The 57,671-nt window shown below is 49.0% G+C and carries 51 protein-coding genes (2 of these 51 cut by a window edge); 19 read left to right on the top strand and 32 right to left on the bottom strand.

What is annotated here, in order from left to right; genetic code table 11:
• The 9 genes from ACTHR7_RS04535 to hisS all read right to left on the bottom strand — a co-directional run.
• Positions 1-65 carry the start of a peroxiredoxin gene (locus ACTHR7_RS04535; protein WP_003683206.1) on the bottom strand. It extends 379 nt beyond the left edge of the window, so the window shows 65 of its 444 coding nt (coding positions 1-65); the start codon lies at positions 63-65; its stop codon lies beyond the left edge, outside the window.
• 36 nt (positions 66-101) lie between these two features.
• Positions 102-737 carry a deoxynucleoside kinase gene (locus ACTHR7_RS04530; RefSeq protein ID WP_440370392.1) on the bottom strand — a complete coding sequence of 212 codons (636 nt, stop codon included), beginning with the start codon at positions 735-737 and terminating at the stop codon, positions 102-104.
• A 97-nt stretch (positions 738-834) separates the two neighbouring features.
• Entirely contained in the window at positions 835-1,323 is a 489-nt protein-coding gene (gene folK / locus ACTHR7_RS04525) for a 2-amino-4-hydroxy-6-hydroxymethyldihydropteridine diphosphokinase (protein WP_440370391.1), read from the bottom strand.
• A 15-nt stretch (positions 1,324-1,338) separates the two neighbouring features.
• A complete protein-coding gene (locus ACTHR7_RS04520) occupies positions 1,339-1,713 on the bottom strand; it encodes a SirB2 family protein (RefSeq protein ID WP_107768830.1) in 375 nt (124 codons plus the stop codon).
• Between the two features lie 55 nt (positions 1,714-1,768).
• A complete protein-coding gene (locus ACTHR7_RS04515; protein ID WP_293203690.1) occupies positions 1,769-2,338 on the bottom strand; it encodes a tRNA (mnm(5)s(2)U34)-methyltransferase in 570 nt (189 codons plus the stop codon).
• A gap of 78 nt (positions 2,339-2,416) precedes the next feature.
• Positions 2,417-2,713, bottom strand: coding sequence for an RNA chaperone Hfq (gene hfq, locus ACTHR7_RS04510; RefSeq protein ID WP_036493792.1), 297 nt, complete (start codon positions 2,711-2,713; stop codon positions 2,417-2,419).
• Between the two features lie 297 nt (positions 2,714-3,010).
• The gene (der, locus tag ACTHR7_RS04505) at positions 3,011-4,468 is read right to left on the bottom strand and encodes a ribosome biogenesis GTPase Der (RefSeq protein ID WP_049335490.1); all 1,458 of its coding nucleotides are present in this window, start codon (positions 4,466-4,468) and stop codon (positions 3,011-3,013) included.
• 141 nt (positions 4,469-4,609) lie between these two features.
• Positions 4,610-5,239: a YfgM family protein gene (locus ACTHR7_RS04500; RefSeq protein ID WP_049335489.1), complete on the bottom strand. Its 630-nt coding sequence runs from the start codon at positions 5,237-5,239 to the stop codon at positions 4,610-4,612.
• A complete protein-coding gene (gene hisS / locus ACTHR7_RS04495) occupies positions 5,240-6,535 on the bottom strand; it encodes a histidine--tRNA ligase (protein WP_101755353.1) in 1,296 nt (431 codons plus the stop codon).
• A gap of 257 nt (positions 6,536-6,792) precedes the next feature.
• On the opposite strand from hisS, the gene ACTHR7_RS04490 reads away from it, so the two are divergent.
• Positions 6,793-7,299, top strand: coding sequence for a hypothetical protein (locus ACTHR7_RS04490; protein WP_240315430.1), 507 nt, complete (start codon positions 6,793-6,795; stop codon positions 7,297-7,299).
• Positions 7,300-7,354: 55 nt separating this feature from the next.
• Here the strand turns inward: ACTHR7_RS04490 and ACTHR7_RS04485 are convergent, their stop codons facing one another.
• Entirely contained in the window at positions 7,355-7,657 is a 303-nt protein-coding gene (locus ACTHR7_RS04485) for a hypothetical protein (protein ID WP_101755351.1), read from the bottom strand.
• A 209-nt stretch (positions 7,658-7,866) separates the two neighbouring features.
• Between ACTHR7_RS04485 and ACTHR7_RS04480 the strand changes: the two genes are divergently transcribed.
• Positions 7,867-8,790, top strand: a complete 924-nt coding sequence (locus tag ACTHR7_RS04480) for an RluA family pseudouridine synthase (protein WP_101755350.1) — start codon at positions 7,867-7,869, stop codon at positions 8,788-8,790.
• Between the two features lie 69 nt (positions 8,791-8,859).
• Here ACTHR7_RS04480 and adhP read toward each other — a convergent pair whose 3' ends face one another.
• Positions 8,860-9,903, bottom strand: coding sequence for an alcohol dehydrogenase AdhP (adhP, locus tag ACTHR7_RS04475; protein WP_083315957.1), 1,044 nt, complete (start codon positions 9,901-9,903; stop codon positions 8,860-8,862).
• A 341-nt stretch (positions 9,904-10,244) separates the two neighbouring features.
• Between adhP and ACTHR7_RS04470 the strand changes: the two genes are divergently transcribed.
• On the top strand, positions 10,245-11,726 hold the full coding sequence (locus tag ACTHR7_RS04470; RefSeq protein ID WP_049344070.1) for an aldehyde dehydrogenase family protein: 1,482 nt from the start codon (positions 10,245-10,247) through the stop codon (positions 11,724-11,726).
• 94 nt (positions 11,727-11,820) lie between these two features.
• Here ACTHR7_RS04470 and ACTHR7_RS04465 read toward each other — a convergent pair whose 3' ends face one another.
• The 4 genes from ACTHR7_RS04465 to yjgA form a co-directional block, all read right to left on the bottom strand.
• Positions 11,821-12,756, bottom strand: coding sequence for a DMT family transporter (locus tag ACTHR7_RS04465; protein ID WP_049344069.1), 936 nt, complete (start codon positions 12,754-12,756; stop codon positions 11,821-11,823).
• A gap of 18 nt (positions 12,757-12,774) precedes the next feature.
• Positions 12,775-14,475: a single-stranded-DNA-specific exonuclease RecJ gene (gene recJ / locus ACTHR7_RS04460; protein ID WP_107867719.1), complete on the bottom strand. Its 1,701-nt coding sequence runs from the start codon at positions 14,473-14,475 to the stop codon at positions 12,775-12,777.
• A 103-nt stretch (positions 14,476-14,578) separates the two neighbouring features.
• The gene (locus ACTHR7_RS04455; protein ID WP_107810259.1) at positions 14,579-15,289 is read right to left on the bottom strand and encodes a hypothetical protein; all 711 of its coding nucleotides are present in this window, start codon (positions 15,287-15,289) and stop codon (positions 14,579-14,581) included.
• Between the two features lie 71 nt (positions 15,290-15,360).
• Positions 15,361-15,894, bottom strand: coding sequence for a ribosome biogenesis factor YjgA (gene yjgA, locus ACTHR7_RS04450; RefSeq protein WP_070645101.1), 534 nt, complete (start codon positions 15,892-15,894; stop codon positions 15,361-15,363).
• A gap of 124 nt (positions 15,895-16,018) precedes the next feature.
• On the opposite strand from yjgA, the gene pmbA reads away from it, so the two are divergent.
• From pmbA to ACTHR7_RS04435, 3 genes are all read left to right on the top strand, one after another.
• The gene (pmbA, locus tag ACTHR7_RS04445) at positions 16,019-17,350 is read left to right on the top strand and encodes a metalloprotease PmbA (RefSeq protein WP_107810258.1); all 1,332 of its coding nucleotides are present in this window, start codon (positions 16,019-16,021) and stop codon (positions 17,348-17,350) included.
• An 87-nt stretch (positions 17,351-17,437) separates the two neighbouring features.
• Positions 17,438-18,607 (top strand): glycosyltransferase, encoded by a 1,170-nt coding sequence (locus ACTHR7_RS04440; RefSeq protein WP_293203700.1) that lies wholly within the window; start codon positions 17,438-17,440, stop codon positions 18,605-18,607.
• A gap of 153 nt (positions 18,608-18,760) precedes the next feature.
• The gene (locus tag ACTHR7_RS04435) at positions 18,761-19,270 is read left to right on the top strand and encodes a cold-shock protein (RefSeq protein WP_070645109.1); all 510 of its coding nucleotides are present in this window, start codon (positions 18,761-18,763) and stop codon (positions 19,268-19,270) included.
• A gap of 93 nt (positions 19,271-19,363) precedes the next feature.
• Here ACTHR7_RS04435 and smc read toward each other — a convergent pair whose 3' ends face one another.
• A complete protein-coding gene (gene smc, locus ACTHR7_RS04430; RefSeq protein WP_440370390.1) occupies positions 19,364-22,849 on the bottom strand; it encodes a chromosome segregation protein SMC in 3,486 nt (1,161 codons plus the stop codon).
• Positions 22,850-23,211: 362 nt separating this feature from the next.
• Between smc and ACTHR7_RS04425 the strand changes: the two genes are divergently transcribed.
• Positions 23,212-24,648: a transferrin-binding protein-like solute binding protein gene (locus tag ACTHR7_RS04425; RefSeq protein ID WP_440370389.1), complete on the top strand. Its 1,437-nt coding sequence runs from the start codon at positions 23,212-23,214 to the stop codon at positions 24,646-24,648.
• A 59-nt stretch (positions 24,649-24,707) separates the two neighbouring features.
• Here the strand turns inward: ACTHR7_RS04425 and ACTHR7_RS04420 are convergent, their stop codons facing one another.
• Complete coding sequence (locus ACTHR7_RS04420) at positions 24,708-25,502, bottom strand: thymidylate synthase (protein WP_107810843.1); 795 nt, start codon at positions 25,500-25,502, stop codon at positions 24,708-24,710.
• 414 nt (positions 25,503-25,916) lie between these two features.
• On the opposite strand from ACTHR7_RS04420, the gene gdhA reads away from it, so the two are divergent.
• Positions 25,917-27,251, top strand: coding sequence for an NADP-specific glutamate dehydrogenase (gene gdhA, locus ACTHR7_RS04415; protein WP_070645118.1), 1,335 nt, complete (start codon positions 25,917-25,919; stop codon positions 27,249-27,251).
• 68 nt (positions 27,252-27,319) lie between these two features.
• On the opposite strand, the gene recG is transcribed toward gdhA, so the two are convergent.
• From recG to grxC, 4 genes are all read right to left on the bottom strand, one after another.
• A complete protein-coding gene (gene recG, locus ACTHR7_RS04410; RefSeq protein WP_440370388.1) occupies positions 27,320-29,359 on the bottom strand; it encodes an ATP-dependent DNA helicase RecG in 2,040 nt (679 codons plus the stop codon).
• 246 nt (positions 29,360-29,605) lie between these two features.
• On the bottom strand, positions 29,606-32,650 hold the full coding sequence (locus tag ACTHR7_RS04405) for a TonB-dependent siderophore receptor (RefSeq protein WP_004519409.1): 3,045 nt from the start codon (positions 32,648-32,650) through the stop codon (positions 29,606-29,608).
• Between the two features lie 263 nt (positions 32,651-32,913).
• Positions 32,914-33,348 (bottom strand): protein-export chaperone SecB, encoded by a 435-nt coding sequence (secB, locus tag ACTHR7_RS04400; protein ID WP_003745844.1) that lies wholly within the window; start codon positions 33,346-33,348, stop codon positions 32,914-32,916.
• A gap of 21 nt (positions 33,349-33,369) precedes the next feature.
• Complete coding sequence (grxC, locus tag ACTHR7_RS04395; RefSeq protein ID WP_003684090.1) at positions 33,370-33,627, bottom strand: glutaredoxin 3; 258 nt, start codon at positions 33,625-33,627, stop codon at positions 33,370-33,372.
• 238 nt (positions 33,628-33,865) lie between these two features.
• On the opposite strand from grxC, the gene ACTHR7_RS04390 reads away from it, so the two are divergent.
• Positions 33,866-35,359 carry an Rne/Rng family ribonuclease gene (locus ACTHR7_RS04390; protein WP_107858142.1) on the top strand — a complete coding sequence of 498 codons (1,494 nt, stop codon included), beginning with the start codon at positions 33,866-33,868 and terminating at the stop codon, positions 35,357-35,359.
• A 57-nt stretch (positions 35,360-35,416) separates the two neighbouring features.
• Here the strand turns inward: ACTHR7_RS04390 and ACTHR7_RS04385 are convergent, their stop codons facing one another.
• From ACTHR7_RS04385 to ACTHR7_RS04370, 4 genes are all read right to left on the bottom strand, one after another.
• On the bottom strand, positions 35,417-36,085 hold the full coding sequence (locus tag ACTHR7_RS04385) for a membrane protein (RefSeq protein WP_003682278.1): 669 nt from the start codon (positions 36,083-36,085) through the stop codon (positions 35,417-35,419).
• A gap of 29 nt (positions 36,086-36,114) precedes the next feature.
• Positions 36,115-36,741, bottom strand: a complete 627-nt coding sequence (purN, locus tag ACTHR7_RS04380; RefSeq protein ID WP_049344053.1) for a phosphoribosylglycinamide formyltransferase — start codon at positions 36,739-36,741, stop codon at positions 36,115-36,117.
• A 96-nt stretch (positions 36,742-36,837) separates the two neighbouring features.
• Positions 36,838-37,653, bottom strand: a complete 816-nt coding sequence (locus tag ACTHR7_RS04375; protein ID WP_107810844.1) for an FKBP-type peptidyl-prolyl cis-trans isomerase — start codon at positions 37,651-37,653, stop codon at positions 36,838-36,840.
• Positions 37,654-37,813: 160 nt separating this feature from the next.
• On the bottom strand, positions 37,814-39,079 hold the full coding sequence (locus ACTHR7_RS04370; RefSeq protein ID WP_070504425.1) for a Glu/Leu/Phe/Val family dehydrogenase: 1,266 nt from the start codon (positions 39,077-39,079) through the stop codon (positions 37,814-37,816).
• Between the two features lie 421 nt (positions 39,080-39,500).
• On the opposite strand from ACTHR7_RS04370, the gene ACTHR7_RS04365 reads away from it, so the two are divergent.
• From ACTHR7_RS04365 to ACTHR7_RS04355, 3 genes are all read left to right on the top strand, one after another.
• Positions 39,501-40,214, top strand: coding sequence for a phosphoglycolate phosphatase (locus ACTHR7_RS04365; protein WP_440370387.1), 714 nt, complete (start codon positions 39,501-39,503; stop codon positions 40,212-40,214).
• Positions 40,215-40,314: 100 nt separating this feature from the next.
• Positions 40,315-40,776, top strand: coding sequence for a recombination regulator RecX (gene recX, locus ACTHR7_RS04360; protein ID WP_049329865.1), 462 nt, complete (start codon positions 40,315-40,317; stop codon positions 40,774-40,776).
• 75 nt (positions 40,777-40,851) lie between these two features.
• Positions 40,852-41,013 carry a hypothetical protein gene (locus ACTHR7_RS04355; protein WP_049344044.1) on the top strand — a complete coding sequence of 54 codons (162 nt, stop codon included), beginning with the start codon at positions 40,852-40,854 and terminating at the stop codon, positions 41,011-41,013.
• A 119-nt stretch (positions 41,014-41,132) separates the two neighbouring features.
• Here the strand turns inward: ACTHR7_RS04355 and ACTHR7_RS04350 are convergent, their stop codons facing one another.
• From ACTHR7_RS04350 to gmk, 3 genes are all read right to left on the bottom strand, one after another.
• A complete protein-coding gene (locus ACTHR7_RS04350) occupies positions 41,133-43,289 on the bottom strand; it encodes a RelA/SpoT family protein (protein WP_440370386.1) in 2,157 nt (718 codons plus the stop codon).
• 104 nt (positions 43,290-43,393) lie between these two features.
• Positions 43,394-43,600: a DNA-directed RNA polymerase subunit omega gene (gene rpoZ / locus ACTHR7_RS04345; protein ID WP_003682294.1), complete on the bottom strand. Its 207-nt coding sequence runs from the start codon at positions 43,598-43,600 to the stop codon at positions 43,394-43,396.
• A gap of 52 nt (positions 43,601-43,652) precedes the next feature.
• Positions 43,653-44,270, bottom strand: coding sequence for a guanylate kinase (gmk, locus tag ACTHR7_RS04340; RefSeq protein WP_063067948.1), 618 nt, complete (start codon positions 44,268-44,270; stop codon positions 43,653-43,655).
• 168 nt (positions 44,271-44,438) lie between these two features.
• On the opposite strand from gmk, the gene ACTHR7_RS04335 reads away from it, so the two are divergent.
• Complete coding sequence (locus ACTHR7_RS04335) at positions 44,439-44,996, top strand: adenine phosphoribosyltransferase (RefSeq protein WP_440370385.1); 558 nt, start codon at positions 44,439-44,441, stop codon at positions 44,994-44,996.
• Between the two features lie 47 nt (positions 44,997-45,043).
• On the opposite strand, the gene ACTHR7_RS04330 is transcribed toward ACTHR7_RS04335, so the two are convergent.
• The 3 genes from ACTHR7_RS04330 to ACTHR7_RS04320 form a co-directional block, all read right to left on the bottom strand.
• Positions 45,044-45,781 (bottom strand): toxin-antitoxin system YwqK family antitoxin, encoded by a 738-nt coding sequence (locus ACTHR7_RS04330; RefSeq protein ID WP_440370384.1) that lies wholly within the window; start codon positions 45,779-45,781, stop codon positions 45,044-45,046.
• A 226-nt stretch (positions 45,782-46,007) separates the two neighbouring features.
• A complete protein-coding gene (prmB, locus tag ACTHR7_RS04325) occupies positions 46,008-46,907 on the bottom strand; it encodes a 50S ribosomal protein L3 N(5)-glutamine methyltransferase (protein WP_440370383.1) in 900 nt (299 codons plus the stop codon).
• Positions 46,908-47,002: 95 nt separating this feature from the next.
• A complete protein-coding gene (locus ACTHR7_RS04320) occupies positions 47,003-49,258 on the bottom strand; it encodes a nitric-oxide reductase large subunit (RefSeq protein ID WP_070584270.1) in 2,256 nt (751 codons plus the stop codon).
• A 399-nt stretch (positions 49,259-49,657) separates the two neighbouring features.
• On the opposite strand from ACTHR7_RS04320, the gene nirK reads away from it, so the two are divergent.
• The 4 genes from nirK to ACTHR7_RS04300 all read left to right on the top strand — a co-directional run bounded on the left by nirK (position 49,658) and on the right by ACTHR7_RS04300 (position 54,493).
• Positions 49,658-50,815 carry a copper-containing nitrite reductase gene (gene nirK / locus ACTHR7_RS04315; RefSeq protein WP_070584268.1) on the top strand — a complete coding sequence of 386 codons (1,158 nt, stop codon included), beginning with the start codon at positions 49,658-49,660 and terminating at the stop codon, positions 50,813-50,815.
• Between the two features lie 173 nt (positions 50,816-50,988).
• Positions 50,989-51,744, top strand: coding sequence for a formylglycine-generating enzyme family protein (locus tag ACTHR7_RS04310; protein ID WP_440370382.1), 756 nt, complete (start codon positions 50,989-50,991; stop codon positions 51,742-51,744).
• A 210-nt stretch (positions 51,745-51,954) separates the two neighbouring features.
• A complete protein-coding gene (gene rpsO / locus ACTHR7_RS04305) occupies positions 51,955-52,224 on the top strand; it encodes a 30S ribosomal protein S15 (protein WP_003679932.1) in 270 nt (89 codons plus the stop codon).
• Positions 52,225-52,399: 175 nt separating this feature from the next.
• Complete coding sequence (locus ACTHR7_RS04300) at positions 52,400-54,493, top strand: AsmA family protein (protein ID WP_070584264.1); 2,094 nt, start codon at positions 52,400-52,402, stop codon at positions 54,491-54,493.
• Between the two features lie 267 nt (positions 54,494-54,760).
• Here the strand turns inward: ACTHR7_RS04300 and ubiD are convergent, their stop codons facing one another.
• Positions 54,761-56,239 carry a 4-hydroxy-3-polyprenylbenzoate decarboxylase gene (gene ubiD, locus ACTHR7_RS04295; protein ID WP_440370381.1) on the bottom strand — a complete coding sequence of 493 codons (1,479 nt, stop codon included), beginning with the start codon at positions 56,237-56,239 and terminating at the stop codon, positions 54,761-54,763.
• A gap of 249 nt (positions 56,240-56,488) precedes the next feature.
• Here ubiD and ACTHR7_RS04290 point away from each other — a divergent pair, with 249 nt between their 5' ends.
• Both ACTHR7_RS04290 and ACTHR7_RS04285 read left to right on the top strand, forming a co-directional pair.
• Positions 56,489-57,151, top strand: coding sequence for a DedA family protein (locus ACTHR7_RS04290; RefSeq protein WP_440370380.1), 663 nt, complete (start codon positions 56,489-56,491; stop codon positions 57,149-57,151).
• A gap of 66 nt (positions 57,152-57,217) precedes the next feature.
• On the top strand, positions 57,218-57,671 hold the 5' portion of the coding sequence (locus ACTHR7_RS04285; RefSeq protein ID WP_440370379.1) for an asparaginase. Its footprint extends 530 nt past the window's final position; 454 of the gene's 984 nt are visible here — the first part of the coding sequence; its start codon is at positions 57,218-57,220; the stop codon falls past the right edge of the window.

The raw sequence follows: 57,671 nt of genomic DNA, 5'->3' as shown, positions 1-57,671 counted from the left end.
AAATGTTCGGCGGAGTTAAAATCGCTACCGGAAGAAGATGGGAGTGTGAATTGATATTTTGACATATTATTCCTTTCAGACGGCCTAAATCTAGCCTGCATTCATTTTTCGCTTAAATTCAAATAACTGCGCGTACCTTGAAAATCTTCCAATGCGCGCAACAAAAGCTGGAAGTGGTCGTCATTGCCGGCCAAATCCAACTCATCGGCATTGACGGTCAGCAAAGGCGCGCTTTGATACAAATGGAAGAAATGACTGTATTCGTCATGCACCCGTCCCAAATAGCCTTCGGGAAACAAGCTGATGATGCCTTCGTGACATTTTTGCAGGCGTTTGCGGTTGTTTTCGACAGCGGTTTGCAGATAAATCACCACATCGGGCTCCGCGTATTGCGGCAAAATACGTTGCTTCATATCGGCAAAAAGCTGCTGCTCGTCATCATTCAAAACGATGGGCGTAAAAATACGGTCTTTTTCCAGCAAAAAATCAGCCACAACCATTCCGCCTTGCGCGCATTGGTCTTCAATAATATTTACGCTTTCAGCACGGCGCGTCAGGAAGAAAAGCTCGGCAGCCAAACCATTATTGGAAACATTGCTGTAAAACTTCATGAGAAACGGATTGTGATCCGGATTCTCCGACAACAGCAACGCGCTGAAATGCTCTGCCAAGCGGCGGCTCAAAGCGGTTTTTCCGCTACCGATGGCGCCTTCGACAACAATATAACGAGGATTCATAGTAACTCTTTGTAATGTGTTTCCCAACAATATTTTATAGCAAAAAAGGCGTGTCCAACACGCCCTTTCTTGTTTTAGTCCGTTTTTCAGACGGCCTTTATTCTTTCAACAGGCGAATACCCTTCCCGCCCAAAGCCTGAGCCAAATCAGCTGCACGGCCATGCTCGCCCAACTCGAAATCCGGAAGAATTTCCGCCAACGGCAACATAACGAAACTGCGCTCATGCGCGCGCGGATGCGGCAAGGTCAGATGAGGGTCATCGCTGCGGATACCGCCAAAATCGATAATGTCCAAATCCAAAGTGCGCGGCGCATTACGGAAGCTACGTTCGCGCCCAAATTCGGCCTCGATGCGGTTTAACTCTGCCAACAGCGCCACGCCGTCCAATGAAGTTTTCACCGCACAAACGGCGTTCACAAAATCAGGCTGATCGTCATAGCCGACCGGCACAGTCAGATACAAGGAAGAAGTCTTTTCGAGCCGGATATGCGGATGCGCGTCCAATTCGGCCAAAGCAGCGCGAACCTGTTCGGTAGGATTGGCAAGATTGCTGCCCAAAGCGATAACGGCAAAATGCGGATACATTTCAGACGGCCTCTTTTAAAACGGCAGCGTTTTGGTTTTGGCAAGGAAAACAATCGTGGCAACACACGACATGGCCAAAACGTAGATGATATAGAATTTCGGCGAACGCGGACGCGAACGCATCATAATCATGCCCAACACAATATAAACCAGCAACAGCAGGATTTTCATGCCGAGCCACGGCGCATTGAACGGCGAAAAATGGGTAATCTTCATCAGCCACAAGCCGGTAAACAGCAACATGGTGTCGTTCAAATGTGGCATGGCTTTCCAAATGCCAGCCAACGGCTTCTCAGGATGACGCCAGAGCAGGAAAAAACGGATGTTGAACAACAGGATGGTAATGGCAACGAAAATCTGATGGCTGTATTTTACAAACAGATATTGCATGGCAGTTTCTTATGTTGAGGGTTGAAAAACAAAGCAGCTATTTTACCGCAAACATCTATTTCTGACGCAACTTTTCAATCGCCAGCAGATAGGGAGGCGCATTGCGGCGGTTGACAAAGCCATAGCGTAACACGGCAAATGCTTCCTGCGGCAAAGTTTCCGCCCATTGCACAATCGCTTCAGCCTCTATTCGGCCGGCTTCATGCCCCGGATACAATACCGCCACAGCAAGGCCGCCCTCTTTCAGCAAACCCAAAGTATCCGCCAGCGCACGGGTGCTGCTTGCTGCCTCAGTCGTACAGCTTTTATCGCCACCCGGCAGCCAACCGAAATTAAATACTGCGGCATCTAAAGGCTCGTCGATATAAGATAAAACGTTTTCATGACCGTCATGTATCAGGGCTACCCGACCATCTACGCTATTTTCTTTCAGACGGCCTTGAGTCTGCGCCAGTGCTTTAGATTGCACATCAAACGCCCACACCCTACCCGTCTCGCCAACCAACTGCGCCAACAGCAAAGTATCATGCCCGTTTCCGGCCGTCGCATCCAAAGCGCGGCCGCCTGCTTTTAAGGCTTGTCGTAACAGGGAGTGGGCAAAGGGAAGAATGTTCTCAAGCAGCATGATAAAGGTCGTCTGAAAATAAAAATACCCTACCGCAAAAGCGGTAAGGTATTGAAAAACAGGAATGCGTTACATCATTTATTCGGCAGGTTGTTGCACAGTCTCAACTTGAACCGGAGCAGCTGCGGCAGCGGCTTGAGGTTGTTTGTTTTCGTGTTGCAGGCTGACTGCGCGTGCAGGAACGATTGTTGAGATAGCGTGTTTGTAAACCATTTGAGTGACGGAAGTATTACGCAGCAGAACAACGTACTGGTCGAATGATTCCACTTGACCTTGCAGCTTGATGCCGTTTACCAAGTAGATTGAAACCGGAACGTGCTCTTTACGCAACGCATTCAAAAAAGGATCTTGTAACATTTGTCCTTTAGCTGTCATATTCTTGAGCTCCATTATTATGATTGTAAAGACGCCAAAATCAGCGTTTGATGGGATTGTAGCCCCGAATAGGATAAATTACCAACTATTTTTTTCTATCACACCGTTTAGGAATCCAGCAATAAGGGAACTTCCCATCAATCCGACTGTTTCATTTCCATATTCACAACAATTCCAAATTCAAATTTGATGTTTTTTTAAATTCGGCAAACCCTATCAAAAATATGCCATGAAGTTCTAATAAGCTGTTTTTTATTATAAAAAGGCCGTCTGAAATTGTTCAGACGGCCTTTGTGCTTATTTGCTGAATTGTTTTTTCACGCTGACTTTGGTTTTCTTCTTGAAGCGGTTTTTCTCTTCCTTGCGGCCTTCGCGTTTCTCAATACGGTTGCTCAGGCTGACACGGCGCAACGGTTTTTTCTTCGGTTTATCTTCCGCATTTTCATACGGGTTTTCCGAAACATTGTATTGAATTCTGAGCGGCGTCCCTTGCAGATTGAAGGCTTTGCGGAACGTTTGGGTCAGATAACGTGTGTAGCTGTCAGAAATGGCATGCAGCGAATTGCCGTGAACCACAATCACCGGCGGATTCATGCCGCCCTGGTGGGCATAACGCATTTTCGGACGCACCAAGCCTGCGCGCGGCGGCTGTTGGCGCTCGATAGCGCTTTGCAATACGCGCGTGATTTTCGGCGTCGGCATCTTAATCATTGCCGCGTTGTAGGCAGCCTGAATGCTTTCAAACAAACCGTCTATACCGCGCTCTTTCAATGCAGAAATAAAGTGGAACTTAGCAAAATCAAGGAAATACAGTTTGCGGTTGATATCGCGTTTCACTTGCTCGCGACGCTCTTCGCTGATGCCGTCCCATTTATTGACCGCCACCACCAAGGCACGGCCTGCTTCCAAAGCAAAACCTGCAATCGTCGCATCTTGGTCGGCGATATCTTGTTGCGCGTCCAATACCAAAACAGCAACGTTTGCCGCTTCAACCGCCTGCATGGCTTTGATAACGGAGAACTTTTCCACTGCTTCATCTACTTTGCCGCGACGGCGCACACCTGCGGTATCGATGATGGTAAACGGCTTGCCTTCGCGTTCAAAATCGATATGGATACTGTCGCGCGTCGTGCCTGCCATATCAAAGGCAATCACACGCTCTTCGCCGAGAATGGCGTTTACCAAGGTTGATTTACCGACATTTGGACGGCCGATCACAGCAAAAACAGGATGTTTCGCTTCTTCCTCTTCCTTTTCAGGCTCAGGGAAGGTTTCCAAAATATCTTCAATCAGATAATACACACCATCGCCATGCGCACCTGAAATAACATAAGGGTCGCCCAGGGCAAGTTCGTAGAACTCGGCGGCAAGTACGGCCCTATTGCCGCCTTCGCCTTTATTCACGGCCAAATAAACGGGGCGTGGGCTTTGGCGCAAACGGTCGGCAATGATTTTGTCTTGCGGCGTCAAACCGGTGCGGCCGTCCACCAAAAACACAACCGCATCGGCTTCATCGACAGCCTGCAAGGTTTGTTTTGCCATTTCGTGCAAAATGCCGCTATCGACAACCGGCTCAAAACCGCCGGTATCGATGACCAAATAAGGTTTGCTGCCGACTTTGCCATGACCGTAATGGCGGTCACGCGTCAGGCCGGGCAAGTCATGCACGAGCGCGTCTTTGGTGAGCGTCAAACGGTTGAATAAAGTAGATTTGCCGACATTGGGGCGGCCGACAAGCGCGATGGTTGGTTTCATAATTGAGTCTTTCTGTGTCAAGTGCCGCCTAAAAACGGGAGCGGAACACAAGCAGGTGTTTTAAAAACACGGTTGATAAGGATAAGTGTAGGCCGTCTGAAAAGTCATTGCAACTTCAGACGGCCTTGATTTCAAACAAACTTATTTCAAGCTGTCGATTTTCATTTGCAGCAATTCGCGGCCTACTGCGGTTTGCGGCATTTTGCTCAAAGCAGCTTCGTAACTTTGTACGGCTTCTTTGGTTTTATTTTGGGCAACGTAAACATCGCCTTTGGTTTCCAGCATCAAAGGCTCGAAATCAGCCTCAACCTGAGTATTCAGGACATTGATGGCGGCATCGTATTTTTTCTGCTGCAACAGGACAACGCCCAAACGTTGCGCTGCCAAAGCTTGAACCAGCGGTGCATTTTGGTTTTTCAACACCCAATTCAAATGACCTTCCGCCACATCATAACGGCCGGCATCAAACTCGGTCGCCGCTACCATCAAAGTGGCTTGGGCTGTCGAAATGGAATCAGGATAGTTTTTTTGCAATTCGGCCAAATCGGCGTTGATGGCTTTTTGGTCGGTTTTTTGCTGCGCCTTTTCCACCATTTGCGCCAATACGGCGGCGGCTTCCTGATCTTTTGAAGCTTTTTGGCCTTGGTAAATGGTGTAACCCAAATACCCCAAAGCCGCCACAATCAGCAAGGCAAAGATCCAACGGCCGGTTTTTTTCCAAAAATATTTAAAGTTGTCTAACTCTTGTTGTTCTTCCAAATGGGCTGCCATTTATGCGTTCTTCCATTGTTGTAAAGTGTCTGTCAAATCAGCGGTGGCAACGGTTTGTTGTTCGTGTTTGCCCTGCATATCTTTCAGGGTAACCGTACCGTTTGCCAGCTCATCCTGAGCCACAATCAGGGCAAAGCGTGCGCCACTGTTGTCTGCTTTTTTCATTTGCGCCTTCAGGCTCTGATAGCCGGAATGCTGCATTACATTGAAACCTTGTGCGCGCAAGGCTTGCGCGTATTTCATCACCTGCAAGTCCGCACCTTCGCCTTGGTGCATTGCATAGACATCAGGCGCGGCGTTCACCTCCAACGAGCCGTATTCGCTCACCAAAAGCAGCAGGCGCTCAATACCCATCGCAAAGCCGATAGACGGCGCAGGCTTACCGCCAAGCTCTTCAATCAAACCATCGTAACGGCCGCCACCGCACACAGTCGCCTGCGCGCCGAGTTTGTCGGTCGTCCACTCAAAAACCGTCTGATTGTAGTAATCCAAACCGCGTACCAAGCGCGGATTTTCAATATATTGAATACCCAAACCGTCCAACATTGCCTTGAAGCGTACATAGTGGTTTTGCGAAGCCTCGCCCAAGTAATCCACCAAACGTGGCGCCGCATTGCAGATTTCCTGCAAATCAGGGTTTTTCGTATCCAAAACGCGCAAAGGATTGGTTTTCAGACGGCGTTTGCTGTCTTCGTCCAATTTATCTTCATAACGGGTCAGATATTCAACCAATGCCGCACGGTGTGCCGCGCGTTCCTCACGGTTGCCCAAGCTGTTGATTTCCAAAGTCAGGTATTCGCGAATACCCAATTTTTCCCACAAATCGGCAGACATCGCGATGATTTCCGCATCAATATCCGGCCCCTCAAACCCCAAAGCTTCGATACCGACCTGGTGGAACTGACGATAACGGCCTTTTTGCGGACGCTCGCGGCGGAACATCGGCCCCATATACCACAGCTTTTGCGGGCTGTTGTACAGAAGGTTGTGTTCGACCACCGCACGCAAACAAGAAGCCGTACCTTCAGGACGCAAGCTCAAACTCAAAGAATCGTTTGAATCGGAGAAGGTGTACATTTCCTTGCCAACCACATCGGTTTCCTCGCCGATAGAGCGGACAAACAAACCGGTTTGCTCGACAATCGGTGTACGGATTTGCTGATAGCCGTAAGCGCGTGTCCAACGGCCGACTGTATCTTCAAACGCCTGCCAAAACGCAGCCGTCAGTTTAAAATCTTTTTGTTCGACAGGTAAAAGGTCGTTCATACCTTTTACAGATTGAATTTTTTGTGCCATTTCAATATGGGATAAGCGAAAATCAAATAGTTGGGCATTATAGCTGATTTTTAAGGGTTTGTGAGGTTGGGAACAAATCAAAAGGCCGTCTGAAAATTGGTTTTCGCATTCAGACGGCCTGTAAAGCAGATTGCAGAATCACATTCAATGATTTCAATTCCTCCCCTGCTTTTCAACTTAAATTTCTTAGAAACATATTCAATATAAATTCAATGCCGTTATACTTGGATTCTTTTCATCCCATCCCTATGCACATCATGAAAACACTGCACTCTCTTTTTGTTATCGGCTTGTTAACCACCAGCTTATTCTCCCAAGCGACGGCTGCAAATAACGCCACAAACAATCAAACGAAAATAGATTTAGTCAAAAAGGTTTATCTGTCTAAAGTGGATTTAGGCTCTGAACACAATCGTGTTACTACGCCTGAACTACAAAAAATCATCCGACAATTCAATAAATTCGACACAAATATCCGTAAGCAACCCGATATGGAGATGGGATGTGACATGCCGATACATTACTACTTGGGCTTTGGTCAGGATCATCCTGATAACTTCCATAAAACCTTGCAAGTCAAAGTCACTTCTCCCCATACCGTCCGGGCAACATTTAAACAATTTGACAGCCATAGGGTCGGTGCAGATTTCATGTTGAAATGTACGGAAAACCGTTGTTTGATAGATGATTTTAAGATGATTGGCGATCAAACTAGCATTAAAACCGATTACAAACTCGTTTTGCGCAAACAAAAATGTGAGTGAGCCGACAAAACAAAAGGGCTGCCCAAACAAATGGAGCAGCCCTTTAATTTTGAAATCAAGGTCGTGAAGGATGCGGATTTAAGCGTACAGGTGGCAAATTAGGTTTTCCGTATTGGGAAACGGCTTGTCTGCCTGAAGCAGCTTTTCCTGACTGCATGAGGCCACTATCGTTGCGTATTGGATGTGCTACATACTCATCTTGATTTAATTGTGAAACTTCTTCATTTCCTTCATGCTCTACCACAAGCTCATACTCATTATCGTATGCCTTATTCTTACCGAGCCGAACTTCCCCTCCCGCCATAGCGGATACGGAAAACGCGGATAACATGATGATTATGCCGATTTTTCTCTGCATAATATTCTCCTTTTCTCAAATATTGCTTCTTTATCATTTATTTAATTTATGCCACAAAAGCAAGTTCCAAAGAAACCAGTTTCTTTAGTCGTTTGAAGAATCTATTTAAGCACAAAACCTGCATCAATACATATCCGTTATTAGAAGTTTATTTTCCATATAAACAAGGCCGTCTGAAAAAATCCTAAAAACCGAGTACAATCCGCCGCATGAAAAAACGTACCAATCCTCTCCCCCTTTTAGACGGTGTCAAACCCAGCTACTTGGTTTTGCCGCATGAAAAGCAGTTTTACGGCTTGCCGCTGCTGCATTTTCTATGCGCTCATTTTCCCTTTGTCGGCGAAGAAAACTGGCGGCGGCGGCTGAACAGCGGTTTTGTAGTAGGCGCGGATGGTGTGCCGTTTGATGAGAATACCTTGTTCGAACCCGGCAAAACGATGTTTTATTACCGTGAAACCAGCCGTGAGAGCGAGCCGCGTATTCCGTTTAAAGAAAAGATTTTGCATATTGACGAGCATTTGCTTGTGGTGGACAAACCGCATTTTCTGCCCGTCATCCCCAGCGGCAGGTTTTTGCGGGAAACCTTGCTCACACGCCTGCGTTTGCAGCCTGAATTGCAGCATTTGAATGTTGAAGACATTACACCGATTCATCGCTTGGACAAAGATACGGCAGGCGTTATGCTGCTTTCGCTCAACCCTGCCACGCGTCGCGATTATCAGACCATGTTCCAAGAAAAAACTGTACAAAAAACTTATGAAGCGGTAGCGCCGACGCGGACGGATTTGGACTATCCGCTGCATATTTCATCCCGAATGGAACGAGGCGAAAAATTCTTCCTCACGCGGGAAACGGAAGGCGAACCAAACGCCCACACGACCATCGAACTTATCGAAAACCGCGGCGCATTCAGCCTCTACCGCCTCACGCCGCATACCGGAAAGAAACACCAGCTCCGCGTGCATATGATGAGTTTGAACATGCCGTTGATGAACGATGCGCTTTACCCTACCCCATTGGCAGCCGGTGATGAAGACTATGAAAAGCCTTTAAAACTTCTGGCCAAAAGAATAGAGTTTACCGATCCTGTCAGCGGAGAAATCCGCGCATTTGAAAGCGGCTTTACGCTGTAAGTTATCCAGTCCAATAAAAAAGGCCGTCTGAAAAGTTTCAGACGGCCTTTTTGTCACGGAATCATTTGATTAGTGATGAATGCAGCTGCACTCTTTATTCATATCAATCACCATACGGCCGGTAATTTTACCTTCGCGCATTTCTTGGAAGATGGCAGGCGCTTCATCCAAAGCACGCAATTCGACTTTAGGCACAACCAAACCTTCTGCGCCGAATTGGAATGCTTCTTCCAAATCTTTGCGGGTACCGACCAAAGAGCCGACCACTTCGATGCCGTCCAATACCAAACGTGGGATAGACAAGTCCATAGACTCAGGCGGCAAGCCAACTGCAACGACACGGCCGCCTGCGCGGACGCAGTTAACGCCTGAATTGAAGGCTGCTGCAGATACGGCTGTTACAACGGCTGCGTGTGCGCCGCCGGTTTTCTCTTGGATGACTTGAGCCGCATCTTCTTTGGCGGCATTGATGACCAAATCTGCGCCGCTTTCTTTAGCAAATGCCAGTTTTTCATCGTTGATGTCGATGGCGACGACGTGTGCGCCAAATACTTTTTTCGCGTATTGAACCGCCAAGTTGCCCAAACCGCCTGCGCCGTAAATCGCAATCCATTGACCCGGACGAACGCCGGAAACTTTAATCGCTTTATAAGTGGTCACGCCGGCACAAGTAATGCTCGAAGCTTGCGCAGGATCCAAGCCTTCAGGGACTTTGACCGCATAATCGGCACTCACGATACAGTGGGTCGCCATACCGCCGTCGGCAGTATAGCCTGCGTTCAATACAGAGCGGCACAAGGTTTCGCGGCCGGTATTGCAGTATTCGCACGAACCGCAGCTTTGGAACAGCCATGCGATGCTGACACGGTCGCCGACTTTCAGATTTTTCACACCGTCGGCAACTTCTTTAACCAAACCGATGCCTTCGTGTCCCAACACGCGACCCGGTTTGTCGCCGTAATCGCCTGCCGCAACGTGCAAGTCGGTGTGGCACACGCCGCAATACTCAACTTCCACCAACGCCTCGCCGTATTCCAGCGGACGCAGTTCACGTTCAACAACTTCTACATCACCTGCTACATCTTTATTTACTACCACAGCATGCATTTTCATGAGAGAGTCTCCTAGGGTGTCGAAAAAACTGTTTAGCTATAAATGAGAATACTCCCCATGTTCGAAACCGTCAACCCATAATCTTTTTCAAAACAACGACTTATAATGTTATACCATAACAAAATCTATTTAAGCCGTATAAATCTTTAAATATATTAACAAATACACTTTTATTTCAATTAAATCCTTTATTTTTCAGACGGCCTGCTACATGAAACAACATTGCAAACGTAAATTTTGAGAACATTCTCATTTTTAGTACTTGAACCTAAAAAGAAAAAAGCATAAGCTGTTTTTATGGCGCAGAAACACGCCTTCCCATTCATTAAGGAGACAGCATTATGGCAAAAGATTTAAATGTGTTTGATAAAGAATACGGCCTTTTAATCAACGGCGAATGGACGAAAGGTAGCGAAGGCAAACTTTTATCCTCTTACAACCCTGCCAATGGCGATGAATTGGCCAAGTTCACAGACGCAACCGACGCCGATGTCGATGCTGCCGTGGCCGCTGCGCAAGAAGCGTTCAAAACATGGCGTAAAACCACGACTGCCGAACGCGCGGCCATTTTGAATAAAATCGCCGATGTGATTGATGAAAACGCCGAATTGTTTGCCCTGCAAGAAACCTTGGACAACGGCAAACCCATCCGCGAAACCCGCGCCGCCGATGTGCCTTTGGCTTCCGACCATTTCCGCTATTTCGCCAGCGTGATCCGCGGCGAAGAAGGCACGGCAACCCAGCTTGATGCCGAAGACCTATCCATCGTTTTGCGCGAACCGATCGGCGTTGTCGGCCAAATCATTCCTTGGAACTTCCCATTCTTGATGGCCGCATGGAAAATCGCTCCGGCATTGGCCGCAGGTTGTACCATCGTCATCCACCCTTCTTCCAGCACTTCATTGAGCCTGTTGTCCCTCGCTCAAAAAATCAACCACTTGCTGCCTAAAGGCGTGTTGAACGTGATTACCGGCCGCGGTTCCAAATCCGGCGAATACATGCTGCACCACAAAGGCTTCAACAAACTGGCCTTTACCGGTTCAACCGAAGTCGGCCGCCGCGTCGGCATCGCCGCCGCCGAATTGCTGATTCCGTCCACTTTGGAATTGGGCGGCAAATCTGCCAACATCTTCTTCGACGATATGCCTTTCGACAAAGCCCTCGAAGGCGCGCAAAAAGGTATTTTGTTCAACCAAGGCCAAGTGTGCTGCGCCGGTTCGCGCATTTTTGTACAAGAAGGCATTTACGACAAATTCGTCAATGCTTTGGCTGAAGAATTCAAAAAAATCAAAGTCGGCCTGCCTTGGGAAGACGACACCCAAATGGGTTCGCAAGTCAACGCCGGTCAACTCGAGACCATTTTGAAATACGTCAAAATCGGCGAACAAGAAGGCTGCCGCATCATTACCGGCGGTAAAAAAATCGAAGGCGAATTGGGCAAAGGCGAATTTGTCGAGCCTACTTTGATTGAAGCCAGCAGCAACGAAGCCCGCGTTGCCCAAGAAGAAATCTTCGGCCCGGTTGCTACCGTGATTAAATTTAAAACCGAAGAAGAAGTCATCAAAATGGCCAACGACAGCGAATATGGCTTGGGCGGCGCAGTTTGGAGTACCGACATCAACCGCTGCCTGCGCGTTTCCAATGCATTGGAAACCGGCCGCGTTTGGGTAAACTGCTACAACCGCCTGCCTGCCGGCGCGCCGTTTGGCGGCTACAAAACTTCAGGTATTGGCCGCGAGACCCACAAAATGATGCTCGCCGCCTACACCCAAGTGAAAAACATCTACATCAGCACCCGTGAAGAACGCGAAGGCTTCTATTAATCCGCCGTTTCACATTAATCTGATTTAGAAAATAAAAGGCCGTCTGAAACCTGTTTCAGACGGCCTTGCTTTATTCTGTTTCGCAATAAATGCTTTATATCTTTCTCAAAAAAAGCCCCATCACTTTCTCTCCGGCCACAGCCAGCAATGCCCCCGTCACAACCACCATGGCACCCACATAGCTGACGATATTCATATCCGAAGCGGCAAAATAATCGGGTGCGAGATGATGGCCTATGGTGGAAAATATCATGGTAAACACAGGAATCAGCGTGGTGACGATACTGACTTTTGAAGCGTCCCAATGGTTGAGCGCTTCGCCGAATGAACCGTAGCCGATCAGCGTGTTCAAACAGCAATAGATAAAGCAGCCCCATAAAAACGGATTGCCGATATGGGCGATTTGAGACGGTTCGGCAAACGGCAGGAAAACAAAGCTGCTGCAAAAATAAATCATGAGCAGAATTTGTTGCGAATTGAAATGTTTGGACAAAAGTTTTTGCGCCACACCGTAGCACACCCAAATCATGCTGCCCGAAGCCGCCATCATCACGCCAACCGCGTAGCTGCCCAAGCTGAAAAGTTCGCCGAATTTGTCGTTGAAAAACATGACCAAACCCGTCAGCAAAAGCATCAAGCCGATTTTTTGCCAGTGCGTAAATGCTTCTTTAAACACGCCTACGCCGACCAAAATCATGGTAAAGGGCGAGAGCTGCCACAACACCTGCGTGGTTGTCGGCGAAATATAGTGCAAACCCATGGCAACGAGAACAAAGTTGGCAGAAATGCCGATAATACCCAGCACCAATAAAAATAAGGTTTGCTTGGAAAATTCAGACGGCCTCGGCAGCTTGCCGGTCAAACCCAACAGCACAAACAACACCAGCGAAGCCACTAAAAAGCGTACCCACACCAGCGTGGGCACATCGACGGCTTTTAAGGCCTGCTGTGCGATGACCGGCAGCGAACCCCAAGTCATGGTGGCAAGCAGCGCCAATGAAAAGCCGAGCCAAGGTTTTTGTTTCTTCATTTTTCAGACGGCCTTTGCTTACGCGGCTTCCCAGTAGTCGATATAAAGCTGTAATTCGAGATTATTCCGCCATTCGTTGGCAACGGGGCGGTACACCGTGCGGATGTATTCGGGAATGTCTTCGCTGCAACGCCAAAACATGGCTTCAAATTCGTAGCCGTCTTTTTGTAGCCAGACTTTTTTATGTTTGCCTTCCGCACCCAACGGCTGCTGGCGGATGACGTGAAATTCATCGGTAAAACTCGGTGGCGCGAAGCCCTGCCCCCAAACGTGTTTGGCAAGGTTTTGCGCCTGTTCCAGCGTAATGTCGCGTGCAGGCAGGCTGCCGTCGGTGATGAAGGTTTGCGACAAATCGTCTTCGCACACCATCTCGCGCACGGCTTCTTCAAAGGCCGTCTGAAACGCGGGAATATTATGTTCAAGTATGCTCAAACCCGCCGCCATCGCGTGTCCGCCGAATTTCAAAATCAAATCGGGATGGCGTTTGGACACCAAATCCAAAGCATCGCGCAGGTGCAGATTGGGAATGGAGCGTCCCGAACCGCGCACTTCGCCATTGTCGGCAGGCGCAAACACGATGGTCGGACGATAAAAACGGTCTTTGAGGCGGCTGGCAACGATGCCGACCACGCCTTGATGGAAGTCGTCGCGATACGCCACCAACGTCGTCTGCCCTGAAGGCAGGGTTTCAGGAAAATCGTTCAGCGCGTCTTGCAGCATGGATTGCTCGATTTCGCGGCGCTCGATATTAAGGTTGTTTAACTGCGCCGCCAGTTCCTGCGCCTCGGCATCATCTCGCGCCAACAGACAGGCAATGCCGACCGACATATCGTCCAGCCGTCCGGCCGCATTGATGCGCGGCCCCAACGCAAAACCCATATCAAATGGCTGCGCTTTGCGCCAGTCGCGCCGCGCTACTTCAAACAAGGCGCGGATGCCGGGTCGCATCTTGCCCAAACGCATCCGTTTCAAACCTTGAGACACGAGGATACGGTTGTTGTGGTCCAGAGTGACGACATCGGCGACAGTGCCGAGTGCGACCAAATCCAAAAGGTCGCCCAAATTCGGCTCTTTCAGGCCGTCTGAAAAATAATTGCGACGGCGCAGTTCGGCACGCAAAGCCATCAATACATAAAAAATCACACCCACGCCCGCTAAGCTTTTGCTTTGAAAACTACAGCCTTTTTGGTTCGGATTGACGATGATGCAGTCGGGCACAGTCTCGGCAGGCAGATGGTGGTCGGTCACAATCACATCCAAACCCAATTCCTGCGCACGCGCCACGCCTGCAATACTGGCGATACCGTTATCAACCGTAATCAGCAAATCCACACCTTGCTCTGCCGCGATTTCAGCCAGCTCGGGCGTTAAGCCGTAGCCGTGTTCAAAGCGGTTGGGCACAAGAAAATCCACTTTCGCCCCCATCGCCGCCAAACCGCTCATACCGACAGAACACGCCGTCGCGCCGTCGGCATCGTAGTCGGCGACAATCAGGATTTTTTCCTGACGCTCAATCGCATCCGCCAAACGGCCGGCGGCGGCTTCGCAGTTTGTCAGCGTTTGATACGGCAAAAGAGCTGCAAGCTTGTCGTCCAACTCGGCCGGACTTTGCACATCACGCGCAGCACACAGCCGCGCAATCAAAGGATCGGTACCGGCAGTGAGCAAGTCGTTGAAAACAGTCGGATTAATGGAACGTGTTTGGATTTTGACGGACATGGTGTGTGGGTTTAAATAGAGAGAAAATTAATATTTTTGAAGCGTTTATTTTAAGGAGGAGGCCGTCTGAAACCTGCAATCCGTTTTCAGACGGCCTTGGATATTATTTGCGTGAAGCATCGATAATTTCACTGACTACGACATATGAGCCTGCTATCACTGCGCCGACTGCGTCCAAAGCCAATGTAAATGGCGTTTTCAGGATATTCCCCGTCAACTTCCGAACGTCGGTGCTTGTTTTGGTTTCCACATAATAAATTCTGACCGGAACGGCAGTGTCAAAACGGCGATCTTCGGCAACATTTTTCGGCGTTGCATAATAATGACCTTCGGTAGAAATACACCGTGTGTAAACAGTTTTACCATCGAGTTCGACCGGCTTGAACGCCAACTGTTTTAACTTGGCAATCTCGGCAGCTTTTTGAGTATCGTAACGCAGGCAGAAATTCGAGCGGAAAGTTTGCGCTTCAGGAGATTTCAATTCAACCGGCAAAGCCTCATACACCTGTTTTGGGTTTTGCTGAACCATTTGAAAGCGTTTACTCAGCTTAGCGTCCAAAACTGCCTTCAACTTGGCCGAATCTTTAGGATTAACGACAAACCAATATTTTTTGCCCATCATGACCAAGCTGCCTGTTTCCAGTTGCGTATTGTCTTGGGCAACCACGCCAAATGCTTGAATATTGTCTTTAGCGACGGTTTTTTCGGTTGTGGTTTGCTGGAATGGGCTATTTCTTTCCCAAAGATCAGTAGTACAACCATTGAGGGTCAATACACCAACCAGCAAGACGGTCACAGAGTAGCGAAATTTCATGGTCATCCTCCTTCGGTATTACGATACAGGCCGTCTGAAAACCGCAATCCGTTTTCAGACGGCCTTGAGGTTTATTCTTCCCAATCCTGCCCTTCTTCTGAAGCATCGGATTGACCGGCCTCCATCACTGCTTTAATTTCTTGGAACAGCGCGCGGAAGTTTTTAGGCGGTTTGTTTTGTTCCTGCTCTTTTTTAGTGTTGCGGATCAAGGTGCGCAATTTGCCGGCGTCGGCTTGCGGAAAATCGGCCATAAATTGGGTAATCGCGCCATCGTCTGCCAACAGTCGGGTACGCGCCTGCTCGACGCGTTGCAAAAAGGCATTGTGTGCCGTATTGTCGCCGCGCAGTTTGGCCAAATAGGCTTCGATGGGTGCGGGGTCGGTATCGCGCATCAGGCGGCCGATAAATTGTGCTTGGCGTTTGAGCGCGCTGTTGGACGTGATTTTTTTATAGGTGGCGATGGCCTCGAACAGCTCTTCGTCCAAGCCGATTTTTTTCAGCGTATCGCTGGAGAGCTTGGTCAATTCCATACCCAAAGCCTGCAAATCGTTCATCTGCTTTTTCATTTGGGTTTTGCTGACCCATTCGTCTTCTTGTTCAAACATTGTGTTTCCCTGATTTTCTGAATCTGCCTATTTTATCAGTTTTCAGACGGCCTTTCCGTGCGATTTTTGCAGAGGCCGTCTGAAACGGTTAAAATGCCGCAAAACCCTGTCAGGAAACCTTTTTATGCTGTTTAACCACACACCGGACGAGCTGTTGCGCTTGTGCGGACACACGCTGGATTTGGCCAAACAATCCGGCGCCACCGCGGCCGAAGCCGATTTCAGCGAGTCGCTCGGTCAAAGCGTCAGCGTGCGCTTGGGCGAAATCGAACAAATCGAGTTCCAACAAGACAAATCTTTAGACATTACGGTCTATGTCGGCCAACGCAAAGGCCGAGCCAGCACTGCCGACTTTTCCGAACGCGCCCTGCAAGATACGGTCAAAGCCGCCATCGATATTGCACGCTATACCGCCGAAGACGATTGCGCCGGCCTTGCCGACGCTGCCTTGATGGCAACCCATATCGGCGACCTCGACCGCTACCACGAATGGGATTTGAGTACCGAATCCGCCATTGATTTGGCCAAGCAATGCGAACAGGCCGCTCTGTCAACGGACAAACGCATTGAAAATTCCGAAGGCGCATCGGTTCATACCGGCCATTACCAATATGTTTACGGCAACACCCACGGCTTTGCCGCACACCAGCAAAGCACGCACCACAGCATTTCTTGCAGCGTGGTCGCCAGCGACGAACACGGCATGCAGCGCGACTATTGGTATGATTCTTCCTGCCGTCACGAAGACATGGACGCGCCCGAACTCATCGGCCAAACTGCAGCCGAACGGACTTTACGCCGTCTGAACAGCCGCAGCGTTCCGACCGGCAGCTATCCCGTACTGTTCGACACCACCGTCGCAGTCGGTTTAATCGGCCACCTTATCGGCGCACTCAGCGGCGGCGCGCTCTACCGCCAAAGCAGCTTCCTGATTGACAGTATCGGCAAACAGGTGCTTCCCGAATTTCTCAGCCTTCGCGAAGAACCGCATATCCTGCGCTCGTTCCGCAGCACTTATTTCGATGCCGAGGGCGTGTCCACGCAGCCGCGTTTTGTGGTGAAAGACGGTATCGTCGAAGGCTATTTCCTCAGCAGTTACAGCGCGAAAAAACTCGGTATGCAGACAACGGGCAACGCCGGCGGTGCGCACAATCTGTATCTGAACCACACCCACGCCACGCAGGCCGACCTGTTGAAAGAAATGGGAACAGGTTTGCTGGTTACCGAATTGATGGGACAAGGCGTCAACGGCATTACCGGCGACTACTCGCGCGGCGCGGCCGGTTTTTGGGTGGAAAACGGCGTCATTGCCTATCCGGTTCAGGAAATCACCATTGCCGGACGTTTGCAGGATATGTACCGCGACATCACCGGCGTGGCAGACGACGCATTACGCCGTTCATCCAATCAAATCGGCTCCATCTTGGTTTCTAAAATGACGGTTGCCGGCAACTGATTGAACTAAATATACAAAAGGCCGTCTGAAAGATATCTTTTCTTTTCAGACGGCCTCGCCGTTATCTACTTCCATAAAAAACACATCATGCATATTGTCGTTATCCCCTCTTGGTATCCTTCTTCCGAAACCGACGTGGACGGAATCTTTTTCCGCCTCCAAGCCCAAGCTCTGCAACGCGAAGGCATGAAAATCGGCATGGTCGTACCCATGTTCCGCTACTTGAGAAGCCAGCCGAAAACCATCTTCTCACGCTTCTACGGCCTGCGCCGCCATCAGCAAGGCGGACTCAACACTTACGCCTACGACAGCATGTATTTCTTCCCGCGCTGCCCGGTTGTCGACATCGACCGCATCCGCTGGGTCAATGCAGGCATGAAAGCTTTTGAAGCCTATATCGCCGACAACGGCAAACCCGACGTAATTCACGCCCATTGCGTCAACTATGCCGCCATTTTGGCCTGCGCCATCTTCAAAAAATACGGCATTCCCTACGTCATTACCGAACACAGCAGCGCCATTTCACGTGGCCTTGTCCGCAAAAACCAATGGCCGTCCATGCACGAAGCCGTGCGCCACAGCGCGGCACGGTTCGCCGTCAGCCGTGATTTCTGCCGCATTCTCGAAAAAACCTACGCCGGTACAGACTGGCAATACCTGCCCAATATGCTGGGCGGCAATTTTGAACAGGATTTCGAGTTCCCCGAAAAAAACAATCAAGACTTTACCTTCTGCAGCGTCTCCCATCTGCGCCACCTCAAAGGCCACGACCTGCTCCTGCCTGCTTTTGCCGAAGCACTCAAAACTTATCCACAGCTCAAACTCAAAATCGGCGGCGGCGGCGTAGAAGAAGGCCGTCTGAAACAGCTGGCAAGCGACTTGGGCATCAATCACGCCGTTACCTTTACCGGCGCATTAACCACCGACCAAACCCTAGACCTCATGCGCCACAGCAACGCATTCGTCCTCGCCAGCCGTACCGAGACCTTCGGCGTCGTCTATATCGAAGCACTGTCGCAAGGTTTGCCCGTTATCGCCACACGCTGCGGCGGCCCCGAATCCATCGTCACATCCGACAACGGCCTGCTGGTGCCAATCGAAAACATACCGGAACTGACCAAAGCATTGCTCACCCTCTACGAAACCCATGCACAATACGATCCCGTCCGCTTACGCCAAGATTGCCTGCAACAATTCGGCAGCCGTGCCATTGCGCAACACCTGATTGACACCTTCCAAAAAGTGCTTAATAAGTAGGCATAAACCATACAGGCCGTCTGAAATCCTTCAGACGGCCTGCCTGCTTCCAATAAGACAAATCTAGTGTAAAATTAAGACAATAACTAAACTTTTTGATTTAAAATCAGTCAAAGGAAAAATTGTTACCTACAATAATATCCCACATATATTATGCGCTATTACGGAACGATTACTCGCTGGAACAGCAAACGCGGCTTCGGCGCTGCCACCATAGAAGACACAGGCCAAGAAATCTTTCTTGCCCTTGCCGCCTTCACCGCCCTTACTCGCCTTCCGGCCGAAGGGCAGCACATCTCCTTCAACATCACAGAAGGCCGACGCGGCCGCAAAGAAGCCGAAAATGTCTGCTTCGCCCTCGATTGCGCCGACTGCTTCGATGTCCTCGTCCCTCCCCCCGAAAAACCCCTCGCCGGCAAACAAGCCATCGTCGGCCTGATTGCCGTTATCTTCGTCTGCAGCATTTTCGCCACCTTGTGGTACGGCCTCCACTTTTCCGACAACACTCCGGAAGAGCCGGCCGTCAAAAAACAAGAAACCATGGTTCACGAAGTAGCCGCCAAAATCGAAGCCGAACGCAAAGCATGGCGCGATGCCGTCAACGGCAACAACCAACGCTCGGGACAGCCTCAACGCGCCAAAGATAATACGTCGAAAGAATAACGCTTTATCCAATACAAAAAGGCCGTCTGAAAAAATGGGAAGATGAAATTATAGATTTCTTCCTCATTCTTTCAGACGGCCTTTGTTCTTACCTCAATTCGGCTCCGCCATTTCCAACGCCTGTTTGATGTCCACAGCAACGACGCGCGATACGCCTTTTTCCTGCATGGTTACGCCGACCAGCTGCTCTGCCATTTCCATGGTCAGGCGGTTGTGGGAGATGTAGAGGAACTGGGTTTGCGCCGACATTTCTTTGACCAGGTTGCAGAAACGCGAGGTATTGGCGTCGTCCAGCGGAGCGTCGACTTCATCCAGAAGGCAGAAGGGGGCGGGGTTGAGGCTGAACAGGGCGAACACGAGGCTCATGGCGGTGAGGGCTTTTTCGCCGCCGGAGAGCAGGTGGATGGTGCTGTTTTTCTTGCCGGGCGGACGCGCCATGATGGACACACCGGCAGTCAGGAGGTCGTCGCCTATCATTTTGAGGGTGGCTTCGCCGCCGCCAAACAGGGTCGGGAAGAAGGTTTGGACTTTGCCGTTGACGGCGTCGAAGGTTTCTTTGAAACGCTCTTTGGTTTTGTCGTCGATTTGGGCGATGGCTTCTTCCAAAAGCGCGATAGCGGCCTGCACGTCTTCGCTCTGGCTGCGGTAGTAGCCATCGCGTTCGCGCGCTTCTTCGAGTTCTTGCAGGGCGGCAAGGTTGACGGCGCCGAGGGCTTCGATTTGTTGCGAAAGGCTGCCGATGCTGGTGTTCAATACTTTCGGCGATTCTTTCGCCAACGCTTCGAGCGCGTCTAAATCGGCGGCGCGTTCGGTCAGGTTTTGATGGTAGCGTTTGGCGTTGATCAGGGCTTCCTGCTGCTGCAACAGGGCGGTTTGGGTGGCGGCCTGAAGCTGCGGCAGCTTGGTTTGCAGGGCTTGTACGCGGGCGTATTGCTCCCTGCCCTGTTCCTGAATCTGCGCGAGTTTGTCCTGCACGGCGATGTACTCTTCGTCCAGCGTGTGTACGGCTTCGGTCAGCTCGTCGAGCTTGATGTGCTGCTCGTCGTTTTGAAACTCGGTTTCATAGGCGAGGGCAAGCTCTTGCTGGCGTTCCTGCCAGTCGAGGGTTTGCTGTTCAAGTCGGGCGATTTGCTGCCGGTAGTTTTGTTTTTGCTGGTTGAGCTTGTGAACGGCAACTTCGGCCAATCCATACTGGCGGTTTGCTTCCAACAGGGCAAGCTGCGCCTGTTTCAGACGGCCTTGCTGCTCTTGGCGGCTGTACGCGGTAGTTTGCTGCTGGTCTTCGAGTTCGGCGGCGGCCTCTTGCAAGGTAAGGATGTCGTCTGCAAGGCCGTCTGAAGTATGTTGCAACACGGTCTGCTCTTCCGCCAACTGCGCCAGTTCACGGGCGATGTGTTCGCGGCGGATTTGCCCTTGGTTGGTGCGCGCCAAGAGTTCGGCGGCGCGTTGCTGCGCTTGACTGTATTGGCGCGTGTGCTGCTGTTGTTGCTGCATCAGGTTTTTGTGCTGCACTTCGGACGAGCGCACGGCGGCCTCCGCCTGTTTGAACGCGGCTTCGGCGGCGGAAAGTTCGGGGGCGAGGTTTTCCAGTTCGGACGCGATGCCGTCGAGACGGGCTTTTTGGGCAATCAGACTTTCCTGCGCGGGTTTGGCATAGAGCAGGACGCTGACTTTATCGACCTGATGGCCTTCGGGCGTGAGCCAGATTTGGTGTGCGCCCAAATCGCTTTGATGCGCGAGGGCGTAGCTCAAATCGGGCGCGCACAATACGCCGTCGAGCCAGTGGTGCAATGCCGTCTGAAACGGCGGCTGCGCTTGGATTTGGTTCAGTAATGCCTGTACGGGCAGGGATTTTTTGATGCCGCCGGAAAGGTCGTCTGAAAGCCATGCCGCCTGTCCCTGCGGCAAAGGCGTAGGGGGAACGAAGCCGTGCGGCACGGCGCGGGCGTGCAGGCGTTCGGCAAGGATGACGGACAGGGCGTGCTGCCACTCGGCGGGCGCGGTGATGTGTTGCCACAGTTGCGGCGCGGCGGCGTGGTCGGTTGCCTGCCAGAAGTCGGCGGCTTCCTGCTGTTGCGACAGGATTTGCGACAACGCCTGCTGCTGCGCCTGCAAGGTAATGTGTTGCTGCTTCAGGCTTTGGAGGCGGTCTGAGGCCGTCTGAAACGCCTCGCGGGCCGCGTGTAAGGCTTCTTCGGCGGCAATGATTTGTTCTTCGTAATGCTCTTGCTGGCTTTGCAACAAGGCGGCGGCTTCCTGCGCGGCGGCGGTTTCCGCTTCGTCGGGCAGGTTCAGGGCTTGGTTTTCCTGTTTCAGACGACCTTTGCGCTCTTCGTGCTTGGCAACGGTTTGTTCGGCATGGGCAAGCTGCTGCTGCTTCAACGCCAGTTCGCGGCGGATGCGGTTTGCCTCGTCCTGCTGGGTTTGGAAGGCGGCGTTAAGCGTGGCTTGGGCTTCTTCCAATTCGGGCAGACGCTCTTCGTGTTCGGCAACCTGCATCGCCCACTCCGCCAACTCGGTTTGCTTTTCTTCGGCCTGCAACTCGTTTTCTTCAAGCTGTACGCGGATTTGCTGCTGCTCCTGATGGATGCGCTGCATCTGCGCCTGCGCCGCCTGTTTGTCGCGTTCGATGCGTTGGTACAGGTTTTGCTGATGGCGGATTTGTTCTTCCAAACGGGCAATCTGCTCGCGCAACACGCCGCGTTTGTTGCTCAATTCGTGCACCGCCTGTTGCTGCGACTGTTCGGCGGTCTGCAAGGCGTGTACTTCGTCGTTTAACGCCTGAACCTGCGCGGCGGTTTCGTCCTGCTGCGCCTGCAAAGACTGATGCTGCGCGGTCGCCTTGTCGGCGGCGGCAAGCGATTGCTGCCATTGGGCGTAATCGAGTAAATCCTGTTGTTGGTTCAACTGCGCGGTCAGGGATTTGTAGCGTTCGGCAGTTTCCGCTTGTTTTTCCAGCTTTTCCACCTGACGCGCCAACTCGCTCTGCAAATCGCCCAAACGCTGCAAATGCTCGCGCGTGTCTTTCAGACGACCTTCCGTCTCCTTGCGGCGTTCCTTATATTTGGACACGCCCGCCGCCTCCTCGATATAGGCGCGCAACTCCTCCGGCCGCGCTTCGATAATGCGCGAAATCATCCCCTGCTCAATAACGGCATAACCGCGCGCGCCCACGCCCGTACCCAGAAACAAATCGGTAATGTCGCGGCGGCGTACAGTCTGATTGTTGATGAAATACGTCGATTCGCCCTGACGCGTCAGCTGCCGCTTGATGCTCACCTCGGCATACTGCCCCCACGCCCCCTGCAAACTGTGGTCGCTGTTGTCAAACACCAGCTCCACCGAAGCCCTCGGCGCAGGACGGCGCGTTGCCGCACCGTTAAAAATCACGTCCTGCATACTCTCGCCGCGAAGCTGCTTCGCCGAAGCCTCGCCCAACACCCAGCGCACCGCGTCAATCACATTCGACTTGCCGCAGCCGTTCGGCCCGATAACCGCAACAAGCTGCCCCGGCACATGAATCGTGGTCGGGTCGGTAAAAGATTTGAAGCCGGAGAGTTTGATGTGGGTAAGACGCATGGCAATGTTTCGAATCGGAAAAGAAGGCGTATTTTAACGGAAATACGCTTATCCGTTGAGAGAAAAGCATCCATAAAGTCCGACTGCTTTTTTATCTTCAAAAGGCCGTCTGAAAAGTTTGTTAAAAAGAAACAGACTAGCTATCGAACTCACTAAAATATTTAAAATAAATCCATATAAAACAATTAACTAAAAAAATATCTACCTAATCACCTTCCCTTTGATTAATTTTTGTACAGAAATGCAAACAAACTGTTTATTTTTTTATGATTTATGGTTATTATCGGGCATTAAAGGTTTAAAAATCAGATAAACGATCTCTCCGACCTTTTCATCAAGCGAATAACTATACAGGGAATCTCATGTCAAACATCCAAACCAAACTTAAAACCATCGTTTTTACAGCCATCAGCGCAGCCATCTTGTCCGCATGCGGTGGTGGCGGAGGCGGCGGTTCATCTGCTTTAAGCACCGGCGCAACTCCTACCAATAATACCGGCAACTCTGCTAGTAACAATGGTAATCCTGCCAACAACAGCAATGCCAGCACTCCTAAAGCGCCATCTACTACGCTTACTAACAGTGCCGACAACCTCGCCAAACTGACCGATGAAGCCCCAATCGATCCGGCCAACGTTAGCCAGCCTTTGCACACACATTTCATATCTTCCAAAGGTGCACAACAATCCAACCCTAACGTACAAATCCGCAAAGATGCCGCAGGCAAAATGTTCCAAACAGACAATCAAGACCGCAACCAAAATGGCCTGATCAGCTCTATTGACTTTAACAACAATGATGAAGTCAAAATGGACGGCGTTGTGTTATTTAATAAGACCTCTGATGGCAGCGCAACCCAACCTACATGGACAAGTTCCGCTTCTGTTATCGCCAAAGTATATTCAAAAGGCAATACTCAAACTGATGTCAGCGAACAAAAAGGCAAAGAGAAAAATACCGAATTCGCATACGGCAAATCAACTTTGGATGACAGTATTGTTGAAATTTCTAAAAAGTTAAAAGCTGAACAAGAAAAGCTTGAAAAAGAAGAAAATCCAGAAGCTGGCCCAGTTAACAATAAAAAAGTAACTGAGATCAAAGCAAAGATTGAAGAATTAAATACTTTACACGCTAAAAATCTTGAAGTTCGGGCTAAACTAGCAGAAATGAATGAAAAAGCCAGCAAGGATCTAGCTTATTTCCGTCCAGACCAAGATGGCTTAGTTTTTGACAAACAATTCGACGGTGTCTATGTCATCAATTTTGATGACGGCACCAAAATTGTGTTGCATGATCCTTCTGCGGCCGGCTGGACATATCAAACCTTCGCGCATTACGCCGACCCTAAAGGACATGTATATCAAGGCTATCAAAGCTTGGGCGATGAAACTGTCTTCACGACCCTGCCTGCTAAAGGTACAGCCACCTACAAAGGTATTTCCACTGCCTATGTGGTTACCGACAAGAACAATCGTCAGTTGACTTCCAATGTCATGGCTATCGTTGATTTCGGCCTCAAAGGTGTCCGTTTTGAAACATCAAACTCGCACTTCCACACTTTGGAAAATGGTAAGCGCGTATCCAAAGCAGATAAAAACTACGATTTCAAAGGTACGGCAAGCTGGAAAGACGGCAACCTCTTCTCCGGCAAAGTCAGCACGGCCGATGACAAGTTAAGCGGCAACCTGAACGGCAAATTCTACGGCCCCAATGCTGCAGAAATTGGCGGCACTTACGGCTTGAAAAACAAAGATGCGACCGAACACTTAATCGGTGGCTATGGCGCGAAACGTCAATAAACCTGCCTAAACAAAAGGCCGTCTGAAGTTTCAGACGGCCTTTTTATTTTCAACTTAGATTACACCGATACGGCTGCTTTGATATGCGGATGCGGATCGTAGCCTTCCAATTCAAAGTCTTCAAATTTAAATTCAAACAAGTCTTTGACTTCAGGGTTGATTTTCATGGTCGGCAGGTTTCGGAAATCGCGGCTTAATTGTAGCTGGGCCTGCTCGATATGGTTGCTGTACAAATGCGCATCGCCAAACGTATGGATAAACTCACCTGCTTCCAGTCCGCATACTTGGGCCATCATCATGGTCAACAATGCGTAGCTGGCGATATTGAACGGTACGCCAAGGAAAATATCGGCGCTGCGTTGGTAAAGCTGGCAAGACAATTTGCCGTTGGCAACGTAAAACTGAAACAGCGCGTGGCAAGGCGGTAAGGCCATTTCGTCGACCAAAGCCGGATTCCATGCCGATACAATCAGACGGCGCGAGTCGGGATTCTTCTTGATTTGTTCCACCACATTGGCAATTTGGTCGATATGGCGGCCGTCGGGTGCGGGCCAGCTGCGCCATTGGTAGCCGTAAACCGGGCCTAAATCGCCGTTTTCATCCGCCCATTCATCCCAAATGGAAACATTGTTCTCTTTCAGGTATTTGATGTTGGTATCGCCTTTGAGAAACCAAAGCAGCTCATGAATAATCGAGCGCAGATGCAGTTTTTTGGTGGTCAACAGCGGAAAGCCTTCACTCAAATCAAAACGCATTTGGTAACCGAACACGGAACGCGTGCCGGTGCCGGTACGGTCGGATTTGTCGATGCCATTGTCGAGAACATGGCGCATAAGGTCGTGATAGGCTTTCATGTGTTTCCTTAGTGTATGTGTTGTGGGAATTTCGTGTGTATTGTACCGAATTTTCAGACGGCCTGCCTCTCTGTCTTCAATGGGGCGACCTTTCCCATATTCGCGTAATACACTCATTAACAATATTGACAATTCAGCGCTAATTTGCACAAATTTTTGAGCTGAATGAAATTTTTACAAAAAAATTTTCAGTATTTTCCAATTTAAATGGTTAGAATTTTATTTTTAATAAAATATATTTAATAAAATATTTTTAAATATTTTTAATTAAATTTGAAATATAATTCCATTTTTACAAATTGGTAAAAAAATAATGTCAACAATCTAGGTAAAATTTTTCTTGGCAAGTAAAATTTTTACGGCTATATTTCAAAACATAAATATTGAAATATCTCACTCAATAGGAGTAGAAAAATGACCGACCTGAACACTCTATTTACCAATCTCAAACAACGCAACCCCAACCAAGAACCCTTCCATCAAGCTGTTGAAGAAGTGTTCATGAGTTTGGATCCGTTTTTAGCAAAAAACCCAAAATACACCCAACAAAGCCTGCTTGAGCGTATTGTTGAACCGGAGCGCGTGATCATGTTCCGCGTTACTTGGATGGACGACAAAGGCCAAGTCCAAGTCAACCGCGGCTACCGCATTCAAATGAGCTCCGCCATCGGCCCTTACAAAGGCGGCTTGCGCTTCCACCCTACCGTCGATTTGGGCGTGTTGAAATTCCTTGCTTTTGAACAAGTCTTCAAAAACGCGCTGACCACCCTGCCTATGGGCGGCGGCAAAGGCGGTTCCGACTTTGATCCTAAAGGCAAATCCGATGCCGAAGTAATGCGCTTCTGCCAAGCCTTTATGACCGAACTCTACCGTCACATCGGCGCCGACACCGACGTCCCTGCCGGCGATATCGGCGTAGGCGGCCGCGAAATCGGCTATCTGTTCGGCCAATACAAAAAAATCCGCAACGAATTTGCTTCCGTCCTGACCGGCAAAGGCCTCGAATGGGGCGGCAGCCTGATTCGCCCTGAAGCCACCGGCTACGGCTGCGTATATTTTGCCCAAGCCATGTTGGAAACCCGCAACGACAGCATCGAAGGCAAACGCGTGTTGATTTCCGGCTCCGGCAACGTGGCGCAATACGCAGCCGAAAAAGCCATCCAACTGGGTGCAAAAGTATTGACAGTTTCCGACTCCAACGGCTTTGTCCTCTTCCCTGACAGCGGTATGACCGAAGCGCAACTGGCCGCTTTGATCGAGCTGAAAGAAGTACGCCGCGAACGCGTCGCCACTTACGCCAAAGAACAAGGCCTGCAATACTTTGAAAACCAAAAACCGTGGAACATCGCGGCCGAAGTCGCCCTGCCTTGCGCCACCCAAAACGAATTGGATGCAGACGCTGCCAAAATCCTGCTGGCAAACGGTTGCTATGTAGTTGCCGAAGGTGCGAACATGCCGTCAACTTTGGGCGCAGTCGAACAATTTATCAAAGCCGGCATCCTCTACGCTCCGGGCAAAGCCTCCAACGCCGGTGGCGTAGCAACTTCAGGTTTGGAAATGAGTCAAAACGCCATCCGCCTGTCTTGGACACGCGAAGAAGTGGACAGCCGCCTGTTTGACATCATGCACAACATCCACGAATCCTGCCTGAAATACGGCAAAGTCGGCGACACAGTGAACTACGTCAATGGTGCGAACATTGCCGGTTTCGTCAAAGTTGCCGATGCCATGTTGGCGCAAGGTTTCTAAACCACTATCCAGCCAAATCAAAGGCCGTCTGAAATATTTCAGACGGCCTTTTTCTTTTAAAGCAAACCTTATACGCCCAAATAGCCTTCCCTGCTGGAAAGCCATCTTGCCAAATGCGCTTCGACGATTTCGGGGTTTTGTTCAATCAGCATCGGGGCGATTTCGCGCGCTTGTTCTAAAAGGTGTAAGTCTTCTTCAAGATTGGCAAAACGCAGCATGGGAACGCCGCTTTGACGCGCGCCGAGAAATTCGCCGGGGCCACGGATGTTGAGGTCTTGTCGGGCGATTTCAAAGCCGTCGGTGTGTTCGTAGATGACTTTCAACCGTGCTTTGGCGAGTTCGCTCAAGGGTTCAGCAAACAGGAGTACGCACACGCTTTCTGCCGCGCCGCGCCCTACCCGCCCGCGTAATTGGTGCAGCTGCGCCAAGCCCATGCGCTCGGCGTGTTCGATCACCATCAGAGCGGCGTTGGGCACATCTACGCCGACTTCGATGACGGTGGTGGCAACCAAGACGTTCAGACGGCCTGCGGCAAATTCCGCCATGACTTTGGCTTTTTCGGCGGCCTTCATGCGCCCGTGTACCAAGCCGATGTTGAGTTCGGGCAAGGCTGCCTGAAGCTGCTCGAGGGTTTCGGTGGCAGTTTGCAGTTGCAGGGTTTCGCTTTCTTCAATCAGCGGGCAGACCCAGTACGCCTGCTGCCCTTTGCGGCAGATGTTGAGGACGAAGCCTTCGACTTCGGCGCGGCGGACATTGTTGACGAGGCGGGTTTTAATCGGGGTGCGCCCGGGCGGCAACTGGTCGATGACGGACACGTCCAAATCGGCGAAGAAACTCATGGCGAGCGTGCGTGGGATGGGCGTGGCGGACATCATCAGCTGGTGGACGTCTCGTCCTTTGTTTTTGAGGGCAAGGCGTTGGGCGACGCCGAAGCGGTGTTGTTCGTCCACAATCACCAAGCCGAGATTTTGAAACTCGACGTCGTCTGAAAACAGGGCGTGCGTGCCGACGGCGATTTTGACAGTGCCGTCGGCGAGTTTGGCTTTGGCTTCGTCTTTGGCTTTTTTGCGCTGGCTGCCGGAGAGCCAGACGACTTCGAGTCCTAAAGGTTCGAGCCATTGTTTGAACTTGATAAAGTGCTGTTCGGCAAGGATTTCGGTCGGCGCCATCACGGCCGCCTGCGCGCCGGATTCGATGGCGGTCAGCGCGGACAAGGCGGCGACGATGGTTTTGCCGCTGCCGACATCGCCTTGCAACAGGCGGTGCATGGGGTGGGTTTGCGCCATATCGCGGCAGATTTCGGACACGACTCTTTCTTGGGCATCGGTCAGGGCAAACGGTAAGGCGTGGCGCAAGGCTTGAGTCAATATGCCGTCGCCGCCCAATGCCGTGGCTGAGCCGCTGACACGCTTCTGCCGCGCCAAGCGCATGGAAAGCTGTTGCGCCAAAAGTTCGTCGAATTTAAGCCGCTGCCATGCGGGTAGCGCGCCGTCGGAAAGCTGGTGGATGGTGAAACTCGGCGGCGGCGAATGCAAAAGGCGCAGGCTTTCGGCAAGGTGCGGTAGTTTCAGACGACTCAATAAGGCATCGGGCAGCGTGTCGTGTAGCGGCGTAACGTCCAACGCCGTCTGAATGATGCGACGCAAAGTGGGCTGGTTCAAACCATTTACGGTCGGATAAATCGGCGTGAGGCTTTCCGCCAAACCGCTGCTCTCGGCATCGCGGATTTTGGGATGAATCATCTCGTCGCCGTGAAACCCGTGTTTGATTTCGCCCACGGCTCGGATGCGTTTGCCGACCGCCATCTGTTTCTGGTTGCTGGCGTAAAAGTGGATGAAACGCAAAAAAAGGACGCTGCCGGAACCGTCGGCGATTTGGACAATCAGCTGCTTGCGCGGTTTGAACGTGACTTCCTGATGGATGACCTCGCCCTCAACCTGACACGGCACGCCGATCGGCGCATCCTTAATCGGCATGATGTGCGTCTCGTCCTCGTAACGCAGCGGCAGGTGCAACACCAAATCCCATGCGGTATGGAGGTTGAGTTTTTCGAGCTTCTTAGCAGAGACATCGGTAATTTTGAGCTGTTTTTGGGTTTCGGGCGTCATCTTAAAAGGCAGCTGATTGAAAGTTTGCTGTATTTTATCCGAAAACAAAAAGGCCGTCTGAACGCAATGTTTCAGACGGCCTTCAAAGCTGAATACTTGAAACGAATTAATATTTGAAAATACGCCGGCTATCGAATCAACTTCAGCCATTGTTAGGAAACAGCTTTCAAAAAAGAAGGATATTCAACCCATACTTTTATGAATTTAGCCAATAATGTTTACATACCCAATCATTATCCATTCTCTCTAGAAATGCCAATCCAATTTCAGTTTAACTGTCCGCGGTTCGCCATAGAAATTGTTTTGACCTCGCGTACGGTTGTAGTTATTTTCAAAATACGTCCTGTCAGCCAGGTTAGTTCCTATCAGGCTGATTCTGCCGTGTTTGTGAAAGTCATATTGAACAAAGCCATCTATAAGTCCGTAGCCTCCTTGGCGAATATTGTAAAGGCTACTTGTACGACTTTGTGCAGATATTCCGCCACCCAAGGTTAACTTAGTTTGAGGCAAGCGGTAGCTTGTACCGAGGCGGAACATATGTACCGGCGTGAAGTTACTGAAGTTATACGGGTCGGCAGTCGTATTTTTCTCCAACCGCTCCGCATTGACTTCTGCCGCATTTTTATACTTACTTTTGTTATATGTGTAGCCAACAAAAATACGCCAGTTTTCCGACAATTCGCCAGCCAATTCAAGTTCTGCACCGCTGCTCTTAACCTTACCCACAGGTTTAGCGATGGTTTGGAATGAGCCTCCGTTACTACTAGTATCAGGAACAAATCCGAAATCGACAACGGTACGGTTTTTCTGCTGTAAAACAAACAAGGCAAGCGAAGCATTCAGACGGCCTTGCAAGAACGACCCTTTCCAACCTATTTCATAGTTAGTCCCGATGAGTGGTGGAAGAACGGATTTGCTGGTTACATCAACGTTATCCTGTTGTTTAAAAATCTTAGTATAGCTGGCATACAAGCTTTGTTGCGGTGTCAGGTCGTAGGTAATGCCAGCATATGGCGTAAACCTATGGCTTTGCATTTTTGAGGTGTAATGCTCTTTGTCGATTTTGTTACTGCTCTCAGTTTGGAATGCCGTAGCAGGCTGGCCGTAGCGTACAGGCATTTCTTTGGCTTGTGTGGTTTCATAGCGCGTATAGTGCATACCACCCAAGAGATGCAGACGGTTGGTCGCATTAAAGCGCGTGCTGACAGTCAAAGAATGTGTTTTATTCGTGTTAAGGTATTTCGAATAATTGTATAACGCCGGAACATGATCATCTGCAACCTGAACAGTTTTCCACAGCGGTATTTTCAGATATTGGTTTGCCCATTTCAAATTTCCCTCTTCATCCCGCTCCTGTATTTTGTTTCCATTTGCATCCAATTCATAAACAGGATCTTGCACCATTACGCGCTCACCATTGTCGTTGACTGTCCAGACAGGCTTGCCCTCCGCATCCAAACGGGGAGTATATTTGGTAACATGCGCGCCACTGCATTCCGGCACATAGATTTTGTTATTACCTTTTTCGTTATAAATATGCCAATCTGGTTCGACAATGCCTTTTTCTAAAGGATTACGCTCCGGACCATCGGGATGAATGCCGCAACTGCCTGCACCTGCATAACCTTGAGGACGGACAAAATAACGGTTTTGATATATTTCCGTATAGGCAGAACGGATTTTTTCATTGTTATACGCATAGCCGACAAAGAAATCATGTTCACGCCCAAGCAGGCGGTAGTTACCTGTCAGATCCAGCTTAAAGCCCCATTGCACATCATGTTTGGTATAGTGCAACGGCATGAAGTTGTAACGGCGGTTGTATGTGTGGCGAAGATTGTATGCTGAGTCGTATAGACGGTTGGGAAACAGGCCTTCTGCATTGTTAATAATGCCTTGCTTTGCAAGCTCCTTATCAACAAACTCTTTTTTATCTACTTCTACACCCGGATCCTGCCAGTCGTTGCACAGGAAATCCAAACCAATGTCCTGCATACATTGATCAAAACCTGCCCGACGTGCTGCCGCTCTTTGGGAGCGATATTGTTCAAAAGCAGATGCATCGAAACGATGGGCAACATAATCTGCTTTTTTCTCTTCATATGTTTTAGTGACACCATCACGATATTCTTTTAATTTTGCCAACGCCTTGTCTTTAGGCTCAAAAGGAATAACCTCCCCCTTCTCGGTTAAGAAACCCGTTGCCTCAGATGCTGAAATACCTGCCGCGTGTTCGTTTTTCAGAAAAAATTGTCCGACTTTGGCATCTGAATCATTATGCGTATAAGAAATTTCTGCATTGAGTTGCCATCCATTGTCAAAGACATGTTTGAAACCGGAAAAAATATTGTATTTATCAGCATTCAGGCGTGACCATGAGGTTTCACCCAAATAAGTTTTACGTGGCAATTTCAAAGGATTGTTACAGGCAGGACTGGAGCTGAAGGCCGCAGTTTTTTGATCCTCACAAGGTAAAATCACGCCGGCAAAATCGGGAATGTCTTTATTTTTCTGATAAGTGCCGCCCAATGTCAGCATACTGTTATCACTCAAATCCGTATCGATCACGCCATAAACCATGTCTTTCTTGTTCCATACACCCTCTTTAAAAGAACGGTGGTCCTCATGAACACCAACCAGCCTACCGCGTACCGTATGTTCATTATTCAAGCTTCCAGATACATCCAAAGCCAAACGCTTGCTGCCCCTATGGTCAGTGCTGATTTCACCTGTATGCTTAAACAGAGCTGTTGGCCGCTTACGGATTAAATTAATGGTTCCACCCGGTTCGGAATTGGATTGAGTAAGACCGGTTGCACCTCTAACAACCTCAATGTGATCATAAACAGCAAGGTCTGTGCTCGGTGAGACATCGATTTTTGCCGTATAGCCCGAACGTCCAGACACATTCGTGGTAATACCGTCTTCACCAATCTGATCAACATAGAAACCACGAGACAAAAAACGAGTTTGTAGACCCGAATCCCGAACCACGTTGATTCCCGTAGTGTTTTTCATTGCCTCTTCTAAAGAATATATTGCTTTATCATCTAGCTGCCGACGCGTCATTACGCTCACCGACTGCGGCGTATCCTTACCTGAAATACGCAAGCCAGTCGCCGTTGCCATCGTTCCGATTGTATAAGACTGACTGCGCTCGGTATTCCTTTGTGCCTGCCGTTTGCCACTGACCTTGACCGTATCCATGTCTACATGTTCCACTTCTTGATGTCCCGTATCTGCAAAAACAGTTTGGCAAGGCAGCACTAATAACAAACAAATTGTTTTCATTTGAAAATCAGGTTTCACAACTATTTCCTTAATTAATAGAATCTATTTATCTGCTAGATAAAAATTACAATTTATTGATTTTAAATGATATATAACCTATAAAATTTAAAATTAGATCGTAATGATAAACGATATCATTATATACTTATTGCATTAATATATGAACTTTTTGTTATAGATTTTTTCTTATGTCCTGATTTTTAGATAAAAAAAGGCCGTCTGAACGCAATGTTTCAGACGGCCTCAATTTAGGTATAACGCGATTAAGCGTTAGCTTCCTGTTGTTGTTGGTAGATTGCTTCGAAGTTGATCGGAGCGAGTAATACAGGTGGGAAGCCGGCGCGGGTTACGCTGTTGGAAATGGCTTCGCGTGCGTAAGGGAACAGGATGTTTGGACAAGCAACGCCCAGCAGCAGTTGTACGTCTTCTTCAGGAATGTTTTCCAGACGGAAGATGCCGCTTTGGGTAACTTCGTTCAAGAACATGGTGCGCTCTTCGTTCAGTTTGGCAGTCACGGTAACGGTAACGTCAACGCTGTAGAAGCCGTCTTCCAGTTTGGTGTTGCCGGTAGAAACGCGCATATCGACTTCAGGCTCGCCTTGTTCCAAGAAGATTTGTGGTGCATGAGGCACTTCCAAAGACAAGTCTTTTACATACAGACGCTCAACGCTGAATACGGGTTGCAATTCTTCGCTCATTTTATTTTCCTAAGTTAAGGGTTAAGGATTCAGTAATTCGTCCAACTTGCCTTCCTGCTGCAAGCGGTACAAATCGGTAAAGCCACCGACATGGGTATCGCCGATAAAAATCTGCGGCACGCTGCGCTGGCCGGAAAGCTGCTGCATTTCGGCAAAAACTTCCGGATTGCCGTCGATGCGGATTTCGTTGATTTCTTTCACACCCACCGCCTGCAACAGCCTTTTCGCCATGGTGCAGTACGGGCAATATGGACCGGTATAAACAGTAACGGTTTGCATGATTTCTTCCAAAATACCAATGTTCATGACTATATGGGCATAGGTGCTATTTTACAAGTATTCTCGCCGTACGGTTGTAAAAAACATTCAGACGGCCTCTTGGCCATAAACATTTGTGCAGATGCGGAAAAACCATAATTAAAGTATGATAAGCGCTTTCACAGAATGATTTTTGCCATTTGTTTTTTTGGAGAAGGACACATCGCAAAAGTTTTTCTATTCAAAATCAGGTACCCCCATGCTTTCAGGAATTCCCATCCCAAAGGACGCCGTGCGTCCGTCCGAAACCGTCCTCGTCAACATTACGCCGCAAGAAACGCGTGTGGCCGTTTTGGAAGAGAACAATATCTGCGAGCTGCACATCGAGCGCAACAGCGGTCATAGCTTGGTCGGCAATATTTATTTGGGCGTCGTCAAACGCGTCCTTCCCGGCATGCAAAGCGCGTTTATCGATATCGGTTTGGAACGCGCCGCGTTTCTGCACATCGTCGATGTCCTCGAACAACGCCGCAACCCGGACGAAACCCAACGCATCGAACACATGCTCTTTGAAGGTCAGTCCGTCTTGGTTCAGGTCATCAAAGACCCCATCAACACCAAAGGCGCGCGCCTGTCCACCCAAATCTCACTGGCCGGCCGTTTCCTCGTCCATCTTCCGCAAGAAGACCACATCGGCATTTCCCAACGCATCGAGGATGATGCCGAACGCAGCAGTTTGAGGGAGCGCCTCAACAACCTGCTGCCCGAAAATGCCTGCCACGGCTACATCATCCGTACCAACGCCGAAAACGCTTCCGATGACCAACTGCAATCAGACATCAACTATCTGACCAAAGTATGGGAACACATTCAAAAACAAGCGAAAATTCAGCCGCCCGAAACCCTGCTGTATCAAGATTTGCCTTTGAGCCTGCGCGTTTTGCGCGATATGTTCAGCCTCGATACGCACAAAATCCTGGTTGATTCCACCGAAAACCACCGCCGCATGACCCAGTTTGCCGAACAATACGTTCAAGGCGCATTAGGCAGAATCGAGCTGTTCAAAGGCGAACGCCCCCTATTTGAAACCCACAACATCGAGCAGGAAATCGCCCGCGCCCTGCAACCGCGCGTCAATCTCAACTTCGGCAGCTACCTCATCATCGAGTCCACCGAAGCCATGACCACCATCGATGTCAACACCGGCGGCTTTGTCGGCGCGCGCAATTTTGATGAAACCATCTTCCGCACCAACCTCGAAGCCTGCCACACCATTGCCCGCGAACTTCGCCTGCGCAATCTCGGCGGCATCATCATCATCGACTTCATCGATATGGCGCAGGAAGTCCACCGCGAAGCCGTCCTGCAAGAGCTTGCCAAAGCCCTCAGTTTCGACCGTACCCGCGTCACCCTCAACGGCTTTACCAGCCTGGGCCTTGTCGAACTGACCCGCAAACGCTCGCGTGAAAACTTAAGCCAAATCCTCTGCGAACCCTGCCCTTCCTGCCAAGGCCGAGGCCGTCTGAAAACGCCGCAAACCGTGTGCTACGAAATCCAACGCGAAATCGTCCGCGAAGCGCGCCGCTACGATGTCCAAGCCTTCCGCATTTTGGCCGCTCCAAATGTCATCGACTTGTTCCTAGACGAAGAATCACAATCGCTGGCGATGTTGATAGACTTTATCGGCAAGCCGATTTCGCTGGCAGTCGAAACCGCCTACACGCAGGAACAATACGATATTGTGTTGCTGTAAAAATAAAAGGCCGTCTGAAAACTTTTCAGACGGCCTTCTTGTTTGAGCAAATAAAGATTACGGTTTCACTACTTTACCGTTGATTTTGACGGAAGTCAGTTTCAGGTTGTAGGTTTTGCCGTCATCGGTATAGCTGATTTGCGCAGGGATATTGTCGATATCGGAAGCAAAAGAGTAAGTAACGGTATCGTCGCCGCGGCGGACGCGATATTTGCTTACAGGCGTTGTGCCGCCGTTCAGTTTATAGCTTTCGCTGCCGATTTTGTTCATGCTGCCGACGGTGTACAGTTTTTTACCGTTGGTAATTTTCAAACCTGACGGCAGGCGCACGTCATTGGCGGCCAGTTGCCATGCCAAAGTGAACAAGTCCATGGCAGGGCCGGATTTTTCGGTTTTCAAATCACCTGCTTTACCGTAAGTGATGTTGCCGCCGGAGAATTTGGCCTCGGCATACAATTTACCGCCGCGTACATCTTTGTAGTAAGACGGATGCAAGGTCGTGCCGTTGATGCTGCCGCCGGATTCAAAGCGGATATTGTAAAGCGGTACTTTGATGGTAGAGACGATTTTGTATTGGTTGCCGCTGCGGGTGAAGGTCATGGTCGCAGGAATACCGTAGCTGCCTGAGTATTGCAAAACGGCAGATTGCGGCAATTCAGCGGCTTGTGCGCCGATGGAGGCAGTGAGCAGGGAAAGTGTCAGCAGGGTTGTTTTAATCGGATTCATGATGTTTTCCTTGTGTGTATCGTGTTTTATTAAGCCAACAGGCTTTGACCGGCGGCATTGCGTTGTGCATTCAAAACGCGGTTGCCTTCGATTTTCAGACGGCCTGCAACAAAGTCTGCAACGGCTTGTGGGAAAAGCTGGTGTTCAACCGTCAGCACGCGTGCGGCAACGTCGTCAGCGGTATCGCCGTCCAAAATAGGAACAATGCCTTGTGAAATAATCGGTCCACAATCCAGCTCGGGCGTCACGAAGTGGATGGTGCAGCCTGCCACTCGGCAACCTGCTTCCAATGCGCGTTCGTGGGTATGCAAACCGGTAAAAGAGGGCAGGATGGACGGATGGATATTGATCAGGCGGTTTTCATAATGTGCGCAGAATTCCGGAGTCAAAATGCGCATAAAGCCCGCCAATACAACCAAATCGGGCTGATAGGCATCGATTTTTTCCATCATGGCCTGATCAAATGCCAGACGCGAGTCGAAGTTTTTATGGTTCAAACTGTCAGTGGCAATACCGCGCTCTGCCGCCCATGCCAATCCGGCAGCGGTCTCGCTGTTGCTCAATACGGCTGCAATGTTGGCATCGGGAATGTCGGCATTCACAATCGCCTGCATATTACTACCGCGTCCGGAAATAAGGATGACGATATTTTTCATCATAATTCCTTGTTTGTTTGGAACAAAGGCCGTCTGAAACGGAATTTTTCAGACGGCCTTTTATCCGTTATTTAAGGGCGTAAGCCTTGATTCGGATTATTTAACTTTTTGTACGTCAACTTGTACTGGTTGTTGCGCAGCAGCATCAGGCGCGCCGACTTTAACCAGTTTCACGTCGAATACCAAAGTAGCGTTCGGGCCGATTTTATCGCCGGCACCCACTTCGCGGTAAGCCAATTTGGCAGGGATGTAGAATGTTGCTTCGCCGCCTTCTTTCAAGAGTTGGATACCTTCAGTCCAACCTGGAATCACTTGGCTTACAGGGAAACTTACAGGTTCACCGCTGTTTTTGCTGCTGTCAAATACAGTACCATCAATCAGACGGCCTTCGTATTCAACGGTAACGATGTCGTCTTTAGTCGGTTTTTTGCCTTCGCCTTCTTTGGTGATTTTGTATTGCAGACCGGAAGCGCTGGTTTTCACGCCTTCTTTAGTCGCGTTTTCTTTCAAGAACGCTTCGCCTTTTTCCAAGTTTACTTTGGCATCTTCAGCACGTTTAGCAGTGGCTTTTTCTTGTTGCTCTTGCAGGAATTTCATCATCACTTCCTGAGCTTGGGCTTCAGTCATTTTGACTTCTTTACCTTCAAACATGGCTTCCATGGCTTCGGTGAAGACTTTCAAATCGATTTCCGTACCTTGGTCTTTCATTTGTTTCAATGAACGGCCGATGTCCACACCCATTGCGTAGCTGGCTTGTTGGGCAGTAGAACCGATGGCAGAAGCATCTGCAGTCGCATTTGAAGCTGCGGAAGCAGCAGGGGCGTCTTTAGCGGCAGTGTCTTTTTGGTTGCAAGCAGTCAGTGCCAACAAAGCAGACAAAGCCAATGCGCTGAATTTGAAAGTTTTGTTCATGATTATGTCTTTTCCGGAAAGGTCAAAAAAGGGGATTATAGCTGAGTTTGAATGAAATGGAATCAAGGTGGATAAAAATTTGTAAAGGCTCTTATCAAAAACATTAAGGCCGTCTGAAAACAGGTTTCAGACGGCCTACTATTAGCTATCGCTCAAACGATTAATACCAGCCGCGCAATTTCATTGCTTTTTCAACACGACGGATACTCATCATGTAAGAAGCGGTACGCAGGTCGACATCGTATTCTTGAGCCAAGTTCCAAATATCGCGGAACGCACGGCGCAGAACAACGGTTTCTTTCTCTTGAACTTCGTCAAACTCCCAGTAGTAGCCTTGCAGGTTTTGTACCCATTCAAAATAGGATACCACCACGCCGCCGCAGTTTGCCAAAATATCAGGAACAACCAATACGCCATTTTGACGCAGGATAACGTCGGCTTCAGGAGTAGTCGGACCGTTTGCACCTTCAACCACGATTTTCGCGCGGACTTTACCGGCGTTTTCAGAAGTCAGTTGGTTTTCCAGTGCGCAAGGAGCGAGGACGTCCACATCCAGAGCCAAAAGTTCGGCATTGCTGATTTCTTTGCCGTAGCCTGCTTCATTGGTGATGAAACCTTTGGTTTGGAATTCTTTGATGATTGCTTCCATATCCAAGCCGTTTTCGTTGTAAATGGCAACGTCAACAGTAGATACGGCAACGATTTTCGCACCGGCTTTGTGTGCATAGTAACCGGTGTGGTAGCCCACATTACCGAAACCTTGAATGGCGTAAGTGGCACCCTTCACGTCTTTGCCCAGTTTTTCCAAAGCTTGGACGGCGGCGAAGTTTACGCCGTAACCGGTGGCCTCAGTACGCGCCAAGGAGCCGCCAAACTCAACCGGTTTGCCGGTAAATACGCCCGGTGCGGAATGTTTCACCACGTTTTCATAGGCATCAACCATCCAAGACATGATTTTGCCGTTGGTGTTCACATCAGGGGCAGGAATATCGATTTTCTCGCCGATCAGCGGAGAAATGGCTTCGGAATAAGCGCGAGCAATGCGTTCCAATTCCGCTTCGGAATAGTTACGCGGATCCAAAGTAATACCGCCTTTACCGCCGCCGTAAGGAATACCGGCCACGCAGCATTTGATGGTCATCCAAATAGACAGTGCTTTGACTTCGTCCAGATTTACATTGGGATGGAAGCGCACGCCGCCTTTGTAAGGGCCGACGGCATTATTGTGTTGTGAACGGTAGCCGGTGAAATTTTCTACTGTACCGTTGTCGAGTTTGACAGGGAAGTTGACTTCCAAAACACGTTGCGGCTTTTTCAAGATTTCAAATACTGCTGGGTCGGCATTCAGGCGATCGCAGGCAATTTTCACTTGTTTTTGTGCAATTTCAAACGGATTCAGTGTTTCTTTAACAGCAGATGCGGACATGTATTTTTCCTTTTCATACACATGATTAGACGAGAGCCATACTTGTTACTATATACAAAAACAGGAAAAAATGTAATAGCATGTAGTCGATAAAAAGCAAATCCATTCATTTATATATGAATTTAGTTTGAGGCCGTCTGAAAATATCGGCATGCCGACCAAAAAATTTTCAGACGGCCTAGTATAAATGCTCATCAAACCATTCAAAAAAACACACAAACCCTTTGTTTTTTAATGCCTACCAAACTACCCTTTTTGTTGACAAAATCCCTTCCATATTCCAAATAGGCTAACAGCCTTACACCAGCAAAAATTGTTAACAATTTAAACAAATATCCCTTTAAAGAATCAGCAAAACATCGGCAAATCAGGCAAACAATGTTAAAATAAGCGCTTAAATAATATGACAGAAAGCTACTCAATGACTACTGCTGCTTTAGAACACGTTCAAGCCGTTGCCTTTGATTTGGACGGTACCTTATGTGATTCCGTTCCCGATTTGGCCGCAGCAGCCCAAGCCATGTGTGCGCACTTGGGTTTACCTGTTTTGCCTACCCAAACGGTTGAAAGTTATGTCGGCGACGGCATCGGCAAATTGGTTCATCGCGTCATTACCAATGATCGTGAAAAAGAAGCCGATCCTGAAATCTGGGAAAAAGGTTTTGTTTTCTTTATGAAATATTATCGCGAGCACTTGAGCGACTTTACCCGCCCCTACCCTGAAACCGAAGCCGGTCTCGGTCTGTTCAAGTCCTTGGGTATTCCATTGGTTGTCATTACCAACAAAAATGAAATTCTGGCAGCCGAGCTGCTGAAACAGCTTAATCTCGACGGCTACTTCAGCCTGGTTCTCGGCGGCGACAGCCTGACTGAGAGAAAACCCAGCCCATTGCCGCTTCAACATGCGGCCGAAGTTTTGGGCATCGACGTTGCCAATATGCTGATGGTGGGCGATTCTAAAAATGACATTCTTGCCGCCAAAGCGGCCGGTTGCTTCAGCGTCGGCGTAACATTCGGCTACGGCGACATGACCTTGCTCTCTCAAGACAAAGCGACCAAACCTGATTTGTTGATTCGCGCCCTGCCTGAAATCTACGAAAATCTGCAACCGCAAAAAAACAAAGACGAAGAATGATTCGGCTTTATTTTCAGACGGCCTTTTCGGTGTTTTTACCCAATCAGGCCGTCTGAAATGTAATTCAATGTAGTTTAAATCCCTCCCCTTCCATATCCCCATGAAACCTCCCAAAACCTTACGCGCCCGCGCCTTGGATATTCTTTCCCGTCAGGAAGTCAGCCGTGTCGGCTTGAAACGCAAACTGGCCCCGCATGCTGAAAGCGAAGAAGAATTGGAAAAGGTTTTGGACGAATTTGCCGAACGAAATTGGCAATCCGACCAACGTTACGCAGAAGCCTATATTCACAGCAAGAGCAACCGTTATGGCACGCTCCGCCTCAAGCAAGCTTTGGCGCAACAAGGTATCGATGCAGATGACTGTCGAGAGTTCCTACCCGATAGGGAGGACGAGCTGCAAACCGCCATTTCCGTCTTGCGTAAAAAATTCAAGCAAGAAGCTCAAGATTTGAAAGAAAAACAAAAACAAGCACGTTTCCTTGCTTATCGCGGCTTTGGTGCCGACACCATTCAGACGGCCTTAAAAACCGCGTGGAATGAAGACGAAGACTTCTATCAATAATCATTCCCACTTGAATCTTTGCTTCTATCGGCGTACCCTTACGCTTTTATTCAATAATTCAATCAGAGCTTCATCATGTCCGACAAACCGCACGATACACCAAATCCCCTACTCGAAGACGAACGCAAAAATCCTGTTTACCGCTTGGGTCAGGCAGTAGCCGGATTCATGTTGCTGGTTTGGGCCGGCGTTTTGGCCTTGGTTTTCTTCTTGGTTTTCCGTTTTTGGTTGAATTAAACCCAATCCAATTACAAAAAAGCCATAAATCCTCTTAAAAAGAAGTCAACAGCTTTTATTTGTAAACATAAAAAAGGCCGTCTGAAAACACTTTCAGACGGCCTTTGCTTATAACGAGATCATCCTCGAATTACTTTGCGGATATTCGGATTGGCATGCATTGCATGAATAATCTGATTAACCTGATCCAAGTCTTTGACTTTAATTGTGAATTTAAATTCTACAAAACCTTCCGTTCCTGCTTGCGCTTTGGTTGGCGTATCGACAGATTCGATATCCGCACCGGAATTGGAAATCGCTTGCGCCATTGAAGCCAACAAACCATGCGCATCTTCGGATTTGACGTTGAGGATGGTGCGGTACGTTTGATTACGCAAACTGTCCCAACCCGCATCGAGTTGCTCTTCCGGATCGGCTTTGACCAAAGTTTGACAGGTATCACGGTGGATAATCATACCCTTGTCTTTGACCAATAAGGCGCGGATCGCATCGCCGGGAATCGGATGGCAACATTCGGCAAAATGAATCCGGCCGGTTTCCTGATCGTTGACTTTGATCGGGCTGAGTTTGACCTCGCTGCCAAAATGTTGGCCTGCCAACTCGGCAATGTGCATAGCAACGTGTACCGGCAAAGTATGCCCCATACCGACATTGTAGAGAACCTCTTCAAACGATGTTTGTTTGGTATTCAAATCGGCAAGATATTTTTCTTTGAGGTCGTCTGAAAGCAGGATGTCTTTAGGCAACAGGCTGGATAAAGCTTTTTGCAGCAGGTTCTCACCCAAAACAACGGCATCGTGACGATTCAGATTTTTAATGTATTGGCGGATGGCGCTGCGCGCACGGCTGGAAACGGTAAAGTTCAGCCATGCTACATTAGGCTTGGCATGCTCGGAAGTAATGATTTCTACCGTATCGCCGGTTTTCAGCTTGGTACGCAACGGCATCATGACGTTATTGATACGCGCGGCAACAGTTTTATGACCGATATTGGTGTGAACGGCATAGGCAAAGTCAATCGGCGTCGCACCTTTCGGCAAGGTAAGGATATCGCCTTTCGGGGTAACGATATAGACTTCGTTGGGGAACAAATCAACTTTGACATGCTCCAAAAACTCGATGGCATTTGAGCTGCTGGCTTGCAGGTCAAGAATATTTTTCATCCATCGGTTCATATGGAGGACGGCTTGGTCCGGAGTGTTTTCACCGGATTTGTAAATCCAATGGCCGGCGATACCGCCTTCAGCCACGGCATCCATTTCACGCGTACGAATTTGCACTTCGATCGGCAAACCGTAAGGGCCGACCAAGGTCGTGTGCAGGCTTTGGTAGCCGTTGCTTTTCGGAATGGCGATATAGTCTTTAAAACGGCCTGGCTTGGGGTGATATAAATTATGCAATGCGCCCAACGCGGCATAACAGGCAGGAATGCTGTTTACAATGACCCGAAAGCCGTAAATATCCATCACTTCGGCAAAACGCAGCTTTTTAGCCAGCATTTTTTGATGGATGCTGTACAAGTTTTTCTCACGGCCTTTGATTTTGGCTTCAATATTGATACCAACCAAACGCTGACTGAATGCACGCAACACTTTGCCGACAACATCGCGGCGATTTTTGCGGCTGTTGTCCATGGCTTTTTTCAGGGTTTCGTAGCGTCTTGGGTGGAGGTTTTGGAACGATAGGTCTTGAAGCTCTTGATACGCATTGTTCAGGCCAATGCGGTTGGCGATTTGAGCATAAATTTCGAGGGTTTCTTTGGCGATGCGGCGGCGTTTTTCCGGACGCATAGAGCCAAGGGTACGCATATTGTGCAATCGGTCGGCAAGTTTGACGACGATAACACGCACGTCTTTAGTCATGGCGAGGATAAGCTTACGGAAACTTTCCGCCTGATGCTCGGCATGATCTTCAAATTTAAGCTTTTCCAGCTTGGAGAGGCCGTCTACCATTTCGGCAATGGTATCGCCGAATTCTGCCGCCATTTCGACTTTGGTTACACCCGTATCTTCCAATACATCATGCATAACGCCCGCGCAGAGGCCTTGAACATCCATGTGCCAAATGGCAAGCTGCGTGGCAACGGCAAGGGGATGGGTGATGTAGGGTTCGCCGCTTTTACGGGTTTGTCCGTCATGGGCGTGGAAAGCGTAGGCAACGGCTCTTTCAAGCTCGGCCTGCTCGTTGGTATTGAGATAGGATGCGGTGCGAAACAGAAGCTCGCGCGCTTCTGCTGTCAACGGATCATAGGGGGCGGTAGGCAGTGGGGCTGGCATTTTCAGACGGCCTTTTATGGCTATTTTTAAGCCGTCAGACTGTATCGGTTGTGATATCGCACCGATACAGTCCGCGCGGTGGTTTTATCGGTTTGCCGGTTGGTTTATTTATTGCGGGTCAACAGCTCGGTTCCGATTTGTCCGGCTGCGATTTCGCGCAGGGCGGTAACGGTTGGTTTGTTGTTGCGGATGTCGTCAACCAAAGGCGTATTGCCGTTTTCTAATTGGCGTGCGCGACGGGCGGCAACGAGGGTAAGGTCGAAGTGATTAGGGATTTTACCTGTGCAATCTTCAGTAGTAATACGGGCCATGTTTGCTTGCTTTCTTTCTATGTTTCAAATAAACGGTTATTTTCGCTGTTTTTTACGAATTTTCCAACAGGTTTGAGATAAATCCCTGCTGGGCGGATTTTTTCAGACGGCCTGCTTTAATAATGTGGAACAAATCGGCTTCGGCACGATCCAAATCGTCATTCACGACAACGTAATCGAACAAAACGGATTGTTCAATCTCATGACGGGCTTTTGAAAGGCGTGTTTGAATAACTTCTTCGCTATCTGTACCACGGCCGATCAAACGTTGCGCCAAAACTTCAAAGGAAGGCGGCAGGATAAAAATGCTGCTGGCTTCAGGCAACGATTTACGCACTTGCGCCGCACCTTGCACATCAATTTCCAAAATTACGTCATAGCCCTCTTCGCTCAACGAATTCACGCCGGCAATGCTGGTGCCGTAATAGTTGCCGAACACATTGGCGTGTTCCAAAAAGGCTCTTTGCTCAATCAGTGATTCAAATTCTTCTTTGGGAACAAAGTGGTAATGCACACCATGTGCCTCACCCTCACGCGGCTGGCGCGTGGTATGAGAAATGGAAACACGGATGTCGTCATGATTTTTCAACAGGCGTGACACCAAGGTCGTTTTACCTGTGCCGGAAGCGGCAGAAATGATGTAAATATTGCCTTTTTTATGATTTTGCATGGTGGTTCAGCCGATGGTATGTACCTGTAAATTATAACACAACACAATGTTTCTCGGAATTTCAGACGGCATGTTGCAAAATTTGGCTATTGTATCGATTAATTTGGCAAGTCCGCATATGACCGTTACAATATCGCGTTAAAAACTTTTTGATTTCGGAATGTCGAGATGTTGATTCATCCTGAAGTAATGGGCGTAGCTTTGGCGGACAAAATCCGTAAAATTGAAAACTGGCCGCAAAAAGGGATTTTGTTTCATGACATTACTCCCGTCTTGCAAAGCGCGGAATATTTCCGCCTACTGGTTGATTTACTGGTTTACCGCTATATGGGGCAAAAAGTTGATGTCGTTGCGGGCTTGGATGCGCGCGGCTTCATCATTGGTGCGGCTTTGGCCTATCAGCTGAATGTCGGCTTTGTCCCCATCCGCAAAAAAGGCAAACTGCCGTTTGATACGGTTTCTCAAAGTTACGCTTTGGAATATGGTGAAGCAACGGTAGAAATCCATACCGACGCCATCAAACCGGGCGCACGCGTTTTGTTGGTAGATGATTTGGTGGCAACCGGCGGCACAATGCTGGCAGGTGTCGAGCTGATCCGAAAACTAGGTGGTGAAGTAATCGAAGCGGCTGCCATTTTGGAATTTACCGACTTGGACGGCGGCAAAAAAATCCGTGAAAGCGGCGTACCGTTATTTACCCTATGCCAAAACAAAGGCTGTATGTAATAAAAAAACCGCAAGCTGATCAGCCTGCGGTTTTTTTATGATCAAAATTATTCAAGGACGTATCCGTCCGTATCCCAAAAAGTTTTTTTCACCAACTGGTCGTCTTTATAAACCAACTCGGATTTCTTCGCACCATCATCGTACCAATCCAAAATAATGCCGCTACGTTTGCCGTTGCGAATACTCAATTCAGACACGATGCGGCCATTTTCATCCCAACTGATGATCTCCGTCGGTTTGTCATTACTCATCATCATTTCGGTTTTCGGGCTGCCGTCTGAATACCATTGTTTCCAATGACCATTGGCTTTATCGTGCTTAAACTGAATTTCGCTTTCTTTAACGCCGTTACGGTAATAACGAGAGCCTACACCCTCACTCAAGCCGTTTTGATAAGGCATTACTGCAGATTTTTTGCCGTTTGGATACCAGTTAATCCACTCGCCGTGCGGCTTGCCGTTGCGATAGCTGCCAACCATCTTTTTCTGCCCGTTAAAATGCCACAGAGTCAGCGTACCGTTGTCCAACGCCGGCACAAAAACCTTAATCTGACCAGCAGGTATCTCGTACGGATCAGAATATTTTTTCATCGATGGATAGTAAAAATCCTGCACCTGAGCCTTGCCTGCCTCAATCTTGTATTGGCGGACATAAGCAACCGAAGGCATGGTCGCCGTCAGTTTACCGTTTTGATTGAAATAAACGGTATGTTGCTGGGCAAAGGCGGCAACGGGCATACTGAACAAGGCGGCAGCCAACAGGCCTGATTTTAAATAATTATTCATAATATGGAGTTTGGCAGTATATGTTCTACAAAAAGTCAGTAATAAAAATCCACTGACATTAGAAACTATGACGAATATTATAAGCTATAGTTTCAAAGCCTGCTTGGATTTCATATTCGGCATACCATAGGTATTTGTATTTTCTTAAAATATTAAAAATTTTATAAAACAAAGGCCGTCTGAAACTTTTTTCAGACAGCCTTTGTTTTATTCATATCAAAATAAACTACTCTTCACCCAATAATTGCTCACGGGTCAATAAGAATACAAACCCATCGCCACCGCTGGTTTCCAACCAAGTAAACGGCAATTCGGGATAAGCCGCTTCCAATACTTCACGGTTATGACCGATTTCAACCAACAATACACCTTTCGGATTCAAATATTTCGCAGCCTGCAAAATGATTTGGCGTGTAGCATCCAAACCATCTTCTCCGCTACCCAAAGCCAATTCCGGCTCATGTAGGTATTCATCAGGCAGCGCTTCTACAGATTCCGCATCGACATAAGGCGGATTGGAAACAATCAAGTCGTAGGTTTCATCCAGACCTTCAAACAAATCGGTATGCACCAAGCTGATACGGTCTTCCAAACCATAATCTTCGATATTGATGGCGGCTACTTCCAGCGCATCCAAGCTTAAATCAACGGCATCGATTTGTGCGTCAGGATAGTGATGCGCCATTTGAATGGCCAAACAGCCGCTACCGGTACACAAATCCAAAGCTCGATGCACCAACTCATCATGTTCAATCCAAGGACGGATACCGTCGCCCAGCAATTCATAAATAAAAGAACGAGGCACGATAACACGCTCGTCGACATAAAAATCAAACTCACCCTGCCATGCTTGATGTGTCAGATACGCGGCAGGAATATGCTCCACTGCGCGGCGTTCGAGAATGGACAATACCTCTTCCTTCTCACTTTGCAACAATTTGGCATCCAAATAAGGCTCCAACATATCCAAAGGCAGGTTCAAAGTGTGCAAAATCAGATAGGCTGCCTCGTCATGGGCATTATCACTTCCGTGTCCGAAAAACAGTCCGGCATCATTAAAACGGCTGACGGCGAAACGCAATAAATCGCGAACAGTGGTCAGCTCTTGAGCAGCTTGGTTGAACATAATGTTTTGTCTTGTCAATTTAAGAATGTTGAAATTATAACAGAAAGGCCGTCTGAAAACTTTTCAGACGGCCTTCGATTTAATTCAGCTTAAGATTATTTATCGCGGCTGAATACGATTTTGGTAGCTTGGATAGCAACGCAGACAGCACCACCGATGAAGATCAAGTCAGCAGCGGTACGAACCCAACGCAGGGTATCCAGGATTTCCATTTGCAGGAACTCTTCGCTACGCGCATACCACAGACCATGAGTGATAGAAGCGTAAGCTTGAATCACTCCAACCGGCAACAGGCTGATGGCAATCATACCCACCAGACCACCGTTCAGCAGCCAGAAACCCCAAGTCATCAGTTTGTCGTCAAATTGAACATTAGGTTTCAGGTAGCGTGCAACCAGCAATACGAAGCCCAGAGCCAAGAAACCATATACACCGAACAGAGCCGCGTGAGCGTGAACTGCAGTAGTGTTCAGACCTTGGATGTAGAACAGGGAAATCGGTGGGTTAATCAGGAAGCCGAATACGCCGGCACCAATCATGTTCCAGAAGGCAACTGCTACGAAGCACATCAGAGGCCAACGCAGACGTTTCGCCCAGTCGGACAGGTGTTGGTAAGACCAGTGCTCGTAAGCTTCACGGCCCAGCAGAATCAAAGGTACAACTTCCAAAGCGGAGAAACATGCACCGATTGCCATAGAAGCAGAGGTAGAGCCGGAGAAGTACAAGTGGTGCAATGTACCTGGAATACCGCCCAACATAAAGATGGCAGCAGCAGCCAAAGTAGAAGCAGTGGCAGTACTACGGCGGACAAAGCCCATGTTATAGAAGATGAATGCGAAAGCGGCAGTAGCGAACACTTCGAAGAAACCTTCTACCCACAAGTGAACCACCCACCAACGCCAGTATTCCATCACAGCGATTGGAGATTTTTCACCGTAGAACAGACCAGGAGCATAGAACACACCCACACCGACCATAGAAGCTACGAAGATAGCCAACAGGTTTTTGTCTGTACCTTTTTCTTTAAAGGCAGAAATGGTGCAACGCAGCATCAGGAACAGCCACAACAGCAAGCCGACCATCAGCAGAAGTTGCCAGAAGCGACCCAAATCCAAGTATTCGTAACCTTGGTGACCGAACCAGAAGTTCAGCTCAGGCGGAATGATGTGAGTCAAAGCAAAGAAGTTACCTGCGTAAGAACCGCCAACTACGATGAACAGGGCGATGTACAGGAAGTTCACACCGGCACGTTGGAATTTAGGATCTTTACCGCCGTTCACAATCGGAGCCAAGAACAGACCTGCTGTCAGGAAGCCGGTTGCAATCCAGAAAATAGCGGATTGGATGTGCCAAGTACGGGTCAGCGCATATGGGAACCAGTCGGCCATTTCAAAGCCCAAGGCGGTATCGATACCGTAGAAGCCTTGACCTTCGACAGTATAGTGAGCGGTCAAACCACCCAACAGTACTTGTACGACAAACAGCGCAACAGTCAGGAATACATATTTGCCCAACGCTTTTTGAGAAGGAGTCAGTTGTACTTTAGAGATAGGATCTTCAGTAGGTACTTCAACCTCTTCATGTTTGGTCAAGAAAGAGTAACCCCACATCAGCAAGCCGATACCCATCAGCAACAATACCACGCTGGTGAAAGACCACATATAGTTTTCAGTAGTCGGTACGTTGTTGATCAAAGGCTCGTGCGGCCAGTTGTTTGTGTAGGTAAAAGTTTCGTCAGGACGGTTGGTCGAGGCAGACCAAGAAGTCCAGAAGAAGAAGTTGAACAGTTTTTCACGCGCTTCTGGGCTTGGCAATGTGTTGTTTTTCATTGCAAAGTGTTCGCGAGTGGTTTGGAACTTAGGATCGTCGCTGTACACACCGTGGTAGTAAGGCAGGATGCTTTCGATCGCTTTCACGCGGGTTTCGCTGACAACGACAGAACCATCTTCCTTAACACGGCTTTGGTTGCGGTATTCGTCAGCCAAACGGGTTTTCAGAACAGCTTGTTCTTCAGGAGAAACTTCGTCAAATTTTTTGCCGTAAGTTTCTTGCGCAGTCAGATCCAACCATGCAACCAGCTCGCGGTGCAGCCAGTCGGCAGTCCAGTCCGGAGCTTGGTATGCACCGTGACCCAATACAGAGCCGACTTCCATACCGCCGGTAGTTTGCCATGCAGATTGACCTGCCAAAATATCGTCTTTGGTCATCAGGACTTTGCCGGATGCAGAAACGACTTGTTCAGGGTATGGCGGAGCCTTTTTATAGACTTCGCTACCCATATAACCAAGAATGGTAAAGCATACTGCCAGCACGGCAAACAGCAAGTACCAAAGCTTCTTGTACTGTCCCATTTTAAGTACTCCTTGATTTTGGTAAAAAGTGGTTGGGTATTAATTCATCAAATATGAATGTTAAAGATTGTATCACGGTTTAATAAGTAAAGAAATATTTTGTCAATAATATTCCTTTAAAACCATTAACTTATATGATATTGATTCCCATTTGCCTATACAGACCCTCCTTTATCGTATTTTGTGTTAAGTTCTCGCTAACATTTTCACACAAAATTAAACTTTTCGATGTATTTTTTTATACTTCTAAAGGAGTATTTAGGGATTAAAAGATTCATATTCCCTGAACAATTTGATTTACATCAAAATATGACCAAACAAGCGCCTACATAATCATACAAAACTTCAAACCATCCTATCAGGATTCTTAACTTTTCTTACTATAAGGAAACTTTAAACATGAAACGCCAAACCTTAGCCGCACTTATCGCTTCTGTATTTGCACTGGCCGCATGCGGCGAGCAAGCTGCTAAACCTGCTGAAACTCCAGCTGCTACCGCTTCTGCTGAAGCTCCTGCCGCTTCCAACTCACAAGCTGCTGCAGAGACTCCTTCTTCAGAACTGCCTGTAATCGATGCTATCGTAACTCACGCTCCGGAAGTTCCACCTCCAACTGATCGCGATCATCCGGCTAAAGTACGCGTTAAAATGGAAACCATCGAAAAAACCATGACCATGGAAGACGGTGTTGAATACCATTACTGGACATTCAACGGCGACGTTCCGGGCCAAATGATCCGTGTACGCGAAGGCGATACCGTAGAAGTAGAATTCTCTAACAATCCTTCTTCTACCGTTCCTCATAACGTTGACTTCCACGCTGCTACCGGTCAAGGCGGTGGTGCAGAAGCTACCTTTACTGCCCCAGGCCACACTTCTACCTTCAGCTTCAAAGCACTGCAAGCTGGTTTGTACATCTACCACTGTGCCGTTGCTCCTGTAGGTATGCACATCGCCAACGGTATGTACGGTTTGATCTTGGTTGAACCTAAAGAAGGTCTGCCTAAAGTGGACAAAGAGTTCTACATCGTACAAGGTGACTTCTATACTAAAGGTAAAAAAGGTGCTCAAGGCCTGCAACCTTTCGATATGGATAAAGCGATTGCTGAACAACCTGAATACGTTGTATTCAACGGTCACGTAGGCTCTATCGCCGGCGACAACGCTCTGAAAGCTAAAGCTGGTGAAACTGTTCGTATGTACGTTGGTAACGGTGGTCCTAACTTGGTATCTTCTTTCCACGTTATCGGCGAAATCTTCGACAAAGTATATGTTGAAGGTGGTAAACTGATTAACGAAAACGTACAAAGCACAATTGTTCCTGCCGGTGGTGCCGCTATCGTTGAATTCAAAGTCGACATTCCAGGCAGCTACACTTTGGTTGACCACTCTATCTTCCGTGCGTTCAACAAAGGTGCTTTGGGTCAATTGAAAGTTGAGGGTGATGAAAACCCTGAAATCATGACCAAAAAACTGAGCGACACCGTTTACCAACCTGCCGGTGCTGCCGCTTCTGCTCCAGCAGCTGCGTCTGGTGCTTCTGAAGCCGCTAAATAATCTCTCGGTTTAATACGCCAAGCCACTGCTGCCCTACTCTTTAGAGCCGCAGTGGCTTCCATCACGATTAATCTTCCTATTCAATCAGACAGATTGATTTTTCAGACGGCCTTGTTATGATTAGGCTATCTGAAAAATAAATTTTCTGTTTCAATCGATAATAAGGGCGTACCATGAAACTCATACGACTCCTCCTCTTAGGCAGTGCCTTAATCTGCGGCAATACATTTGCTGCCGAAATGGTAAAAATCGAAGGAGGCAGCTACCGTCCTCTCTATCTCAAAAAAGAAACTTCCCTTATTAAAGTCAAACCTTTCCAGCTTGACAAATATCCGGTAACCAATGCTGAATTTGCCGAATTTGTGAAAACACATCCGCAATGGCAAAAAGGCAATATTGGCTCCAAACACGCTGAAAAAGCTTACCTGAAACATTGGGTAAAAAACGGCAGCAACAGTTTTGCGCCTAAAGCCAGCGAACTCAAACACCCTGTAACCAATGTTTCATGGTTCGCCGCAAATGCCTACTGCGTTTCCAAAGGCAAACGTCTGCCGACTATTGACGAATGGGAGTTTGCAGGCTTGGCTTCTGCCACTCAAAAAGACGGCTCTGCCGAGCCTGGCTATAACCGCACTATCTTAGATTGGTATGCAGACGGCGGCCGAAACGGCCTGCACGATATCGGTAAAAACAAACCCAACTATTGGGGCGTATATGATATGCACGGCCTGATTTGGGAATGGACTGAAGATTTCAACAGCAGCCAACTCTCTGCCGGCTCATCCAACACACAAATGTTCTGTAGCGGCGCATCCGTAGGCTCAAGCGATCCATCCAACTATGCGGCTTTCTTACGCTACGGCATCCGCACCAGCCTGCAGTCCAAATATGTTTTAAATAACTTGGGCTTCCGTTGCGCAAGCAAATAAAGTTTAGTTTTTATCACCAAAGCAGCTTTGGCGGTACTGAAAGGTATCGCCGCTTTTTTTGGCCGTCTGAAAAGATGTGGCATACCAAGACAAATTGTGGCATAATCCGCCCGTCTTTATAAAAAGGCACTTAGGAGTTTGCTTAGGTCGTTCGGCTTGGCAAACTTGTCCGAACCTGAAAAGGTTCTTTTATTTTCGGAGTTATCCATCATGGCATTGACCGTAGAACAAAAAGCACAAATTGTTAAAGATTTCCAACGTAAAGAAGGCGATACCGGCTCTTCTGAAGTACAAGTCGCTCTGTTGACCTTCCGCATCAACGACCTGACTCCTCACTTCAAAGCCAACCCTAAAGACCACCACAGCCGTCGCGGTCTGTTGAAAATGGTTAGCCAACGTCGTCGCCTGTTGTCTTACCTGCGTCGTACTCAGCCTGATACTTACCGTACACTGATTACCCGCCTGGGTCTGCGTAAATAATTTATGCTTAAATCAACACCGCCTTCGGGCGGTGTTTTTTATTAACATACCGAGCCGTCTGAAACACATGCCCACTCTGTGTTATACTTCCACACGCTTAAGCAGCAAGGCTTAAACTTCCAATCACTCCTTAAAGCTCCCATCAAAGCGAGAATCTGAATTGTCTGTTCATTCCATGTTGCACTCAGGAAAATTTTGGCTGAAAACCCTGGTTTTCAGCATTGCCGTGCTTTTATGCCTCGCGGCGGTATTGAGTGCCTTAATGTTCCGCATATTCAATACAGAAAACATCGACGCATTCATACAGAAAAACTTTTCCGCCCATGACTGCCAAGTCAAATACAATGCCAATATCAGCAGAAAATGGCTGCCTCGCCCTACGCTTATTTTAAAAGACCTCAGCCTTTCATCTGCCGAACCTGACACGCCGACGCTGAACATTGCCGAATCCAAAATGGGCTTTGGCTGGAGCAGCCTATGGTCAGACGCCCCCGTTCTTGAAAAATGGATTCTTTCCAATCCGTCGCTGACGCTGGGTCCCAAAAACCACCTGCCTGCCTGCCTGCAACAAAACCATACATCAAAAGAAAGCTTCCAGCTCAACCGCGTCATCATCAATAGCGGCAGCATCCGCTATTACAATAAAGAGCAAGATGTTGCCTTAAACGATCTGCAATTTTCCCTGCGCAGAGCCGATTCAGACGGCCGTCCATTCGATATTAGCGGCACACTGCAAAACATAGGTAGCCCTATCAGTTGGCAAGGCGTCGGCCATCTTGTACAAGATGATGCCGGCTGGAGCGTTCCCACCCTCAAATTAAACCTGCAAACCGTATTACTCAAAAACAAGCTTGATGCCCAAATCGCAGGCAGCCTTAATTGGCAAAATCAAACCGCCCTTTTCCGCGACTTCAATCTGCAAGCCGAAAGCGGCTACCAAAACTTGCATATCAACGCACGTTCTCCCCTCTTGCAATTCAAAAACGGCTATTTGCACCTCAACACACTCAACGGCGCATTGACTGCCGGCAGTGAAAACAACCAATGGGACGGTTCATTCAAACTGGACAAAACCAACCTCTATCCAACCGTTTTAACCGCCGCTAATCTTGAACTCAAAGGCAGCCATAAAAACGACCGCCTCCAAACCAACTTTACCTTTTCCAGCCCGTTGGTTTGGCAAAAAGGCAAAGGCATCGATGCGCCCAAACTGCACCTCAGCACCCTGCAAGACACCATCAACCGCCTTCCCCGCCCCCGATTCATCAGCACCCTTGAAGGACAGGCCAATTTCAGCCTCAATGCATGGGAAGGCCGTCTGAAAGGCGCATTTGACAGACAAGCCCTTGCCGTGGCCTTTAAATACCAACGCGATGCCCAACCGCGTCCGCACCTTGACGCCGGTATCGCCTTACAAAAACTCAATCTGACTCCTTACTTGGAAGATCTGAAAACCCAGCCATCACTGAATCTTCCTTCCCTGCTGGCCAAATCCTGGTTGCCCGACATTGAGGCTAACCTCCAAATCGGCAGCATTCAAACTGCTGGCCTGCAATTAGAAAACGTCGAATCCCTGCTTACCGCCGATAAAGAACATATTGCCCTGCACCGTTTCAAAGCCGGGCTTTATGGCGGCAAAACCGAGGGCGGCCTGAGTATTGCGGCGACCCAACCTGCTTCCTACCACCTTCAGCAAAACGCGAAAGGCATACAAATTCAGCCGCTGTTGCAAGACCTGTTCGGTTTCCACAGCTTTAGCGGCAGCGGCGATGCCGTTATCGACATTAAAACCACCGGCAACGACCGCGCCCAAATGATACAAGCCCTAAACGGCAGCCTGCTCCTCGATATTACCAACGGCGCATGGCACGGCATCGATATGGACAGCATTTTGAAAAACGGCATCTCTTCGGAAAAAATCGACAACAGCAACCTTAAAACCCCTTTCCATCATTTCATCCTCAATAGCGAAATTGAGAAAGGCATCAGCCATCATATCAACACCGAACTGTTTTCCGACAGCCTGCACGTTGTCAGCAGCGGCTATACCGATTTGAATACCCAAAAGCTGTCCGAAAACCTGCTTATCAGCAACGTACTGCAACCCAAAAACAAACCGATCCCCCTCAAAATCGGCGGAACCGTACAAAACCCTTCCATTACCCTTGATTACAGCCGCTTGACCAATGGCATGAACACACCGGCAGAAAAACAAAAAGTCCTGCAAGAAACCATACAAGAACAATGGAAGTGGCTCAAACCGCGCTAGGTTTTCAAATCAAAGGCCGTCTGAAACCCAAAAAGTTTCAGACGGCCTTTTAACAGATACATTGTCAGAATAAGATGTTTACTTAGAAATGACCATATACACAATCAGTGCAACAATGACGGCAGACCATACGGTCAATATTATCAAGCCTTTTTTGGAGAGTTTTCTTTTTCTCCAATCGAGCCTCAATATTTTTACCGTACCCTCAAACATCGCCCCAATCATTTCCATCACGATTTGAAGTATAAATTCCAATAGAAATGACATCTATAAGCCTAAACCCTCCCAAATCTCATCGATTTTGGCCGTAACGGCAGGGTCTTTTTTGATCACACGACCCCATTCGCGGTTGGTTTCACCCGGCCACTTGTTGGTCGCATCCAAACCCATTTTGCCGCCGAGTCCGCTGACAGGGCTGGCGAAGTCCAGATAGTCGATGGGCGTGTTTTCCATCAAAACGGTGTCGCGTACGGGATCCATGCGCGTGGTGACCGCCCAGATGACTTCTTTCCAGTCGCGCACGTTCACATCGTCATCCACCACGATGATGAATTTGGTGTACATAAACTGGCGCAGGAACGACCAGCAGCCCATCATCACGCGCTTAGCGTGTCCGGCGTACTGTTTTTTCATGCTGACCACCGCCATGCGGTAGGAACAGCCTTCGGGCGGCAGATAGAAATCGGTGATTTCGGGGAACTGCTTTTGCAAAAGCGGTACGAACACTTCGTTCAACGCCACGCCCAAAACGGCAGGCTCATCGGGCGGTTTACCCGTGTAGGTGGAATGGTAAATCGGGTTTTCTCGCATGGTGATGCGTTCAACCGTGAACACGGGGAAATGATCCTGCTCGTTGTAATAGCCCGTGTGGTCGCCGTATGGGCCTTCCAACGCGGTTTCGTTCGGATGAATAACGCCTTCCAATACAATTTCGGCACGGGCAGGCACTTGCAAATCATTGCCGATACATTTCACCAGTTCCGTCCGCGAACCGCGCAGCAGTCCGGCAAACTGGTATTCGCTCAAGGTATCGGGAACAGGCGTTACCGCGCCCAAAATGGTGGCGGGGTCGCAACCGAGCACGACCGCGACGGGATACGGCGTATCGGGATTGAGTTTGCGGAATTCCTGATAATCCAATGCGCCGCCGCGATGCGACAGCCAGCGCATAATCAGCTTGTTCTTGCCGATTAATTGCTGGCGGTAAATGCCTAAGTTCTGGCGTTTTTTGTTTGGTCCGCGCGTGACGGTCAAACCCCATGTTACCAGCGGCGCAACGTCTTCCGGCCAGCAATGCTGAATCGGAAGTTTATACAAATCAACGTCTTCGCCTTCCCATACAATTTCCTGACACGGCGCGTTTTTCACCACGTTCGGCGCCATGCTCCAAATATCTTTCAGCAGCGGCAGTTTGGAAAACGCGTCTTTAATGCCTTTGGGCGGTTCGGGTTCTTTCAGGTACGCCAGCGTCTGCCCGATTTCGCGCAGCTTGGACACGCTATCCGCGCCCATGCCCATCGCCACGCGTTCGGGCGTGCCAAACAGGTTCGCCAACACGGGATAACCGTAACGCGTGCCGTCCGGTTTAATCGGGTTTTCAAACAGCAACGCCGGTCCTTCGGCGCGCAGCACACGGTCGGCGATTTCGGTCATTTCCAAATGCGGCGACACCGGATGCTGAATGCGCTTGAGTTTGCCATCGGCTTCCAATCCGGCGATAAATTCTCGCAAATCTCTGTATTTCATGATTTCATTTTCCTGAACAGGCCGTCTGAAAACAGACCGCCATTTCGGGTTTGAAAGATAAACCAGCAGCTATTGTACCTGCCAAATCCGTCCATATCCCAACTTTCCACATCCAAATTTCCATATTTTTTGCAAACTACCGTCAAATTTAAACAATATCTGCTTGTGATTGCTTTCAGACGGCCTTATCTTTGGTAAAATTCCAACTTAATCCAGTCATCAATCAATATTTATCGTGGGACGGCGGCCATGTTTGCAATTTTAGAATCTTTTTTCGTTGAATACGGCTATGCGGCCGTGTTTTTCGTTTTGGTTATTTGCGGCTTCGGCGTGCCGATTCCTGAAGATTTGACACTGGTAACCGGCGGTGTGATTTCCGGCCTGGGTTATACCAACTCGCATATTATGTTTCTTGTCGGTATGCTCGGCGTATTGGCGGGCGATGGATTTATGTTTGCGGCCGGCCGGATTTGGGGGCAAAAAATCCTTAAATTCAAACCGATTGCGCGCGTAATGACACCCAAACGCTATGCCCAAGTACAGGAAAAATTCGACAAATACGGCAACTGGGTTTTATTCGTCGCCCGTTTCCTGCCCGGCCTGCGTACCGCTGTTTTCGTGACTGCCGGCATCAGCCGCAAGGTTTCCTATCTGCGCTTTATCCTGATGGATGGCTTGGCCGCGCTGATTTCTGTTCCGGTTTGGATTTATCTGGGCGAATACGGCGCACGCAATACCGACTGGCTGATGGAAAAAATGCACAGCCTGCAATCCGGTATCTTTACCGTACTGGGCATCGGCGCAGTCATTGTCGGCTGGATTTGGTGGAGAAAACACCGCCGCCATACCTTCTTCCGTGAAAAATTACACGAAAAACGCGCTGCAAAAGCCAAAAAACAAGCCAATCAATAAACCATTCCAGGCCGTCTGAAACACTTCCCTGCTTTCAGACGGCCTCAATCATTCATCAGAAACACCATGAAACAAAAAATCTTCGTCCTCTACACCGGCGGCACCATCGGCATGACCCAAAGCAGCGCCGGCCTGCGTCCCGACACCGCTCTCGTCGATAAAGCCCTTGCCCCCTTTTCAAACGGCCTTGATTTCGAATGGCACGTTTGCCAGCCGCTCATCGATTCTTCCGCAGTAACGCTGCAAAACCAACGCAACTGGCTGGAGTTTATTATCGCCAAACTACCTGACTATGACGGCATTTTGGTGCTGCACGGCACAGATACCATGGCGTACACCGCCAACCTCTTCGCCCTTTCGCTGCAAGGTTTGGACAAACCCGTTATCCTGACCGGCTCGCAATGGCCTTACGATGCCGCCAACAGCGATGCGCCGCGCAACCTTGCCACCGCCGTTTCCGCTTTCTCGCTCAAACTCAAACAAGTGGTAATTGCCTTTGACGGCAAGCTCTTCCCCGCCG

The sequence above is a fragment of the Neisseria sp. P0007.S010 genome (genome assembly GCF_051962875.1).
GTDB lineage: Bacteria > Pseudomonadota > Gammaproteobacteria > Burkholderiales > Neisseriaceae > Neisseria > Neisseria subflava_A.
The sequence above is the reverse complement of the archived record's forward strand: the minus strand, read 5'-3'. Positions and strand labels throughout refer to the sequence as shown.

What these genes read in the sequence shown, in the direction of transcription:
- ACTHR7_RS04530 (WP_440370392.1), bottom strand. Translation starts at nt 737, where the DNA reads ATGAATCCTCGTTATATTGTTGTCGAAGGCGCCATCGGTAGCGGAAAA.
- folK (WP_440370391.1), bottom strand. Translation starts at nt 1,323, where the DNA reads ATGTATCCGCATTTTGCCGTTATCGCTTTGGGCAGCAATCTTGCCAAT.
- ACTHR7_RS04520 (WP_107768830.1), bottom strand. Translation starts at nt 1,713, where the DNA reads ATGCAATATCTGTTTGTAAAATACAGCCATCAGATTTTCGTTGCCATT.
- ACTHR7_RS04515 (WP_293203690.1), bottom strand. Translation starts at nt 2,338, where the DNA reads ATGCTGCTTGAGAACATTCTTCCCTTTGCCCACTCCCTGTTACGACAA.
- hfq (WP_036493792.1), bottom strand. Translation starts at nt 2,713, where the DNA reads ATGACAGCTAAAGGACAAATGTTACAAGATCCTTTTTTGAATGCGTTG.
- der (WP_049335490.1), bottom strand. Translation starts at nt 4,468, where the DNA reads ATGAAACCAACCATCGCGCTTGTCGGCCGCCCCAATGTCGGCAAATCT.
- ACTHR7_RS04500 (WP_049335489.1), bottom strand. Translation starts at nt 5,239, where the DNA reads ATGGCAGCCCATTTGGAAGAACAACAAGAGTTAGACAACTTTAAATAT.
- hisS (WP_101755353.1), bottom strand. Translation starts at nt 6,535, where the DNA reads ATGGCACAAAAAATTCAATCTGTAAAAGGTATGAACGACCTTTTACCT.
- ACTHR7_RS04490 (WP_240315430.1), top strand. Translation starts at nt 6,793, where the DNA reads ATGAAAACACTGCACTCTCTTTTTGTTATCGGCTTGTTAACCACCAGC.
- ACTHR7_RS04485 (WP_101755351.1), bottom strand. Translation starts at nt 7,657, where the DNA reads ATGCAGAGAAAAATCGGCATAATCATCATGTTATCCGCGTTTTCCGTA.
- ACTHR7_RS04480 (WP_101755350.1), top strand. Translation starts at nt 7,867, where the DNA reads ATGAAAAAACGTACCAATCCTCTCCCCCTTTTAGACGGTGTCAAACCC.
- adhP (WP_083315957.1), bottom strand. Translation starts at nt 9,903, where the DNA reads ATGAAAATGCATGCTGTGGTAGTAAATAAAGATGTAGCAGGTGATGTA.
- ACTHR7_RS04470 (WP_049344070.1), top strand. Translation starts at nt 10,245, where the DNA reads ATGGCAAAAGATTTAAATGTGTTTGATAAAGAATACGGCCTTTTAATC.
- ACTHR7_RS04465 (WP_049344069.1), bottom strand. Translation starts at nt 12,756, where the DNA reads ATGAAGAAACAAAAACCTTGGCTCGGCTTTTCATTGGCGCTGCTTGCC.
- recJ (WP_107867719.1), bottom strand. Translation starts at nt 14,475, where the DNA reads ATGTCCGTCAAAATCCAAACACGTTCCATTAATCCGACTGTTTTCAAC.
- ACTHR7_RS04455 (WP_107810259.1), bottom strand. Translation starts at nt 15,289, where the DNA reads ATGAAATTTCGCTACTCTGTGACCGTCTTGCTGGTTGGTGTATTGACC.
- yjgA (WP_070645101.1), bottom strand. Translation starts at nt 15,894, where the DNA reads ATGTTTGAACAAGAAGACGAATGGGTCAGCAAAACCCAAATGAAAAAG.
- pmbA (WP_107810258.1), top strand. Translation starts at nt 16,019, where the DNA reads ATGCTGTTTAACCACACACCGGACGAGCTGTTGCGCTTGTGCGGACAC.
- ACTHR7_RS04440 (WP_293203700.1), top strand. Translation starts at nt 17,438, where the DNA reads ATGCATATTGTCGTTATCCCCTCTTGGTATCCTTCTTCCGAAACCGAC.
- ACTHR7_RS04435 (WP_070645109.1), top strand. Translation starts at nt 18,761, where the DNA reads ATGCGCTATTACGGAACGATTACTCGCTGGAACAGCAAACGCGGCTTC.
- smc (WP_440370390.1), bottom strand. Translation starts at nt 22,849, where the DNA reads ATGCGTCTTACCCACATCAAACTCTCCGGCTTCAAATCTTTTACCGAC.
- ACTHR7_RS04425 (WP_440370389.1), top strand. Translation starts at nt 23,212, where the DNA reads ATGTCAAACATCCAAACCAAACTTAAAACCATCGTTTTTACAGCCATC.
- ACTHR7_RS04420 (WP_107810843.1), bottom strand. Translation starts at nt 25,502, where the DNA reads ATGAAAGCCTATCACGACCTTATGCGCCATGTTCTCGACAATGGCATC.
- gdhA (WP_070645118.1), top strand. Translation starts at nt 25,917, where the DNA reads ATGACCGACCTGAACACTCTATTTACCAATCTCAAACAACGCAACCCC.
- recG (WP_440370388.1), bottom strand. Translation starts at nt 29,359, where the DNA reads ATGACGCCCGAAACCCAAAAACAGCTCAAAATTACCGATGTCTCTGCT.
- ACTHR7_RS04405 (WP_004519409.1), bottom strand. Translation starts at nt 32,650, where the DNA reads ATGAAAACAATTTGTTTGTTATTAGTGCTGCCTTGCCAAACTGTTTTT.
- secB (WP_003745844.1), bottom strand. Translation starts at nt 33,348, where the DNA reads ATGAGCGAAGAATTGCAACCCGTATTCAGCGTTGAGCGTCTGTATGTA.
- grxC (WP_003684090.1), bottom strand. Translation starts at nt 33,627, where the DNA reads ATGCAAACCGTTACTGTTTATACCGGTCCATATTGCCCGTACTGCACC.
- ACTHR7_RS04390 (WP_107858142.1), top strand. Translation starts at nt 33,866, where the DNA reads ATGCTTTCAGGAATTCCCATCCCAAAGGACGCCGTGCGTCCGTCCGAA.
- ACTHR7_RS04385 (WP_003682278.1), bottom strand. Translation starts at nt 36,085, where the DNA reads ATGAATCCGATTAAAACAACCCTGCTGACACTTTCCCTGCTCACTGCC.
- purN (WP_049344053.1), bottom strand. Translation starts at nt 36,741, where the DNA reads ATGAAAAATATCGTCATCCTTATTTCCGGACGCGGTAGTAATATGCAG.
- ACTHR7_RS04375 (WP_107810844.1), bottom strand. Translation starts at nt 37,653, where the DNA reads ATGAACAAAACTTTCAAATTCAGCGCATTGGCTTTGTCTGCTTTGTTG.
- ACTHR7_RS04370 (WP_070504425.1), bottom strand. Translation starts at nt 39,079, where the DNA reads ATGTCCGCATCTGCTGTTAAAGAAACACTGAATCCGTTTGAAATTGCA.
- ACTHR7_RS04365 (WP_440370387.1), top strand. Translation starts at nt 39,501, where the DNA reads ATGACTACTGCTGCTTTAGAACACGTTCAAGCCGTTGCCTTTGATTTG.
- recX (WP_049329865.1), top strand. Translation starts at nt 40,315, where the DNA reads ATGAAACCTCCCAAAACCTTACGCGCCCGCGCCTTGGATATTCTTTCC.
- ACTHR7_RS04355 (WP_049344044.1), top strand. Translation starts at nt 40,852, where the DNA reads ATGTCCGACAAACCGCACGATACACCAAATCCCCTACTCGAAGACGAA.
- ACTHR7_RS04350 (WP_440370386.1), bottom strand. Translation starts at nt 43,289, where the DNA reads ATGCCAGCCCCACTGCCTACCGCCCCCTATGATCCGTTGACAGCAGAA.
- rpoZ (WP_003682294.1), bottom strand. Translation starts at nt 43,600, where the DNA reads ATGGCCCGTATTACTACTGAAGATTGCACAGGTAAAATCCCTAATCAC.
- gmk (WP_063067948.1), bottom strand. Translation starts at nt 44,270, where the DNA reads ATGCAAAATCATAAAAAAGGCAATATTTACATCATTTCTGCCGCTTCC.
- ACTHR7_RS04335 (WP_440370385.1), top strand. Translation starts at nt 44,439, where the DNA reads ATGTTGATTCATCCTGAAGTAATGGGCGTAGCTTTGGCGGACAAAATC.
- ACTHR7_RS04330 (WP_440370384.1), bottom strand. Translation starts at nt 45,781, where the DNA reads ATGAATAATTATTTAAAATCAGGCCTGTTGGCTGCCGCCTTGTTCAGT.
- prmB (WP_440370383.1), bottom strand. Translation starts at nt 46,907, where the DNA reads ATGTTCAACCAAGCTGCTCAAGAGCTGACCACTGTTCGCGATTTATTG.
- ACTHR7_RS04320 (WP_070584270.1), bottom strand. Translation starts at nt 49,258, where the DNA reads ATGGGACAGTACAAGAAGCTTTGGTACTTGCTGTTTGCCGTGCTGGCA.
- nirK (WP_070584268.1), top strand. Translation starts at nt 49,658, where the DNA reads ATGAAACGCCAAACCTTAGCCGCACTTATCGCTTCTGTATTTGCACTG.
- ACTHR7_RS04310 (WP_440370382.1), top strand. Translation starts at nt 50,989, where the DNA reads ATGAAACTCATACGACTCCTCCTCTTAGGCAGTGCCTTAATCTGCGGC.
- rpsO (WP_003679932.1), top strand. Translation starts at nt 51,955, where the DNA reads ATGGCATTGACCGTAGAACAAAAAGCACAAATTGTTAAAGATTTCCAA.
- ACTHR7_RS04300 (WP_070584264.1), top strand. Translation starts at nt 52,400, where the DNA reads ATGTTGCACTCAGGAAAATTTTGGCTGAAAACCCTGGTTTTCAGCATT.
- ubiD (WP_440370381.1), bottom strand. Translation starts at nt 56,239, where the DNA reads ATGAAATACAGAGATTTGCGAGAATTTATCGCCGGATTGGAAGCCGAT.
- ACTHR7_RS04290 (WP_440370380.1), top strand. Translation starts at nt 56,489, where the DNA reads ATGTTTGCAATTTTAGAATCTTTTTTCGTTGAATACGGCTATGCGGCC.